Annotated in this window: 51 protein-coding genes (2 of these 51 running past the window's edge); 19 read left to right on the top strand and 32 right to left on the bottom strand. The window is 64.3% G+C overall.

What is annotated here, in order from left to right:
- On the top strand, positions 1 to 546 hold the 3' portion of the coding sequence (locus tag H6718_19555; GenBank protein ID MCB9587608.1) for a hypothetical protein. Its footprint begins 84 nt before the window's first position; only the last 546 of its 630 coding nucleotides appear in the window; the start codon falls outside the window, past its left edge; its stop codon occupies positions 544 to 546.
- On the opposite strand, the gene H6718_19550 is transcribed toward H6718_19555, so the two are convergent.
- A complete protein-coding gene (locus H6718_19550; GenBank protein ID MCB9587607.1) occupies positions 547 to 1,998 on the bottom strand; it encodes a hypothetical protein in 1,452 nt (483 codons plus the stop codon).
- A 364-nt stretch (positions 1,999 to 2,362) separates the two neighbouring features.
- On the opposite strand from H6718_19550, the gene H6718_19545 reads away from it, so the two are divergent.
- From H6718_19545 to H6718_19530, 4 genes are all read left to right on the top strand, one after another.
- Positions 2,363 to 3,103: a DUF4261 domain-containing protein gene (locus tag H6718_19545; protein ID MCB9587606.1), complete on the top strand. Its 741-nt coding sequence runs from the start codon at positions 2,363 to 2,365 to the stop codon at positions 3,101 to 3,103.
- Between the two features lie 216 nt (positions 3,104 to 3,319).
- The gene (locus H6718_19540) at positions 3,320 to 3,868 is read left to right on the top strand and encodes a hypothetical protein (protein MCB9587605.1); all 549 of its coding nucleotides are present in this window, start codon (positions 3,320 to 3,322) and stop codon (positions 3,866 to 3,868) included.
- A 234-nt stretch (positions 3,869 to 4,102) separates the two neighbouring features.
- Positions 4,103 to 4,885 carry an AAA family ATPase gene (locus H6718_19535; GenBank protein ID MCB9587604.1) on the top strand — a complete coding sequence of 261 codons (783 nt, stop codon included), beginning with the start codon at positions 4,103 to 4,105 and terminating at the stop codon, positions 4,883 to 4,885.
- A 199-nt stretch (positions 4,886 to 5,084) separates the two neighbouring features.
- Positions 5,085 to 5,708: a hypothetical protein gene (locus tag H6718_19530; GenBank protein MCB9587603.1), complete on the top strand. Its 624-nt coding sequence runs from the start codon at positions 5,085 to 5,087 to the stop codon at positions 5,706 to 5,708.
- On the opposite strand, the gene H6718_19525 is transcribed toward H6718_19530, so the two are convergent.
- Together H6718_19525 and H6718_19520 are read right to left on the bottom strand one after the other, a co-directional pair.
- Positions 5,705 to 6,253, bottom strand: a complete 549-nt coding sequence (locus H6718_19525; GenBank protein ID MCB9587602.1) for a hypothetical protein — start codon at positions 6,251 to 6,253, stop codon at positions 5,705 to 5,707. The two genes, H6718_19530 and H6718_19525, sit on opposite strands and share 4 nt — an antisense overlap.
- Positions 6,254 to 6,344: 91 nt before the next feature.
- Positions 6,345 to 7,946, bottom strand: coding sequence for a GNAT family N-acetyltransferase (locus tag H6718_19520; GenBank protein ID MCB9587601.1), 1,602 nt, complete (start codon positions 7,944 to 7,946; stop codon positions 6,345 to 6,347).
- Between the two features lie 91 nt (positions 7,947 to 8,037).
- Here H6718_19520 and H6718_19515 point away from each other — a divergent pair, with 91 nt between their 5' ends.
- The 4 genes from H6718_19515 to H6718_19500 all read left to right on the top strand — a co-directional run bounded on the left by H6718_19515 (position 8,038) and on the right by H6718_19500 (position 10,988).
- A complete protein-coding gene (locus H6718_19515) occupies positions 8,038 to 8,466 on the top strand; it encodes an Rrf2 family transcriptional regulator (GenBank protein MCB9587600.1) in 429 nt (142 codons plus the stop codon).
- A gap of 83 nt (positions 8,467 to 8,549) precedes the next feature.
- Positions 8,550 to 9,215 carry an outer membrane beta-barrel protein gene (locus H6718_19510; GenBank protein MCB9587599.1) on the top strand — a complete coding sequence of 222 codons (666 nt, stop codon included), beginning with the start codon at positions 8,550 to 8,552 and terminating at the stop codon, positions 9,213 to 9,215.
- 40 nt (positions 9,216 to 9,255) lie between these two features.
- Positions 9,256 to 9,978 (top strand): SDR family NAD(P)-dependent oxidoreductase, encoded by a 723-nt coding sequence (locus H6718_19505; protein ID MCB9587598.1) that lies wholly within the window; start codon positions 9,256 to 9,258, stop codon positions 9,976 to 9,978.
- Positions 9,979 to 10,007: 29 nt separating this feature from the next.
- Positions 10,008 to 10,988 carry a helix-turn-helix transcriptional regulator gene (locus tag H6718_19500; GenBank protein MCB9587597.1) on the top strand — a complete coding sequence of 327 codons (981 nt, stop codon included), beginning with the start codon at positions 10,008 to 10,010 and terminating at the stop codon, positions 10,986 to 10,988.
- Positions 10,989 to 11,039: 51 nt separating this feature from the next.
- Here H6718_19500 and H6718_19495 read toward each other — a convergent pair whose 3' ends face one another.
- The 9 genes from H6718_19495 to H6718_19455 all read right to left on the bottom strand — a co-directional run bounded on the left by H6718_19495 (position 11,040) and on the right by H6718_19455 (position 17,648).
- On the bottom strand, positions 11,040 to 11,687 hold the full coding sequence (locus tag H6718_19495; GenBank protein MCB9587596.1) for a peroxiredoxin: 648 nt from the start codon (positions 11,685 to 11,687) through the stop codon (positions 11,040 to 11,042).
- A gap of 109 nt (positions 11,688 to 11,796) precedes the next feature.
- Positions 11,797 to 12,264, bottom strand: coding sequence for a DNA starvation/stationary phase protection protein (locus H6718_19490; protein ID MCB9587595.1), 468 nt, complete (start codon positions 12,262 to 12,264; stop codon positions 11,797 to 11,799).
- Between the two features lie 82 nt (positions 12,265 to 12,346).
- Positions 12,347 to 12,994 (bottom strand): hypothetical protein, encoded by a 648-nt coding sequence (locus H6718_19485; GenBank protein MCB9587594.1) that lies wholly within the window; start codon positions 12,992 to 12,994, stop codon positions 12,347 to 12,349.
- 30 nt (positions 12,995 to 13,024) lie between these two features.
- The gene (locus tag H6718_19480) at positions 13,025 to 13,948 is read right to left on the bottom strand and encodes a hypothetical protein (GenBank protein MCB9587593.1); all 924 of its coding nucleotides are present in this window, start codon (positions 13,946 to 13,948) and stop codon (positions 13,025 to 13,027) included.
- 109 nt (positions 13,949 to 14,057) lie between these two features.
- Complete coding sequence (locus H6718_19475; GenBank protein MCB9587592.1) at positions 14,058 to 14,366, bottom strand: hypothetical protein; 309 nt, start codon at positions 14,364 to 14,366, stop codon at positions 14,058 to 14,060.
- Positions 14,363 to 14,740 (bottom strand): cupin domain-containing protein, encoded by a 378-nt coding sequence (locus tag H6718_19470; protein MCB9587591.1) that lies wholly within the window; start codon positions 14,738 to 14,740, stop codon positions 14,363 to 14,365. The genes H6718_19475 and H6718_19470 overlap by 4 nt, the downstream gene beginning before the upstream one ends.
- A gap of 120 nt (positions 14,741 to 14,860) precedes the next feature.
- A complete protein-coding gene (locus tag H6718_19465) occupies positions 14,861 to 15,370 on the bottom strand; it encodes a VOC family protein (GenBank protein MCB9587590.1) in 510 nt (169 codons plus the stop codon).
- Between the two features lie 14 nt (positions 15,371 to 15,384).
- Positions 15,385 to 16,869 carry a wax ester/triacylglycerol synthase family O-acyltransferase gene (locus tag H6718_19460; protein MCB9587589.1) on the bottom strand — a complete coding sequence of 495 codons (1,485 nt, stop codon included), beginning with the start codon at positions 16,867 to 16,869 and terminating at the stop codon, positions 15,385 to 15,387.
- Between the two features lie 98 nt (positions 16,870 to 16,967).
- Positions 16,968 to 17,648 (bottom strand): type 1 glutamine amidotransferase domain-containing protein, encoded by a 681-nt coding sequence (locus H6718_19455; GenBank protein MCB9587588.1) that lies wholly within the window; start codon positions 17,646 to 17,648, stop codon positions 16,968 to 16,970.
- A gap of 87 nt (positions 17,649 to 17,735) precedes the next feature.
- On the opposite strand from H6718_19455, the gene H6718_19450 reads away from it, so the two are divergent.
- Positions 17,736 to 18,629, top strand: coding sequence for a LysR family transcriptional regulator (locus tag H6718_19450; GenBank protein ID MCB9587587.1), 894 nt, complete (start codon positions 17,736 to 17,738; stop codon positions 18,627 to 18,629).
- On the opposite strand, the gene H6718_19445 is transcribed toward H6718_19450, so the two are convergent.
- Complete coding sequence (locus H6718_19445) at positions 18,626 to 20,053, bottom strand: ferritin-like domain-containing protein (GenBank protein MCB9587586.1); 1,428 nt, start codon at positions 20,051 to 20,053, stop codon at positions 18,626 to 18,628. The genes H6718_19450 and H6718_19445 overlap by 4 nt on opposite strands.
- Positions 20,054 to 20,130: 77 nt before the next feature.
- Between H6718_19445 and H6718_19440 the strand changes: the two genes are divergently transcribed.
- From H6718_19440 to H6718_19430, 3 genes are read left to right on the top strand one after another with little or no spacing between them, the layout of a single operon-like run.
- On the top strand, positions 20,131 to 21,801 hold the full coding sequence (locus tag H6718_19440; protein MCB9587585.1) for a hypothetical protein: 1,671 nt from the start codon (positions 20,131 to 20,133) through the stop codon (positions 21,799 to 21,801).
- Positions 21,798 to 23,894, top strand: a complete 2,097-nt coding sequence (locus tag H6718_19435) for an aminotransferase class I/II-fold pyridoxal phosphate-dependent enzyme (protein MCB9587584.1) — start codon at positions 21,798 to 21,800, stop codon at positions 23,892 to 23,894. The genes H6718_19440 and H6718_19435 overlap by 4 nt, the downstream gene beginning before the upstream one ends.
- A 43-nt stretch (positions 23,895 to 23,937) precedes the next feature.
- Complete coding sequence (locus tag H6718_19430) at positions 23,938 to 25,473, top strand: glycosyltransferase (GenBank protein MCB9587583.1); 1,536 nt, start codon at positions 23,938 to 23,940, stop codon at positions 25,471 to 25,473.
- 45 nt (positions 25,474 to 25,518) lie between these two features.
- Here H6718_19430 and H6718_19425 read toward each other — a convergent pair whose 3' ends face one another.
- Positions 25,519 to 26,331: an RMD1 family protein gene (locus tag H6718_19425; GenBank protein ID MCB9587582.1), complete on the bottom strand. Its 813-nt coding sequence runs from the start codon at positions 26,329 to 26,331 to the stop codon at positions 25,519 to 25,521.
- A gap of 177 nt (positions 26,332 to 26,508) precedes the next feature.
- Between H6718_19425 and H6718_19420 the strand changes: the two genes are divergently transcribed.
- Positions 26,509 to 27,150, top strand: coding sequence for a DUF2202 domain-containing protein (locus H6718_19420; GenBank protein MCB9587581.1), 642 nt, complete (start codon positions 26,509 to 26,511; stop codon positions 27,148 to 27,150).
- An 11-nt stretch (positions 27,151 to 27,161) separates the two neighbouring features.
- Here H6718_19420 and H6718_19415 read toward each other — a convergent pair whose 3' ends face one another.
- The 10 genes from H6718_19415 to H6718_19370 all read right to left on the bottom strand — a co-directional run bounded on the left by H6718_19415 (position 27,162) and on the right by H6718_19370 (position 35,477).
- Positions 27,162 to 28,238: an endonuclease/exonuclease/phosphatase family protein gene (locus tag H6718_19415; protein MCB9587580.1), complete on the bottom strand. Its 1,077-nt coding sequence runs from the start codon at positions 28,236 to 28,238 to the stop codon at positions 27,162 to 27,164.
- Positions 28,239 to 28,370: 132 nt separating this feature from the next.
- A complete protein-coding gene (locus tag H6718_19410) occupies positions 28,371 to 29,231 on the bottom strand; it encodes a sigma-70 family RNA polymerase sigma factor (GenBank protein MCB9587579.1) in 861 nt (286 codons plus the stop codon).
- A gap of 202 nt (positions 29,232 to 29,433) precedes the next feature.
- On the bottom strand, positions 29,434 to 30,543 hold the full coding sequence (locus H6718_19405; GenBank protein MCB9587578.1) for an MBL fold metallo-hydrolase: 1,110 nt from the start codon (positions 30,541 to 30,543) through the stop codon (positions 29,434 to 29,436).
- 196 nt (positions 30,544 to 30,739) lie between these two features.
- Entirely contained in the window at positions 30,740 to 31,033 is a 294-nt protein-coding gene (locus H6718_19400) for a hypothetical protein (GenBank protein ID MCB9587577.1), read from the bottom strand.
- The gene (locus H6718_19395) at positions 31,030 to 31,419 is read right to left on the bottom strand and encodes a hypothetical protein (GenBank protein MCB9587576.1); all 390 of its coding nucleotides are present in this window, start codon (positions 31,417 to 31,419) and stop codon (positions 31,030 to 31,032) included. Before H6718_19395 ends, H6718_19400 begins: the two co-directional genes overlap by 4 nt.
- A 41-nt stretch (positions 31,420 to 31,460) precedes the next feature.
- Positions 31,461 to 32,333, bottom strand: coding sequence for an anti-sigma factor (locus tag H6718_19390; GenBank protein MCB9587575.1), 873 nt, complete (start codon positions 32,331 to 32,333; stop codon positions 31,461 to 31,463).
- Entirely contained in the window at positions 32,330 to 32,893 is a 564-nt protein-coding gene (locus H6718_19385) for a sigma-70 family RNA polymerase sigma factor (GenBank protein ID MCB9587574.1), read from the bottom strand. The genes H6718_19390 and H6718_19385 overlap by 4 nt, the downstream gene beginning before the upstream one ends.
- Before the next feature lie 11 nt (positions 32,894 to 32,904).
- Entirely contained in the window at positions 32,905 to 33,510 is a 606-nt protein-coding gene (locus tag H6718_19380; GenBank protein MCB9587573.1) for a fasciclin domain-containing protein, read from the bottom strand.
- Positions 33,511 to 33,600: 90 nt separating this feature from the next.
- On the bottom strand, positions 33,601 to 34,017 hold the full coding sequence (locus tag H6718_19375; protein MCB9587572.1) for a response regulator: 417 nt from the start codon (positions 34,015 to 34,017) through the stop codon (positions 33,601 to 33,603).
- Positions 34,014 to 35,477, bottom strand: coding sequence for a PAS domain S-box protein (locus H6718_19370; protein ID MCB9587571.1), 1,464 nt, complete (start codon positions 35,475 to 35,477; stop codon positions 34,014 to 34,016). The genes H6718_19375 and H6718_19370 overlap by 4 nt, the downstream gene beginning before the upstream one ends.
- Before the next feature lie 169 nt (positions 35,478 to 35,646).
- On the opposite strand from H6718_19370, the gene H6718_19365 reads away from it, so the two are divergent.
- The 4 genes from H6718_19365 (at position 35,647) to H6718_19350 (ending at position 38,199) form a co-directional block, all read left to right on the top strand.
- Complete coding sequence (locus H6718_19365; protein MCB9587570.1) at positions 35,647 to 36,189, top strand: hypothetical protein; 543 nt, start codon at positions 35,647 to 35,649, stop codon at positions 36,187 to 36,189.
- Positions 36,190 to 36,253: 64 nt separating this feature from the next.
- A complete protein-coding gene (locus tag H6718_19360) occupies positions 36,254 to 37,213 on the top strand; it encodes a PQQ-like beta-propeller repeat protein (protein ID MCB9587569.1) in 960 nt (319 codons plus the stop codon).
- Between the two features lie 59 nt (positions 37,214 to 37,272).
- The gene (locus tag H6718_19355) at positions 37,273 to 37,803 is read left to right on the top strand and encodes a TetR/AcrR family transcriptional regulator (protein MCB9587568.1); all 531 of its coding nucleotides are present in this window, start codon (positions 37,273 to 37,275) and stop codon (positions 37,801 to 37,803) included.
- 57 nt (positions 37,804 to 37,860) lie between these two features.
- Positions 37,861 to 38,199, top strand: a complete 339-nt coding sequence (locus H6718_19350) for a DUF1304 domain-containing protein (protein MCB9587567.1) — start codon at positions 37,861 to 37,863, stop codon at positions 38,197 to 38,199.
- Positions 38,200 to 38,202: 3 nt separating this feature from the next.
- Here the strand turns inward: H6718_19350 and H6718_19345 are convergent, their stop codons facing one another.
- The 7 genes from H6718_19345 to H6718_19315 form a co-directional block, all read right to left on the bottom strand.
- On the bottom strand, positions 38,203 to 39,429 hold the full coding sequence (locus H6718_19345; protein ID MCB9587566.1) for a hypothetical protein: 1,227 nt from the start codon (positions 39,427 to 39,429) through the stop codon (positions 38,203 to 38,205).
- A gap of 142 nt (positions 39,430 to 39,571) precedes the next feature.
- A complete protein-coding gene (locus tag H6718_19340; protein ID MCB9587565.1) occupies positions 39,572 to 48,457 on the bottom strand; it encodes a tetratricopeptide repeat protein in 8,886 nt (2,961 codons plus the stop codon).
- Positions 48,458 to 48,683: 226 nt separating this feature from the next.
- Positions 48,684 to 50,903: a hypothetical protein gene (locus H6718_19335; GenBank protein ID MCB9587564.1), complete on the bottom strand. Its 2,220-nt coding sequence runs from the start codon at positions 50,901 to 50,903 to the stop codon at positions 48,684 to 48,686.
- Between the two features lie 370 nt (positions 50,904 to 51,273).
- On the bottom strand, positions 51,274 to 53,355 hold the full coding sequence (locus H6718_19330; protein ID MCB9587563.1) for an SUMF1/EgtB/PvdO family nonheme iron enzyme: 2,082 nt from the start codon (positions 53,353 to 53,355) through the stop codon (positions 51,274 to 51,276).
- 423 nt (positions 53,356 to 53,778) lie between these two features.
- The gene (locus tag H6718_19325; protein ID MCB9587562.1) at positions 53,779 to 54,936 is read right to left on the bottom strand and encodes an acyl-CoA dehydrogenase family protein; all 1,158 of its coding nucleotides are present in this window, start codon (positions 54,934 to 54,936) and stop codon (positions 53,779 to 53,781) included.
- The gene (locus tag H6718_19320) at positions 54,933 to 56,177 is read right to left on the bottom strand and encodes an aminotransferase class V-fold PLP-dependent enzyme (GenBank protein MCB9587561.1); all 1,245 of its coding nucleotides are present in this window, start codon (positions 56,175 to 56,177) and stop codon (positions 54,933 to 54,935) included. The genes H6718_19325 and H6718_19320 overlap by 4 nt, the downstream gene beginning before the upstream one ends.
- Positions 56,178 to 56,190: 13 nt before the next feature.
- Positions 56,191 to 56,748 (bottom strand): hypothetical protein, encoded by a 558-nt coding sequence (locus H6718_19315; protein ID MCB9587560.1) that lies wholly within the window; start codon positions 56,746 to 56,748, stop codon positions 56,191 to 56,193.
- On the opposite strand from H6718_19315, the gene H6718_19310 reads away from it, so the two are divergent.
- Positions 56,736 to 57,392 carry a GNAT family N-acetyltransferase gene (locus H6718_19310; GenBank protein MCB9587559.1) on the top strand — a complete coding sequence of 219 codons (657 nt, stop codon included), beginning with the start codon at positions 56,736 to 56,738 and terminating at the stop codon, positions 57,390 to 57,392. The genes H6718_19315 and H6718_19310 overlap by 13 nt on opposite strands.
- A gap of 54 nt (positions 57,393 to 57,446) precedes the next feature.
- On the opposite strand, the gene H6718_19305 is transcribed toward H6718_19310, so the two are convergent.
- Positions 57,447 to 57,671: the 3' portion of a hypothetical protein gene (locus H6718_19305; GenBank protein MCB9587558.1), read on the bottom strand. 321 nt of this gene lie beyond the right edge of the window; 225 of the gene's 546 nt are visible here — the last part of the coding sequence; its start codon lies beyond the right edge, outside the window — the gene reads right to left on this strand; its stop codon occupies positions 57,447 to 57,449.

Raw genomic sequence — 57,671 nt, 5'->3', positions numbered from 1 at the left:
TCGCCCTCTGGGGGTCAGCTCCCGATTTCGGGGGTGAGGGGCGACGCACAGCCCACCCCAGCTGCAGGGGTAATTTCCGCACAGAACCAAGCCAGCGCGGCGCCGGACGCAACGGACAAAGCACGCGAGGCCACGGCGCCCGCTGTGAGTCCGCGACCGTGTGAGCTCAGCGAGAAGCGTCCCGCGGACTTCGGCATTCGCATCGCTCAGCACATCTTGCCTAGAGGTCGCGAGGCGGAGCGACGCGGAGTCGAACTCAGAGGGAGCGACTGCAAGCCAGCAGGCGACGCGCCACCTTGCAAGGTCGTCCCGAGCAAGCTGCTGGACGAGCTATACGCGAAGGCACGCGCGGTGCGCTTCTGCTCCCTCGAGCGCGTCGACCCGCCGCAGCGTTCATCGCCCCACTACGGCATGCGCTACATCACGCTGTTCGTTGGGGACGCACACTTCGAAGTCGGCGACACCTCGCGCGCATTGCTGACTGCCGACTCTCGCAAACGCTTCGAGGAGCTGTGGGATGCGGTGACCGCGGCCCAGCCACGCTAGTCACGGAGTTCCGTACGCCCTTGCGCGTGAAGCAGGCGGGCAGCTCGAGAGCGAGAGCCGGCGCTCTCCGGTCGCAGCATCCCACACGCTCACCTGGTCGGAGTCCGACAGGAACACCCAGCGACCTTTGGGGTCGAAACTCAGCCCACTGCCCTTCGATTGGTTCAGCGTTGCGACCAGCTCACCCGTCCGCGTGGAGCGGATCACGGCGCCAGTCTGCTCCTCGCGGACGTACCGCTCTCCGTCGGGGCTAGCGGCAAACAGCGCAAATTCACCTTCGGGCAGGCCAAGATTGCGCGTTTGCCCAGCGACGATCTCGACCGCCGGGTAGCCCGACACCGAAAACAGCAGCAAGCTCTGGTCCATTTCCCTACGGATCACTGATGGTGAGGACAGAGAGTTGTCCGCCAGGGCGCTCATGGAGCCTGGGCCAGTCCCAAGCGGCTTGAGCGAGTACGATCCCAGCTCGAACAGCTGCAGTCCAGACATCATCGTCGCCATCAAGAGGCCGGAGCCGTCGCTGAGCCAGGCTCCGGGGACAATGATCCCCTCGTCCTCGAACGCGCTGGCCGTCGGCAACTGCGGCGGGACGAGTCCGCGCAACCTCCCCGTCTTGGTTTCCACGAGGCAAGCATTGAACTGAAGACTCGTGAGCGCTACGAGGCTTTCGTCGGGACTGAAGCTCGGCTTGAAGAGGTTCCCCTGAGGGGGACAGAGCGGGTCGTAGAACAGGGCTCCCTTGCCCGTTCGAGTATCGTAGAGCGCCCGCGCCCCGGATGCTTCGTCAAGCATCAGATAGCGACCTTTGGGTGAAAATGCGAAGTAGCTGCCAGGCAGAGTTTCTCTGAGGGCCGCCTTGCGGACGTCGATCACGGACGTGGCGTTTGCACTACCCATCCAGTTGATAGCGAGCCACGCGGAGTCCGGGCTCGCCGCAAGGTTGACCACGACCGGCTGGAGGCTGACCTTGTCGAGGGACCAGTCGGGGGGATTATTCGGTACGCTGAGCGGCACGCCGTGAACGCTTGGTGTCGGTGGCAGCGCACGAGGACGCCACCACGGGCGGCGAAGCACCGTGACCTTGCTCGGGATCCCGAAACGCCCCAAGCGCTTGAAGGTTGGCAGTTCGACCAGCTCGACGTGGTCGTCTTCCTCCGCTTCGGCCGTCAGCACCACCGCGAACCAGCTGCCATCGTCGGCGATCACCAGGGAGCCCTGGTAGAGGTCGCCCCGCAAAGTCGTCGAGCGCCAGACCTGTTTCCCCGTTTGCGTGTCCAGGACTTCCAGGTGTCCCGACGGGCTCGGCGCCATTCCACCTGGGTGGACGAATGCGAACAGGAAGCGGCCATCGGGGCTCAGGCGAAAGCCGGCCATCTCCTTCACGCTCAGGTCGGTCGATGACGGCAGCCAGCTCGAAGCGTCGTAGCGCCGAATGCCGGATGCCAGACGCACGACGAAATGGCTGCCGTCGCGGGAAAACTGCGATTCCGAGAGGGCCGATGGCTCGCAGACGCCGCGAACCCCAGCCTCTGAAACCCCAGCGTCGGGAGCCCCAGCCTCATTACCGCGCGGTTTTTCCGCTGGCCCAGCGCTGGCTGCGCCTGAGACCTGAGCCCGGTTGCTCCCGTCGACCAGCGGCTGGGCTGCGCCGCACCCCGTACTCAAGCTCAGCACCCACATCCCGAACGCTGCCCTCCAGGCGCGCCCCCACCTTTCCAGCTTCAAGAGCTTCTTCGCCAGTTCCTGCATTGCCCCGACTCATCGCAGGAAAGCTCCTGTTTGTGACCGACAGCGCCGAGATGCGAGAAAACATGAGATGCTCTCGAACATGGGCAACCCTTTGGTGTTGTGCATCCCGGGGCCTTGGGCAGACCGCGGTGAGTTCCTGGCGGCAGTAGCCCGTCACGAACCACCGGCGCGTTTCTTGTTCGCGGGTCAGGTGCTTTCTGACACCAACACCCAGGAGCGGGTAGAGGTCGACTTCCAGGACCCAGATCCTCACCTCGAGGAGGCGTTTGGCATCGCCGGCCAGGGTCACCTGGAACCATCGCTGCTCAGCGACGTCGCCAGGCACAAAAGCGTCGCCTATCTGATTTTCCCCTTGGATTTTCCAATGGAGCGCGACCGCATTCACCGCTTCACAGCGCTCCTACGCGACATCGGAGGCATCGCCGTCAAGGTGGAGTCGAGCGGGATCGCTCACAGCTGGCCTCAGTGGTTCGAGCTCATCGCTGGCACTCGCCTCGACCAATACTCCGCCTGCGTCACGTTGATCGGCGGGCAGAGCTACTACTACTCCTGCGGGATGCACCACTTCGGTATGCCGGACACCGCCGTGTCTCGTTCAGTTCGAGACACCGAGGCCGCGTACACCCTCAACGTCTTCAACATGTATCTCCTCGAGGAAGCACCCAAGCTCGAGGACGGACACACCTTCAGCATCGCCCAGGACGCACCCAAGTTCCGCCTACGCCACACCCCGGACGAGCGTCACCCCCAAGACGACCTCTTCCACAACCCGAACGGCTTGTGGTGCCTCGACCTGTTGGCGAACTAATTGTCCGGGCTCGCGTTTGCGCCACCCCACGTCTGACGTCACACTCGCCTCTCTGCAATCGAGGAGGCCAGGGTTGGGGGTGAGGCGCGGCGTTCGTCCACCGCACCAACCAGCGAAGCATTGATGACGCAAGAAGAACTCACAAGGACCGCGCGGTAGCCGGAACGCGACAAGCAACCGCTGACCCCTGGAAGAAGGCAGTGCTAGAGTTGGCTCGTGGCGGCGCAAGCGAATGGACCGGCGCAACCCCGGGGAAATAACACGCTTTCGTGGCTTGGGCGCGCGTTGTTGCTCGCCGCTGCTCTGATCGCCGTAGGCGCCGGGGCGGCTACCCACACTTGGGGGCTGATGCAACGCCCGCGCTTCCACTGCAGCGGCGAGGAACCCGTGTTGATCGGCGGCGAGCCTACCGGCTTTGCTGAGTGTAAGTCGGGTGCCTTGGTGCGCGAGGAAGCCGTCGAGTGCCCCAGCCTGCTGCCGCGAGCTCGTCCCTTCGACTCGGCTCACGATCGACTCAACCAGAAGCTCGTCGACAGCAGCAAGGAGTACCTGGACACCCTGCCCAAGGCTGATTGGCCGCACTGGGCCCAATTGAAAGACGTCTGCAAGTCGGACGACGACTGCGGAAGCACCCTGCATGGCCGTTGCGAGGAGACGCGCCCCAACGGAGGCCGTGTGCATCTCGGGCTGCGTGAGGGACGCCGAATGCGGCGCGGACGAGCTTTGCCTGTGCAGCGAGCCCGTTGGACGCTGCGTCAAGGCTAGCTGTAGAACCGACGCGGATTGTCCCCATTCGTCGTGCGCGAAGTACGGCAGACGCCACTGCGGAAAAGAAGGCTTCTCTTGCCTCAAAGACGAAGACGAGTGTAGCGGCAACGCAGACTGCAAAGGCTGCATCTGCGGCTATGACAGCGAGCGCGAAGTGCGAGCGTGTGAATGCTCCACCTGCGACGTCTAGTGACCTGAGATCTCGAGCCCTACCGGTGCTAAGCACGACCCGTGGCGCAGGCACCGTTTCTGACTCGGCTCGCGCTGCGCGACGACGCACCCCTCGACGCGACGCGTTTCCCCGGCAACCTGCCGTTCTTGCGGGATCTACGCATCGACTTCGAGTCGCCGGTCACGTTCCTCGTTGGAGAAAACGGCTCGGGCAAGTCCACGGTGCTCGAGGCGATAGCCGCGCTGAGCAACTTGCCGGTTCACGGCGGAGGGCGAAACGAGCTCGCATCGAGCCACGCCCCAGGCACACACAGCGACTTGGCACCGTACCTGCGAGCCGCGTTCAGGGAGCGCCCCAAAGACGGATACTTTTTCCGCGCGGAGTTCCAAGCCCACTTCGCGAGCTTGCTCGATCAACGCAGAGTCGACCCCGACTTCACCCTTCACGGGGTCCCCGCTGACCCTTACCCTCGCTACGGCGGGCGCTCGCTGCACACGCGCTCTCACGGCGAGGCATTCCTCGCCATGTTCGAGACCTGGCTCAGTCCCGGGCTCGTGCTGATGGACGAACCCGAGGCCGCGCTGTCGCCGCAACGTCAGCTCGCGCTGCTGGGACATATGGCGCGGCTTCTGCGGAAAGACGCCGCGCAGTTCATCATCGCCACCCACTCGCCGATCTTTCTCACGTTTCCCGGCGCGCGCCTGCTGTCCTTCGACTCAGTACCCTTGAGCTGGATCAGCGCTCAAGAGACCTCCCATGTGCAGATCACGCGCAGCGTCCTGGGCAACCCGGAGCGCTTCTGGTCCCAGCTGCTCGCACTGGAAGCTCGAAAAAAGCGCTAGGCCCGCGCGTGGGGTCACTGTCGCACCACGTCAGCACACGTCCCACCTCGGCTGCGAATGTCCACGTGAGCCGTTGCAGATTGGCGCGACGTCCTGAACAAAAGACACCTGGAGCGAAACCGCACGGCAACACATGCATCCGCCCCACCCCGCGAAGCGAGCTCGCATGCGGGCGGGGCTTTGCTATGCTCGGAGCACGATGTCCTGGGTGCGCGCCTGCTTCGCCGTCGCCGTGCTGACGGGGTGTGGTTCATCGGTAGACTCGCCGGCCACAGCCCCGATTCCTGAGGCGCGGGCGTCGTCTCCCAGTGTGTTCGGCACCGCGAACGACGTCCGAGTGATCGAAGCCACCGCCCCGATCCCGGTGGGACAACCGCAGGTCGTCTCGCCACTGCCAAACCAACCTCGCCTACCGGCGAACCTCGCCGGATTCGATTTCGGGCGCCCGATTTTCGACAGCGCTTCCGGCTGCCTCGTGCCTGCGAAGCCGTTGACCTACGAAGGCCAAGAAGGCGAGACGACGCTGTGTAGCAGCGCCCCGGCACGCATGGGTGCCTCGACTCCCGAGGTGATTCTGTACGCACTGTCTGGCACCGTGAACGGCATGCTCTTCACCTACCCCAACTGGCAGAGCGCGGTCGCGGTGATCCCCGACGCTTACGGGGACCCGACCATCACCGAAGGCGAGGACGAACGCGAACGTGAGGTGCCAGACTTCCGCGGGGAGACAACTCGGAAGGCGGCATGGGATGTGGAGAACGGCCGCGTGGTGCTCTTCTTCGAGGACGACGCTTGGCACCTACTGTTCGCCTACCGCGACTAGTCGTCGTCGACCCGCTGCTCGAGCTCCTGCTCGAAAGCCTTGCCTTCGCGCTCGGAGTCTCGCTTGTCGATCTCCCGCTGACGCCGCGCTTGCTCTGCGTTCGCTTTCCGCGCGGCTTCTTCGGCTCTCTCCTTCTCGGTGACCTCCCGAATCCGCTCGAGCCAGAAGCGCTCGCCGCGTTCGTGGGCTTCACGCTCCGCCGCGGGTAAAGCCGCGCGCTCCTGCGCGACGTAGCGGTGGGCCCGGGCGTGCACCCTGAGAAACCGCTGCAACCACTGCTTGGGATGGCCTTCGCAAGGTGGCGGAGCCCCTCCAAAGTAACAGCGAATCACCCCCGGCTCTGGTGGCAGGCACCGCAGGTACTGGCGGAACAGGTCGTCCGCGGCGGCAAGGCAAGCGTCGGCTCCAACGCACTGCTCCGGAGCCGCCTCCTCTGCATTGGACACCTGCGCGCGGTTGTTGCCGCCGCAAGCTACCAGCGCGCCTAGCGCGGCCACGAGCGCTGTGAAGCGAAAACCTGCGCGCCTCACCCCCGAACCCGCCATCCGATTAGGATAGCAAGCTAGTGCACGAATCCAAGGCAGGCTGCGCTCGATGAGTTGGCTGAGTGAGACTCTACTTCCGCGCGGTCCGCGATCAGTCGTCACCACCCGGGTCGATCGGTTCCGATTCCTCCGGGCCAAACTCGCTGTTTTTCACCCGTGAACGAAACTCGAACAAGTCGCGGCGCCGGTCAAGGCGCGGCGTCACGCTGCCGCTCATGCGTGAGCGGTATAGATCGTTGATGTCGAGATCGGTGACCAGCAGCATCTCGACGTTGCTGTCTGCTTGAGCCTGCACGCCGTCGCGCGCGAACTCGAAGTCACTCGGGGTGAACACCGCGGCGCGGCCGTAGTGAATATCCATCGCCGCAACGCTCGGCAGGTTCCCAATCACGCCCGCCGCAGCCACGTAGACTTGGTTCTCGATAGCGCGAGCCTGACAGCAATAACGCACCCGAAGGTGACCTTCACGCGTGTCCGTGCAGTAGGGCACGAAGATGATCTCGGCGCCTTCGTCCGCTAGGTGACGAGCAGCTTCCGGGAACTCGGAGTCGTAGCAGATCAAGATGCCGACCTTGGCCTTGGGCGTCTGAATCACGGGCAACTCGTTGCCACCGGTGATCCCCCAGTATTTCCGCTCGGAAGGAGTGATGTGGAGTTTCGGCTGAATCACGTGGCGGCCGTCAGGGAAAAACAGCGGAGAGACATTGTAGATCACGCCGTCCCGCGCGATGGGATGGGTGCCCGCGACGATGTGCACGCCGTAGTCCTTCGCCATGCGCGTCATCAAATCGAAGAACGGCGTCTCGAGCTCCGTCAAGCGCTTGATGCCGTCGAGACTCGGCAGCTTCTTCATGCTGTCTTGACTCAACAGCTGCACGCTGAACAGCTCGGGGAACACGACAAAATCCGCACGGTATTCTGACGCAGTCTCGACGAAGTACTCCGTCTGGTCGGCGAACTCTTCGAAGCTATTCACGCGGCGCACCTGGTACTGCACGCAGGCGACACGCACCTTGCGTACGTCGCCATCCTCGCTGGGCTTGAAGTCCGGGTTCTGCCACTCGATCAGCGTCGCGGAGTTGTTGCTGAGGGGATCCCGGATGTAGTTCTTGAGGATCCCCCGAACGACGAAGCCTTCGCGCAGCTGAAAGCTCAACACCAGATCGCGGCGCTTACCCTCTTCGACGGAAGCAACGTACTCCTCTGGGGTGAGTGCACTCGCCACTTCGTGGTAGCCATACATGCGGCCGCCGGCGAGGATGCGACGCAAGTTGAGCCGCTTGCACAGTTCCCGTCGCGCGTCGTAGAGCACCCGGCCAACGCCGGTGCCCTGGAGGTCCGGATGCACGTACACGTCAGCGCCGTAGAGCGTGTCTCCCTGGGGATCGTGGTTGTGGAAGAAACCGCCGTCTGTCACGCCGGAGTACGTGTGCTGGCGGTAGGGATCTGTGCCCATGTGGACGATCAGGCTGGCGGCGGCGCCAACGACGACACCGTCCTTCTCCACCACGAGCTGACCTTCGGGGAACACCCGCAGGTGATTCGAGAGCTGCCCGCGATTCCACACCACGTTCTGCTCCGCCATGCTTGGGAAGCAAAGCTTGTTCAGCGCGATCAAGGTGTCGATGTCGTCGGTGCGCATGGCCCTGAGCAGGACCTCGCCAGACTTCGTGGAGTAAGTTCGCGAGTGCATCTTCTATAGATGCCAGGCAATCCGCCAAGAGGCAATGGAGCCTCTTGACACATGGCAAACTAAGCATAAGGTATATCGAGTTCGGAGAGTCATGAGCTACCCGACCAGCTACTCCCAAGCCGTTTTGATCCTGGTATTCGTGGCGGACAAGATCCGCCAGGGTTTGTACGAGCACGTTCCGACGCGTGCCGTGGCTGAATCCCTGGGGATCCCGACTCCAACGGTTGCCAAGATCCTGCAGAGCCTGGTGCGAGCCGGGTACATCGAAACCCAAGAGGGCGCCAAGGGCGGTGTTCGCCTGGCCCTACCCGCCAGCAAGATCTCCCTGGCGGATGTGCTTCACGCGATGGAGCTCAAGCGTCCGCTCTTTCAAACCCACCAGCGAGTGCGCGCCAAGGGGGAGCGCCCGACGAAGGCTCAGGCGGCGATCCAGAGCGCGCTGACTTCAGCCGAGGGCGCCATGCGCCAATCCCTCGCGCAGACCAGCATCGAGCAGCTGCTCACCCAGTTCGGGAAGTAGCCGCAGGAATATTGGCGCGATCGTCCATCGGTCGCGGCGCGCCGGTACAAGTGCGAAGGAGCGCTGCCCACTAGCTTGAGGGCATGAAGAAACGACTGATTGCCCTGCTAATGGGCCTGTTTTCCAGCAACGCGGCCTACGCCGCACCCACCGACGACGCCCTCAACGGCGCGGTCTACGCCGGAGTGAACTTGGGGGAGCTACCGTGGGGCGGCTCCTTCAAGCCGGGCGTGTCCCTCGGCTACTACGTGAACGAGCTCGTCTACGTGGGTGTCGTGTACCAGGTGCCAGACACCATCCGCCGCGATGAAAGCTCGTTCAATGCAAGCGGACTGGGCAAGGATGGCCTGCTCAAATCCGAAGAGAGCGTGGGGCAGCGCTTCATGCTGCACACCCGTCTGCGCCCCCATCGCTACTCTCCGTTTCTGTCCTTTGGCATGGTGTTCAACGACGAGGACCGCGAAGAGACGCTGTTCGAAGACGGCACGCGCGTTGTACAGACTCGCGAATCCGGCTTTCGTCCGGCCATTGGCTTGGGCTACGACTATACGTTTCCGGGAGGTCTGACGCTGAACGTCGAGTGGACGGGCTGGTTGTTCGGCATCCCAAAGCCCAAGGTGGAGATCACCGACGGTCCCATGACGGACGAAGCACGCGCTGCGATGAAGGCGCGGGCGGAAGAGAACTTCCAGAGCAACATCACGAACGCCTATCACCTGTTCGCGCTGGGGGTGGGCTATGCTTTCTGAGCGGCATGGGCGTTCTGAGCGGCATGGGCGTGAATCGACCTTGTCTCTGCGCAAGGTCCTGATCACAGGCGGCACTCGTGGGATTGGGCGCGCGCTCGCGGAGGTGCTGGTGCACGAAGGGGCGGAAGTCTTGGTCTGCGGCCGCAGTCGCGACGCGGTCGAGGCAACTCAGCGGGAGCTAGGCGTACGAGGTGTGGCTTGCGACATCACCCTTGAGCGGGACCGCGAACGTCTCGCTAGTGTGGTGCGTGGCGAGCTCGCTGGCCTCGACGTCTTGATCCACAACGCGGGGGTTCAACACGATCACGATGTGTGCAACGGACTCGACCTGGAGCGCGCGACGCAAGAGCTCGCGCTCAACTTGAGCGCGCCGATCGCGCTCACGGACAGGCTTCTGCCCCTGTTGGTAGCTTCCGGAGACGGCTGCCTAGTCAACGTCACCTCGGCGTTGGGCGTCGTTCCTAGCCCGCGTGCTCCGGTCTACAGCGCTTCGAAGGCCGCGCTCAGCGCGTGGAGTCAGGCCATTCGCCCGCGCCTCGCCACCCAGGGAGTCCGCGTGGTGGAGGTGATCCCACCCGTTGTTGCTACAGAAATGACGCTAGGCAGACAAGACGGTGCGATCTCCGCAGAGCAAGCGGCCTCAGCAATCGTCCGAGGCCTGCGTGCCCAGCGCGATCGCATCGTGATCGGTAAGGCGAAGCTACTCCTAGCCATGAACCGAGTCGCACCGAGCCTCGCGCGGCGAGTGATTCAAGGCCGCTAGCAGACGCACTGATCCGCTAAGCTCGCCGCGTGGCGGGACGGATCAACCAGATCATCGTCGACGTGGTGATTGGCGGTATCCAGCGCTTCAATCCAAACGCGCTGCCTCCAAGTCTCGATCTCAGCCCGCTCTCGGGGGACGAGACCGGTGTCCCCCTCGAACCTTATCGCGAAGTTCTGGAGCTGGCTCGGGAACGTGGGGGCGCCAAGTGCCTACTCGAAGCGGGCCGACTGATTCACGAGCTCTCGGACCCGATCCTGTTCGTGCTGCTCAACAGCGATCGTGTCGACCTCGTCATCGAGAAAGAGGCGCGCCTCGGTCGCTTCATTCACTCGCGACACATCGTTCGCGTGCTGGAGCAGGGGGAACGCAGCATCCAGCTCGAGCACGCCTCCCTCGGTCCCGAACCACCTCGCGAAACGGAAGACCTCGCTGCCGCGGGGCAACATATCGCGCTACTCGAACAGGTCGGTTGTCGCGGCCTTGGCCTGCGCTTTCCTCAGAGCAGCACACCTGACGCCTGGGCTTTTTTGGGGGGAGAGTATGCGGAGCCAGGCGCCGGGCTGGCGATGTGTGCGGCGCCCTACGCCGTGTGGCACTTCGAGTGGGAACGCTTCGAACCCACGCGGCGCCCGATGGAGGGGCTGGACGAACTCCTTCTGGCCAAGGAGACGCGCGTAGAACTCAACGAAACCAGCAGCGCCGCGGCCGAGCTCGCTCGACTGATCCGTGAGGATCTGGGACGTACCTGGACGCTCCCCGAGGTTGCACAGCGACTCAGCGTCGCGCCGCGCTCGCTCCAGCGCGCGCTCTCCACGGAGGGCAGCAAGTTCTCGGAGCTGGTCGATGCTGTCCGCGTCGACGAGGCCAAGCGCTTGCTGGAGAACAGCGAACTCAGCGTGACGCAGATTGGCTATGTCTGCGGATTCGCAGATACCTCGCATTTCAGCCGCCGCTTCAAGAAGCGCACCGGCCATTCTCCTTCGGAGCACCGTTCGAGGTCGCGCTGAGCCGCGGAGCGCTCGGCCACGACGAATCGCAGCCGAGCACCCACGCCTCGCTCACTTCTCGAGAGCCTTGTGCACGAACCACCAGTCGTAGCCCTCGTAGTCCTTGAGGCGCTGCTTGGCGGTGACCACGTCCTTCGCAGGTGGCACAATCACGCGGTCGCCGATCAGCTCGTTGTTCGGCCAGTCTGCGGGCACCGCGCCTTGGGCATCAGCTACCTGCAGCGCGCGAAGTGCGCGCACGACTTCGTCCATATTGCGCCCGATCTCCTGCGGGTAGTACAGCACCAGCCGGACCTTTCCCTGGGGATCTCCAATGAAGACGGCGCGCACTGTGTTCGAGCCTTTGCCGGGATGAAGCATCCCAAGTCGGTGCGCGATGTCGTCGTTGGCGGCGACGATGGGGAACGTGATCTCGACTCCCAGCTTCTCTTCGATCCAGTTGACCCAATTGATGTGGGAGTACACCTGGTCGACACTCATTCCAATCAGCTTCGCGTTGAGGTCGTTGAACTGCTCGATGCGTTTCTGAAACGCGACGAACTCCGTGGTGCACACGGGGGTGAAGTCCCCTGGGTGACTGAAGAGCACGAACCAGCTGCCCTTCAGATCCCCAGGGATCGACATCGGACCGTGGGTGGTTTGCACGTCCAGCTGCGGAAAATCGTCTCCGAGCAGCGGCATGTTGAACGCCTTTTCCATGTTGCCTGTGTCCTTTCCGACTCCCAACACTGGCTACGGCCCAGCAGCGCGGCGCTTCGTGTCGGGGTCACTCGTAGGAGCCAGACAAACTGAAAACGATTCTCAAAAACTACTCGAGCAGGCTGCGCAACATCCAGGCGGTCTTCTCGTGCACCTGCATCCGCTGCGTCAGAAGATCGCAAGTGGGCTGATCGTTCGCCTCGTCGGCCGCCTTGAACACTTCTCGTGCGGTACGTGCGACCGTCTCGTGCCCCTCGACCAGGCGCTTGATCATGTCCTCCGCCTTGGGCACGCCCTCGTCCTCCTTGATGGCGGAGAGCTTCGCGAACTCCTTGTAAGTGCCTGGGGCGGGCAGGCCCAGCGCGCGGATGCGCTCAGCAATCAGGTCCACTGCTAGGGCGAGCTCGTTGTAGTGAGTCTCGAACATCAGGTGGAGCGTCTGAAACATCGGCCCCGTCACGTTCCAGTGGAAGTTGTGGGTCTTGAGGTACAGCGTGTACGTATCCGCGAGGACTCGAGACAATCCACCCGCAATCTGTTCCCGCTTAGCCGCCTTGATTCCAATATCGATCTTCATCGTGTTCTCCGAAGTGCTCTAGCCCAGCTCGGTAGTCATAAGTCCGCCAGGCGAAGGTTCCAAGCGCGCCGCAAAACCTGCGCTATTTGGCTCGAAGCGCGCGTTCCGCTCGGCGGCTGCCATCATCCGCATAGCGCATACACTTGGCGGGTCGCGCCTCCGACCAATCTTCTGGGAAGCGCTGCGAACCACAGCGACAGCGCGCATCTGGAGGAACAAGCTCCGGACACTCCCCTTGCTCGATCCGCTTCAAGCCCGAGGCGAGCTTCTCGCAACTGTAGACGCTCTCGTTGAAGAAGCGCACCTTGCTGAGGGCCGACTCCGCGTCACGCAGAGCTTGACGTTGCAGCGGAATCGCCAGTCCTTCTGCGGCGCTGCAGGTGAGAGACGCCTGCTGATGCTGGCTGCCATAGTACGCGAACACGCTGGCGGAGAGCCCACCGCTGACCAGCGAAGACGCAAGCAGAAGTATCAAGAGCTTGCGCTTCGCAGCCCGTGGATCCTCGGAGGCTCTTGCCTCGCGGATCAAGGTGAATACCCCGCGCCCCAAGAGCACCGCGCAGAGGATCGCCGCCGCAGCCGTGAGCTGCCCCAGCGCACGCGGACCAAAGAAACCCTTGAGCGCGTCCGGCACGGCGTCACCAAACAGCGCCCAAGGCACGCCAACACAGAGCGGAATGGCAAGCCCTGCGCCGATGAGCTTGATGCCTTTGAGCTCGCCTGCGGTCACCCTCGAGAACTTAGCAGAGCTCCGCCCACATCAATCCTCGCAGTCTGCTAGAGCCTGATTGCAGTTCGCAGATAGCCCACCTGGCGGGAACACGCAGTAGCTCCCACGCGCAGCAGAGGCCTCACCAAGTCCACCAAACAGCGACTCACACACCATTCCGCTCGGGCAAGCACAAGGGTTCGGTCCATCGCATCGGCAGCTGCAGGTCACCCCTTCCTGCGCACGGCGCCCGATGCGTTGCGCTGTGACCGCACCAGTCGCACTGGGCCCACCTTGGCCCGAGCAATCCCCCTCCAGCGTTCCGTAAGGACAATCGGTTCGGCCTTGAAACTCGTACGCCAGGCACAGACCAGACTCACACTGCGGACTGCCAACATCCAGAACCGATAGCTCATCGATGAAGGACACCTGGGGGTCGCTCTCGACGCTGGGCGTGCACGCTTCGCCCACGGCGCGTGGGACGGCGCTGGCGGAGTAGCTCACATCCTGTTGGGCACTGCAGCTCAGCCACATACTTTGCGTGCCCTCAGCTATAGCGAAGGCATACGGCAACACCGCTGGACACCGCTCGCTCAAGGCGAATGCGTCTCCGGCGAGCTTTCGCTCACACAGGCACAAGTCGGCGCAAGCGCTGCGCCCCGGCGCATCGCACAGCTCTCCGGTGGCTGCCGCGCGCGCTGCATCACTCGCTGGTCGTTGGGGCGCGGCGCAGTCACACGCGCCAACGCTGGACTTCGCTTCGACGACTGCGCAGTCGGCACCCACCACCTGTGGCGGAACGCACAGCAGGAGCACCCCGTCAGCTGGCTGGAGCGAATGGGCGACCCGCTGGTAGGAGAAATACGTGCCTTCAGGCGCCGTACTGGATCCAGGCGCTCCCCCATCTCCACCGGTCAATCCCCCGCACCCGATCACCAGCAACCCGCAAGTCACCAAGAGCCGAAGTGTTCGCATCGGGGAACTCTATCTCCCATCCGTCGCGCACCGCATCAGCGAAGCCAGTCACCGCAAGCTCGCTTCCACCCGGAGACGCCCTGCCAATTCGGTTGGCAGTCTGGAGGAGCTACTCCACGAAGACTTTCGGCTTCTTGGTGAAGTTCCCCCAGAATCGACTGTATTCGAGGTTGATCAGCGTGTGCCGACCCGCTTCCACGGGTACTTGGGCGCTCCGGGTGCGGGTGATCCCCAAGTCGATCCGCGTGTTGATGGCGTGAGTCCCCGGCGCAACTTCCAGGGTCACCTCGAAGCCGTCGGTGAAGTCCCCTTGGAACACCAACTGGGAATTGAGCGACACCGTGAGCCCCGAGCCGGGCAAGAAGAAGCTCGGCTTCTCGAAACGGACTGTGACCCGCGCGGCATTCATCCCGCTCACACCTCCATCCCCTGGGGCGCCGTGAACTCGCTCTCTTCAGCGTCTCCAGTGTTGATCACTTCCGCGCGCTCGAAGATCAGCACCTCGGCCTCCTCATCAGAAGCGGTGCGATGCTCCACGCCTCGGGGCACCACGATGAACTCGCCCGGGCCCAGCTCTTCAACATGGCCCCTAAATTCCACCCGGAATTTTCCTTTCCAGACCATGAACATCTCCTCGGAGTCTTCATGGCGATGCCAGGGGAACACACCTTGGGTCTTGACGGCTCGTAGCTCTTGCCCGTTGAGTCGCGCCAGCACTTTGGGCCGCCAGTGCTCGCTGAAGGACGCAAATTTCTCCGCTAGACGCTGCTTCTTGCCAGTCTCGGCGCTCATGCGGCGAGCCTAACCCAATCCCCAGCATCCAGCGTCAGCCGTGACTCGGACGTGAACAAAGTGCGCACCCACGGAGCGAGGTTCCCACGGGTTTGGGGGGAGGTCCGATTGGCCTACGAACTAGCCCGCCGCGCGCACCAGGGCCCGCCCAATGCTCCGCCGTGCGACGTGAACTGCGCGGTTGAAGCCGTTCAGAGCCCGCGCCGCGGGAACCAGGTGCCGTGGTAGGACGTACTGGGTCAGCTCCACGATCACGCCGTCCGGCGCGGTGAAATACAGGAAGCGCAGCGCCCCCTCCCCCCGCAGCTCTCCGCCCTCACGACCTTCGGTGTGGATCACGGCGCCGTGGTGCTCGAGCTTCGGTAGCAACGCGGCGATGTCATCCACGTTGATCCCGACGTGGGCCACTCCCAGCCCCTGCTTGAACGCGCCGTCCCCGACCTCGCCCGCGCGCGCCGGTTCATTACCTTCGGGAAACGCGCTAATAGCCAAGAACTGCCCGCCAAGTATCAAGAGCTTCACCCGTCCTAGATCACCCACCGGCTCCGCGCCCATGGCCCCGCGCCAGAACTTCAAGGCTAACTCAGGCTCCGCAGAGTAGATGTGAACGTGGTCGAAAGTGACAGCCATGGCGCAGCCTAACCCTACGCGCCGCGCTGCGCCAACCCGGCGCTCTCCTCCCCACCGAGGTACTCCGCGCACAGCTCTTCGAATGCCTCGTCCAAGTAGTCGGCAATGCGCGACAGATCTCGAACGCGGTCGGCGTCGCTACACAACCCAAAGTAAAGCCCACCGTCGTAGCTCACCAGCGCGATCGCCAATGACTGGTTTCCGTAGAGGGGCACCATGGGAAACAGATCGGTCAGCTTCGAGTCCAGCAGGTACAGCGGGAAGTTCGGCCCGGGAACGTTGGTCACGATCAGGTGATAAGGCGTGAGCGAGATAGCCGCCTGCACCGCGATCGGGATGAGCGGAGCAAACGTCCACTCCGCGAGCGCCTGCCCGATCGCGAATGCGCCGCTCGAACCGCTCGCCTTGGTCGCCCGCGTCGTCTCAACCAGTCGCTCCAGGCGCTCGCGAGGCCCGGTCGCTTCGAGGGGCAACGGCATGATCATCAACGATACCTGATTGCCCATGGTGTCGTCGGCGCCTGGAGCGTGCAAGCTGACGGGCACCATCACCCTCAGGTGTTCTGGCGGCTCGAAGCCTTGACCCGCTTTCGCGCGGAAATATTTGTCGAGGCCACCAGCAACCGTCGCCAGGACCACGTCATTGAGCTTGCAGCCGGCCGCGCGGCGCACCCGACGCACGCGCTCGAGGTCGAACGCCAAACCCTGGTAGCCCCGATGCGGCCCGACGGGCGCTTGCGTGAGCACGCACTTGGGCGAGGGCGCGAGCGAGCCACGGGCAGCTTCCAGAGTGCTCCTGACGGCCGAACCCACGCCGGCGAGGAGCTGACGCGGCGAACCCGACGCTTCGCGAATCAGGCGCCAGGCGCGCTTTGGCTGCGCGAGCCGAAACGCCACTTCCTGGCGCAGCAACTCAGCGCCGGTGGGCGCTCTCGCCGGAATGGTCGATATTTCCGCACAGCTATTTGTGCTGGGCTCAGCGCTCAGCATCATCGCGAGTGCGCCGACACCGGCCACTCCGTCGACCATGGCATGATGCACCTTGCTGACAATGGCGAAGTGCCCATCCTGCAGCCCGTCGATCACGAGTTGCTCCCACAGCGGACGGTCCCGCTGCAGCATTCGCGAGTAGAACTCCGCGGCGAGCGCGTTCACCGCCTCGAGCCCAGCGCCCTGGAGATGAACGAAGCGCACGTGGCGCTCCAGCCCGAACTCGGCGTCGGGCACCAACACGCGATGGCCAACCACAGGCACGCGAGCCGGCTTGAAGCGCCACGACGGAAGCTGGTCGAGCGCCCGATCCATCAACGCCAGGTAGCGCCCCTGATCCACGCGCCCGGCGCTACTCAGCAGGCTGCCCCCCTGGAACACCGCGGTCGCGCCGACATGAGTCAGGTTGCTGGGGTCCTCGATCGCAAGAAACGCGGAGTCCATCGCACTCAAGCGACGAAAACGCGGAATTTGCGTGGGATGGGCCTTATCCGTTCGATCCTGGCTCATATCCGTCACCGAGCAAAAAGCCTGCCGCTAAAAGGACCGCGGCTGTCTGATCTGCGAGTTGATGTCGGGATCTTGAGCAAGGCCGCTGATAGCCGTCCTCAACGCTCCTTCAAGACGCCGAGCACCGCCTTCGCAACCGCCTCGGACGAAGCTGGGTTTTGCCCCGTGACTAGTAGGCCGTCGCGCACCGCGAACGACTCCCACTTGCCCTTGCGCTCGTACTTGCCGCCTAGCTCGACGAGCTTCGACTCGAGGGCGAATGGGACCACGTCCGTGAGACCGACGGCGTCCTCTTCCTCGTTCGAGAAGCCGGTGACACGCTTTCCGTCGACGATCGATCGTCCGCTGCCCAAGGTCACCGGCACCAATGCTGCGGGACCGTGACACACGGCGGCGACCACGTTGCCGGCGTCCGCGGTGCTCGCGAGGAGCTTTGCCAACGACGCGTTCTGCGCCAGGTCCCACATCACGCCGTGACCACCTACGACGAACACCGCGTCGTAGCTCGGGTCGACCTCGGAGAGCTTTAGCGTCTTCTCGAGCTTGCCCATCGCGACCTGATCCCCGAGGAAGCGTGCGACGCTCTCTGCCTTCGAAGTCGCGCTGCCGGGGTCGACGGGCGGCTTACCCCCGGCGGGCGACGCGAGTGTGATCTCGACGCCGGCATCAGCGAATGCCATATACGGCGCGGCCAACTCCTCGAGCCAGAAACCCGTGGGCTTCCCGGTTTCAGCGAGCTGTGCGTGACTGGTGAGAACCATCAAGATACGTGTGGTCATGGGCTTGTCTCCGTTTCGGGTGTGAGTGATTTGTAAGCCACCCGAATCGACAAGGCCATCAACACCAACTAAGCTGATCGATAAGCCATGCTAATCAATCTGGAGTTGCTGCGGAGCTTCACCACCGTCGCCAGCGCGCCGACGTTCGCGAGCGCAGCAAAGCAGCGAAACGTGACGGCGTCGGCGATCTCACAGCAGATCCGTACGCTCGAGTCGCAGCTCGGGTTGGAGCTCTTCGAGCGCGTCGGACGCAACGCGCGGTTGACTCCCGCCGGCGAGCGCCTGGCAGCAGCGCTCGCGCCAGAACTCGCGAACATCGAGGATGCGCTGGAAGCAGCGGTTGCCGAACAGACGAACGTCAGCGGCAGCGTTCGCATCGGGTCACCGCGCCCCTTCGGGGAACTCTGGCTGCGCCCACGCTGCATCGGTCTGCTCAAGGCGCACCCCGCCCTGCGCCTCGAGATCAGTTTTGGTACTCCCAGCGAGCTCGAGGAGCGGCTGCTCTCCCGCGATCTCGATCTCGCGATTCTGGTCCGCCCCGCAGAGTCGCCATTGATCGAGACGTCACTGATCTTCACAGAGACGTTCCAGGCGTTCGCCAGCCCGCTCTACTTGAAGCAGCGCGGCGAGCCACGGACCGCGGGGGACTTCGCCTCACATGCCTGGATCGCGTTCGACGCCGACCTACCGATGCACGCGAGTTGGTGGCGCTGGCGCTTTGGCGCCCGCAGCAAGCCTCAGGGAGACATCGCTTGCCTCGTCGCCAGCCTGGGGGAGATGCGCGCGTTCGCTGAAGCGGGCGTTGGGGTCGCCGTGCTCCCGGAGTACTTCGTCGCCGAGGCGGTCGAGGGCGCGCGACTCGAATCAGTCGCGCACAAGCCTGGGGGCGCGAAAAACCCGATCTACCTGGCCTGGCGCAAGCGCGCAGTACCCACTGCTCGCTTCCTCACGGCAAAGAACGCGCTGCTCGCGCCGCGCTAGGCGAGGCCGATCTCGTTACCCAGGTGCTGTACCAGTGCCAGCGCCTGAACTGCGGTCGGAAGCCCAGCGTCGCGGACCAGCTCTATCTCAGGATCCACGGCGCACTCCGCGGCCAGCTCCGCAAGGGCCGCGCGGCGCGCGAGCACAATCCGCTCTCGCTCCGCTTCATTGAGCTGCGGCTCGAGCCAGGCTGCAACACGCCACGACAACGCCGCATGGCGTAGCTCGTCCTGAGCGACGTCGCGCAGCGCCTCACGCACTTCAGGCTGCTCGGCCCGCTCAGCCTGCCACAGCCCAACCAGCGCTCCGTAGGATTCACGAACGCAGCCTTCGACCGCGTTCTCCAGCGCCACCTCGAAGGCACCGCGAAGCTCCAGCTCGGGCAGTGTCACACCAGTTGATTCCCCGCGAAATTTCTCAGCAAGGACATCCATCACCTTCACGTGGCGCGCCTCTTCAGCGCGCGCCCGCTGGGCGTCGCCCACCAGCCTTGCCGGAGCACCTAGCGCGCGCAGCTCTGCCGCCATGCGCGCAAAGGCGAACACCGCGGCTCGCTCAAGGTCGGCGCATTCCGCGAAGTAGTGTCCTCGCGAATCCTCTGAGGTCGCACCAGCCAGGGTCACGCCAGCGCTCTGTCTCCCGACGCACGCGCCGTTCTTGCTCTTGACCTTCTTGCTGAGCTCCTTGAGCTCCCCGTTGGTCGAGATCTTGAGCTTCATCTCACTGATCTCGATGGGGCAGTCTGCGGTCATCTTCTCCACGACTAGCTCGAAGCCGTCTTTGGTCTTCTTCGTGCCCTTCTTCAGTTCGTCGCAGGTACCGGGGTTGTAGCCCTCCGCCCAGGCGATCAGCGTCGCCTCACCCTCGGTGTCGATCGGGCCGAGGAAGGCCTTCAGCTCGTCCAGGTCGTCAGCCAGCCCCACTTCGTTTCCGCGAGTAAACGCGACGCCATGAGTACAGAACCCAGGTCGGCAAGAGATATGAAAGCCCGGCTCGGGCCTCAGTGCTTTCAGCGCGTTGTTGCATGCAAGCTCGTCACTCGCCCCGACGCAGCGCGCCCCGACGTGCTCTCCCTCGCGAGCAGCGCCGTCCTTGCCCATGGCCTGGAAGATGGCGACGTAGTCCACCGGCTTGACGGGGTTCAAGCCCGCAAGGATGTTCACTCCGCTGTCCTCCCGACAGCGTTCGCCCTGGGGTGTCGCTTGCGGCAGCGCCTCGGGTTTGGTCGCTACCGCAGGAGGAGGCGGCTCGGTGGACGCGCTGGGTTCGCTGGTCGGCGGTGCCGCCTCGGGCACCGTCGTAGTCGGCGGAGGCACGTCACTCGACCTAGGTGGCTCACCTCCCCCGCACGCACTGACACCCACGCTTGCCAGCGTCAGCCACACGATTCGTCGCGCCATTCCCTCGAACTGCTCGTCGGTCATTGAGGTTGTATAGCGAGGCGGCGCTAGGCTGTCGAACGCCGTCAGTGGCCATAGATCCCGTGATAGGCTCGGCGACAGTGGGGACGGTTGATCACGCGATCGGGCACGACCCCGTTAGTCTGCTAGAGGCTGCACCGACCGAGTCCGCGCGCATGGCCCTCGTGACTCTATGCCTCGCAGGTGCGCTGCTCGGCCTCATGATCGGCGTGCGTTTGGTCAGCCATGACAAGCGACGCCTCCTCGGTGCAGTGGGCAGCGGGCTAGTCACCACGTTAGCGGTCGCCTATCTGCAGCTAAAGCTACCGCCGCGCGCGCTCCCCCTCGAGTGGTTGCGGATCCTCCACGAAGGGGGGGGCTCTATCCTACTCGAGGCAACCTACGGCACGCCCCGATCGGGTCCGGCTTTTCGCGCCCTGATCGAGACGTATACGCCGACGGGCACCTTGGCAATCCGCGGCGCCGCCCATCTCAACCTGTGCCTCACGCTGGTCTGCGCGGGTCTGTTGTTCTGCGTTGGGCACTACATCCTCAGAGCTAGCCTGCCAGCGCTGGTCTTTGTCACGGCCTACCTCGCAAACGTCCAAACCCGCAGCGTGGCAACGTCGGAGCTGCCAAGCGTTGTGCTCGAACTTTGCTTCCTGCTCGGCGTGATTAGCTTCGAGGCGATCCGCCGCGAGCATCAGCTTGGCGGGGTTTGGGGGCTTCTCAGCCAAGTGCAGCTGGCGCTGGCAGTCAGCGTAGCATTCTTATGCCGCATGGAAACGTTTCTGGTCGGTGGTCCCGCGCTACTGGTGAGTTGGCTCCAGCGCTCGGATCCGACTCGGCTCGACGTGATCCAGTCGCGCTTGACCGACTGGTTCCGCAGAGTGGTCTCTGCGCCCCGCTACCTACTGGTACTCGCCGGGGTCAGCTCGTTTGCGCTGAAGTACTTCTTGAGTGGCAAAGTAGTATGGGTCACCCAAGCGCTGAATCCGTTTGACCCAAGCTTGGCGATGTACCCAGTCTTGTTGGTCCAGTTCGTGCCCCTGGGCATCGTTGTGTTGTTCGTTTGCGGGTGGATCTATTGTCTCCGCGACGCCGCCCGCCTCGGGCTGTTACCGCTGACGTTGATCGCGCTATTCAAGCTGTACGAATCCGCGGGGCACCGGGTGACGTTTGAGCTGCTCCGCTACACCAGTGGGCTCTCTACGGCGATGTTCTTTTTTGGGCTGTTTGGCTGGAGGCAGCTCGAAGCGCTCGCCGAGCGCGCGAAGCTGGATCGCAAATGGCGCGCCCCAACCATCATCGCTCTAGTTGCGACCTCCTTGGTCCCCCCTCCGCGCGTCGACGGTATCCTGAGAGCGCCCGTGAATCGCGACCACCAACGCGCCGGGCAGGCGCTCATCAGGGCAATCGAGGCGCACCCGAGTTGTACGCTCGTCACCAAGCACGTCGACCGCGACGGCGGCCGCACCCGCTACACCTTCTTCGGGCGACAGCAGCCGGTCTCCGTTCCGGCGGAAAGCGGCCTGGAAAGCGCTCTACAACGTGTTGCGCCGGACACCGACTGCGCCGTCTTCTACTTTGGCCTCGACTGCAACCGGGTTGACCTACCCTGCGCCAAGGAAGCGTCCGCGCTTCCCGAGATCGAGCGCAGTGTTTGGCGCTCTGAGCCTTATAGTGATCGTCGAGGATACGGTGAGCACAGCGGCGAGTTGATGTTCGCCACTTTCGCGATCCACCCGAAGGGAGCCCCGCTGACTCAATGAAGGATCCGATCTTGATCACTGGAGGAACTGGGTTCGTCGCCCACCAGCTCCAGCGCACCTTCAGCGCGGCGAGCCGTGCTTGCCACCTCCTCGACCGCACTGCGGCTCCTGACCATCGTCCTTCCGAGGCCCCAGTAACCATAGGAGACGTTCGTGATCCGGATCTCGTGGATCGCCTGGTCCGGGAGTCATCCGCCGTGGTGCACCTCGCTGCCGTCGTGGGCGTCGATGACTACCTGAAGAACCCGGGTGAAGTGCTCGACGTGAACATCAGCGGCACTCGAAACGTCCTGACCAGCTGCCTAGCCCACGGCAAGCCTGTGATTTTCGCCAGCACCAGCGAGGTGTACGGGCGGAACACTGAGCGTCTCCGTGAGGATTCGGCAATGATCCTCGGCTCGAGCAGCTCGCCTCGCTGGAGCTATGCGGTGTCCAAGGCCGTTGGGGAGCACCACACTCGGGCGCTCACAGCCCACGGACTCCAGTGCGCGATCACACGCTACTTCAATGTGTACGGACCACTCTTGGACGCGCCAGGGCGGGGCCGCGTCCTCTCAAAGTGGCTGGGCCGGCTCCAGCAAGGCCAGCCATTACGTCTGGTCGACGGCGGCAACGCAGTGCGCAGCTTCTGCTACGTGGATGAGGCCGCGCAGGCTACGGCAGAGCTTCTGTTTGCGCTCGAGGCCGGGCGCATTCCGTCCGGCAGCGCCTTCAACGTCGGACGCGACGAACCGGTAAGCATGTTGGAGCTCGCTGAACGAATGCTGGCGTTGGTCGGTCGCCCGGGCCAGCTCGAGGTCGTCCCAGGTCACGAAGCGTTTGGGCGTGGTTTCGAAGAAATCCCGTTCCGCGTTCCGGACGTGTCAGCGATCCGCGCGGCAATTGGTTTCGAAGCCCGCATCGAACTCGACGAAGGCCTTTCAAGGGTTCTTGAGCACTGGGACTTCGCCGTACAGCCCGCGGCACGAAAGACCTGGATCCCGACCATCCAGCCTCAGTTTCACTCCACCCTCGACCTGGCGTTGGAGCTACAGGGCGTGCTGGCATCCGGGCGCGTCAGCAACGAAGGGCCGCGGGTCAACGCTCTCGAGGAACAGACCGCCGAGTTCCTCGGGGTGGACGGCGTCGCAGCCACGAGCACGGGCAGCGACGCGCTGATCCTCCTCGCGTGGGCACTCAGACCCCGGCTGAGCGGCAGAAAGGTCATCGTCCCCTCGTTCACGTACATCGCGACCCTCGCGGCGTGGGAGCACGCCGGTTTCGACGTGCTCTTCTGTGACATCGATGACGAGACCTTCACACTCGCGAGCGATGCCCTCTCGCGTCTCCTCGCGGATCACGACGACATCGCCGCAGTGATGGCTGTCACCGCCTACGGCGTGCCGCCGGATCTGGAATCGCTGTCGCGGTTGCTGGCTCCCCGCGGGATCCCTCTACTGCTAGACGACTCTCACGGCTTCGGCTCGAGCTGTGAGGGGCTGCGCTCTTCCCCGCATGTGCTCGCGGCGACGTATAGCCTACACGCAACGAAGGTGCTCCCCGCCGTGGAGGGCGGCCTCGTGTGGACCCGCGATGCCCAGTTGCAGCGTGAGATCGTTCGGCTCCGCGGGCACGGCCTGACCACTCCAAGGCAAGGGTCCACTGCAGGTTTCAACGCGCGGCTCGACGAACTGCGCGCAACGATTGCTCTGGCGCAGCTCGATCGCTTTCCGCTGGTCAACGCACGCCGCCAGGCTTCCGCGCAGCGGCTAAGGGCGGTCGCCCAGCGCTACCCCGCCTTCTTTCAAGTTCAGCGCGTACCAGAGCGCGTGAGTTCGAACTTCCAGAACCTCGCCGTGCGTTGCTTTCCTGGCGCTGGGTCGAGTCTGGATCGGGTGATCGAGGAGTTTGCGCAGCAAGGTGTCGAGGCGCGACGCTACTTTGCGCCACCGCTACATCACCTCGCGAAGTACCCCTCACCCCACGCCCTCCCAAATACCGACGCGGTGTATGACAGCCTACTGTGCCTCCCGATTCATGACGAAATGAGCGAGGCGGCGCTCCGGCAACTGGAGCAAGCAATGCAGGCTGTGGCAGCCGCACACGCCAGCTAGGTTCGGCGATGCGCTGAGCAAGCCAACGCAGACAGGACACCAGATGGACCTCAGCGTCGTTGTTCCGGTTTTTCGCGAGGCGGCAAGCATCCCCGAGCTCGCGCAGCGCTGCGCCGCCGCGGCCCGTGCGACTGGTCTGGAGTTCGAGCTGGTGTTCGTCGACGACGCCAGCGGAGACGAGAGCGCAGCAGTCATTCGCGATCTGCCCGCGTCACTGCAGGCTCGCGTCCTCGAGCTCGCGCAGAACCGCGGTCAGTTCGGTGCCACCCAAGCAGGGCTTCAGCAGGCGCAGGGGCAGATCATCGTGGTCCTGGATGGCGATCTTCAAGACCCGCCGGAAGTGATCACCGAGCTCGTCCACCGGCACCAACGAAGCACATTTCCCCACGGCAATCGCGTTACCTTCGCGGTGAAGACCAGCCGAGAAGATCCACTTTGGTTCACCTTGGGCTACGGCGTCTTCCGTGGGCTACAGAGCAGCCTGGGTAGCGCTCCGCCGGCGGGCTCTGGCAGCTACTGCGCCTTCGATCGCGAGGTCGCCCAAAGGGTCGCAAAGGTGCAACTAAGGGATTCGAACCTCGCCTGGGTGATCGCCGCGCTGGGTTACTCGGGTGAGACTGTTCCCTACGAGAAGCAAGCCAGGGTCGACGGCGAGTCGCGCGTCGGAGCGGTGCGCTTGGCGAAGGAGGCGCTAACCTCGCTGCTGCTAGCAACGAAACCTGGACGCAGTTGGCTGTCCAAGCAGCACGCATTCACCAGACCGAAGGCGCCCCTCTCGGCACGCCGCGCGTTCATTCGGCGGACGGATCGAGAGATCCAGACTCTGTTTGCCGACCTGTCGAGCGCCGCTACGCCAATCACCGAAGGAGAGCTCGAGCCACTTCCGGCTCCGGTACGCCGCTGGCTCGTGCGCAGCGGAGTCGTTGACAAGGCGCGGCCGAAAAGCGTGCGCTTGAGACAGCGGGGACAACTCCGCACGGCTCCAAACGCGCCATACATGACAGCGCAGGCCGACCAGTACTTTCGGCTCCAAGACCCCGCGTTCATTTGGCGCGTGGAGGCCAAGCTGCTCGGACTCGTGCCCTTCACCGGCCGCGATCGTTACGCCAACGGCCACGGAAGCATGCAGATCGAGCTCGCTTCACGCATCAGCGTCGTCGATGCCAACGACGACAAGATTGCCCAAGGCGCTCTCCAGCGATTCCTTGCGGAGATGGTCTGGTACCCGACCGTCGCGTTGGAACCCTATGTCGAGTGGACGCCACTATCTGACAGTGCTGCGCGAGCGACGCTCGCCCACGCAGGTCTACAGGTCTCAGCAGACTTCAGCTTCGACGCACTCGGGCGCGTCGTTTCCATAGCCGCAGAGCGTTTCCTGGGTGGGGGTGAGGATGCAACGCTTCAACCTTGGCGAGTCGACTGTACGAGCTGGCGCAGCCTCGATGCAGTCGAAGTGCCGACGTCGGGCAGTGTGGCGTGGGATCTACCGAGCGGACGCTTCATCTATTACCGCTGGGAAATAGTTGACCTCGAATACGATCGTCCCGCCGTATACGAAGCTGGTAGCCCCTGGAAGTAGCGTCGCGCTCCGGCTGGTCATACTCGGGGCTGCCGCGGAGCCGCATCAACCGCGAGCTAGCAAGTCGTACACGCTCAAGCCGATTTCGACCACGATCAATGCGACGATGTACCACTCGACACGCAGTGAGCGCTTCTCGTTGAGCAAGTTCAGGAACAACTCGGCGCTTCGGTTCAAGAGCGTGAGCTTGCGCTTCAGCACGACGTCGCGTTCACTCAGTTCGAATTCGTCGGCGAGGGCAAGATACAAGCGCTCGAGATCCGGTCGCTCCCAGAGCAGTTCAGGCTTGTCGGCGATCTCGAGCCGACCGACCATTCGATGTTCGATGAGTAACATGGCGGCGACCTGACGCACCAACTCGGAGGATCGTCGGTCGACCTTGCCAGTGCGTTCTAGGTGCACAGCGAGCGGCTCGATGCGCTCGAAAGTCGCTCCGATCCGAGACTCAGAGCGCGCGAGGCTCACGCTCTTTGCGAGCACGTCTGCGACCACTAGCAGTACCTCGAGACTACGGTTGGGCAAGGTCAGCGGATCCGAAACCTTGAGCTGAGTTTCCTCACAGATTTTAAGCGTCACGCCCTCGCGCTCTAGGTCTGAGAATGCATCCTTGACCTGGTGCTGTAGGCGCGCGATGAGCGCGTTCTGCTCAGTGCTCGACAGGTCGAAGCACACGACCGTGCCGTGGCGGAACACGATGGCACTCGGCGCTGCTTCGCTCCCAAGCAACACGGCGCCAGACGCCAAGCGTTCCCCATCGAGGCGCTGAACATCGATGCGTTCACCGAGTAGGATCGCTTGAACCGAAACGTCCGCTGGGTGACCGACGTTGGGAGGCGGGTCTGCCACTGACGCAACCATGCGGCTCCACCTTCAAGCCGCATACCAGTCTCCAGCCAGGCAATTCTTCGGATTGGCCACGCTAGCGGGCGCAGCGGATGCGCGAAAGCCCCTGGAGTGGGCGCACCCGCTGCGCGCTCGAAAAACTCCGAATCCTCTGGGGTCGCGTCGGCTCCCACCAGGAAAGGAGGTACTGCAATGCGTAGATTCCGCTTCGTGCCTGTTATCTTGAGCGCCGCCCTGGCCCTGACGAGTGTCGCTTGCACCCAAGGGCAATCCGACACTCAAACTCCCCACGGCAATTCGAGCCAAAGTCCAAGCGCGCTCTCGGCTGCCGAGCAAGAAGGCCTGATCTTCACTCGAGAAGAGGAGAAGCTCGCCCGCGACGTGTACAGCGCGCTGGCGGATGGGCGCCCGATCTTCGACAACATCAGCTCGAGTGAGCAACGCCACTTCGATGCGATCGGCGACTTGCTGGATAAGTACGGCCTCGAAGATCCAACCGTCGGACTCGGTGCGGGTCAGTTCTCGAACCCGGACCTGCAGAAGCTCTACGACGACTTGGTTGCTCAAGGGAGCCATGGTCCCGACGACGCCCTCGAGGTCGGCTGCTTGATCGAAGAGCTGGATATCCACGACCTGGATTCGGCCCTCGCAGCAACCACGCACTCGGATATCCAAAGCGTGTACGAGAACCTGCAGCGCGGTTCACGCAACCACTTGCGAGCCTTCTACGGGAACCTCACCTCCGGCGGCGGTGACTACACCCCGGTCCACCTCGATCAAACGAGGTTCGATCAAATCGTGAGTTCCGAAAAAGAGATGGGTGGGGGTATGTGACCACCCGTCGCCTACGGACTCCCGCCGCTGAGGCGCGCGAGAGCATGCTCGACGCCACGCGCCTGAGCGGGACCGTAGCCCAAAGCGAAGTACGCGGCGTACGCCGTGCCCAGGACGGTTGCGAGGACCAGGGCGCGGCGCACGGCGGGCCGCCTGCGCCCAAACCAGCCGACCCCTCCCCCCCTCTTGCTCTGAGAACTCACCCATCCGGCGAACAACCCACGCAGAAGCAGCAGGCCGCCTAGCATCGCGAGCACCCGAGCGACCCACAACTGCCGACGCAGCGTACGACCTTCTTGGGTGAGCTGACCGGCCAGCGTCCCTCGCCATTCGCCTGGGCCATTTTCCGCGCGGGTATCTTGGAGAACCAGGTCGGCTACCCACGCCGGGTGATCGGACAGGGCCATGCGCTGACCATCATCGAGGTTCACGCTCTCGCTGAGTGCCTGGCGCGCTTCGGCGATCTGCATCCCTGCGGTGAAGATGCGGTCCAGGCCTTCACCGCCCGTAACCTCATTCAGCTTGAGCTGATCGCTCAGCCAATCCGTGGCGTGCTCCCCGGGCTCGACGTTGAAGTCGCCTGCAACTAGCGCGTGCTGTGCGGGGCGCTCTCTCAGCCAGTCGGCGAGCTCGATGGACTGAGCAAGCCTTACGGGAGCGTAGTTACCCGTGCGGTACGCGGCTTGCCAGTGGGTGTTCACCAGCTGCACCCGCCGGTCGCCGACCTCAATCGTCACAGCCAGGGCCGCCTTCCGGCTGAGCCAGTCGAGGTGATAAGGCGTGTGTGGCCAGCGCCCCAGCTCGTAGTCGATCCGAGCGACCTCATGCAGCGGGCGGTCCGCAGCGATCAACAGACCGCTGCAGCCGTAAGCCGCAAACCGTGCGGAAGCATCGTGTACTTGATGCTTGAGACCGGCGGCGGCCAGGTCGGAGATCACCCGCTCGGCGTCGGCTTCACTCCAAAGCTCCTGGAGCAACACGACGTTGGGGCGCAGCGCCCCAAGTGCGGGGCCGACACTGCTCATGCGCGCCTCGCGGGCGTCGGACACGAAGGGCACACCCCACACGTTCCAACTGACGACGCGCAAGTCAGCGGGCCTGCTCTCAGCACCCGCGACGCTGGGCCACAGGCAAAGCAAGATGGTAAGAAGACAGACGAGCGCTCGCAACGTATCGAGCACAAGGCTATCACGCAGAAGCGCTGCCGCTAGTGCTTTTCCTCACGGCAACTGACGGAGGTCCGCGCTACCCAGCTCGCTGCCAATGCTCACTGTTCGCGGCCCCGAGCGTGCGAGCTCCACGCGCCAGCGTTTTTCCCCTGAAGCGACGAAGAGAGCGTCCCCTTCCTGAACCAATTCGAAGTGCTTGAACTCCACACCTTCAGGCGTCTTCAGGGCCACGCCGCCCGCGTTCACCTCCACGATGACACCAACCAACGCCGCGTCGCCGCCCCGGACGTGCTCCACACGCCAGCGCCCAGCGAAAGGTCGCGCTGCCGGAGCGATGAGCTGAGTGTTGGTGACTTGGGGAGCAAGCTCGCGCCAGCTGGTTGCCCCGAGCGCCAGCAACACCACGAACGGCACGACATATTGGGCGCGTAGGAGTCGGCGCAAGCGACAGATGCGCTGACGCAGGTTCTCTGGGGAAACAGCCTCCTGCCGCGCAATTTCCAGCAGGCTTTCACCTGCATGTTCGCGCAACAGCCAGCTCAATGCGTGCCGCTGACGCGGTTCCGTCAGCTCATCGTCGATGCGCCGCAAGACGTCCCGCGCCTCGAAGGCTTGGGCGCCCAAGCCGGAAGCAGGCGACTCGAGATCGACGACCTCCGCGGCTGGTGAGCGCCGTCGCTGACGAAACACGTCCGCCACCTTGCGGCGCAGGATCCCGTGAATCCAGCGGGGAAGAGCCTCTGCCTCGCTCGGCACGTTGGGAGCAGCCACGGCAGCGCACAAGACCGCTTGGACGACGTCTTCTGCTTCCTCCTGCAGTCCACGGCGCCGCGCGTAGGCCTTGAGCGCGACGCGCATCTGGGGATCGCTGACGAGCTGGTTCAGGGCGGTGTCTGCGGCGAGGGCGGTCATGGGTGCAGGTCTATCGGCGCGCGACCTTCAGCGTGACACCCATTCTGGTGCTTGTTGGCGCTTTTTCTGACTCAACGTCCAAGCTTCCGCCGCTTCCCCTTCGTGCCAACCTGGGCCGGGCCGAAGCGTCGCGAAAAACAGCTACCAATGGCCCAGTTTCAGAGCTGGCCTGGCTCTTGCTCGCCAGCGCGCCTCGAAAAGCCTAGCGCGCGGGGTCGATGCCCAGCTCCGGCGAGGGCGCTCGCACGGAGGTCGAAACCGACTCGACTCCGAGCTCTGCCAGCCACTCCTCGATGCCCGACGAGCGCACTGGAGCCGCGTCCGCACTCCGCCATGGCAACTCAGGCCACCAGCGCTCGAAGCGGGGAACCGACGCGGGCTCGAAGCGACCCCCTGGACGCGGGATCACGCTTTGAATCCCCGCGGAACGACTTGCCGCGACGATTCGCTCCGCGGGCTCGGTCCACGGATGCAAGGCGAGGTTGAACGTGCCCCAATGCACCGGCATCAGCACCTTTCCACGTAGCAGCTGATGCGCCAGCACGGCTTGCTCGGGGCCAATGTGCACGTCCGCCCACGCCGCATCGTAGGCGCCCGACTCGATCAACGTCACGTCGAACGGACCGAGCCGCTCACCGATTTCCGCGAAGCCCGGAAACATCCCCGTGTCGCCACTGAAGAAGGCCCGGTGTTCCCGACCGATCAGGCAGAAGCTACCCCACAGCGTGGTGTTACGATCCAGGAAGCCGCGCCCAGAGAAGTGCCGGGCGGGCGTGCACACAAGACGTAGATCATCGACAATCGTCTCTTGCCACCACTCGAGCTCGCGGATCCGCTCTGCCTCGATGCCCCAGTACTCGAGATGCGCCCCCACCCCGAGGGGTACGATGAACGGTGCGCGGCTCAGGCGCGCGAGCGCGACGACGGTCTCCGCGTCCAGGTGGTCGTAGTGATCGTGACTCAAGACAATCGCATCGAGCTCCGGCAGCTCTTCGAGCGCGATGGGTGGAGCAAAGAAGCGCTTCGGTCCAAACAGATTCGACGGCGACGCGCGCCCCCACACCGGGTCGGTCAACACCCGCTTACCGTCGATTTCGATCAACATCGACGAGTGACCAAACCACGACACGCGGAGCCCGCTGCCCGGGTGCGCCGCGTAGTCTGCGCGCGTCCGCTGCTCGATTGGTAGAGCAACGTTCGGTTCGCGATTCTCTGCGCCAGCCAGCCACTTCTTGGTGGCGAGCCACATGTCGTCACGCATGGGTAGTGCGTTGTGAAAGCGCCCCTCACGAACCATCGACGAGCGCTGAATACGGGCCAGGCATTCGCCGCTCGGCCGTTTCCCCATGGCATTCCAGAGATTCACGTCGGAAATTCCTAGTGCCGAAGCGTTTGGGAGCAACCCCCGGGGCAGGTTCGCTCCGGGCTCGCGGCATCGCGCAAAGAGCGGGACTCTGGCAGGTACGTCGAGAAAAGCGCGCGAGTTTCAACAGATTGGCCGAGCGCCGCTATTTGCACTTCACCGTCGCGGTGCCTTTGCCAAACAGCAGATCCGCACCGCAAGCACTGGCGCAGCCGTTCACCTCGTCCGAGTCTTCCTTCGCAGCGGGGTTCGCCCTGCGACACCAGTCGCGACAAGCGGCGTGACGAGCCGCCAGCCGATCCTTGCCCTTACCCTTCGCCGGCTTGCCCTCGTAGCTGAGAGTCGCTGAGCACGCGTCCGAGTCGCTGCCACCGCAAGCGAGCAGCGCCCAAACGAGGCACAGCAAGCAGCCAGCGCCCGCCGGTCCCGCGCGCCTCACAGGCACTCCACCTTGGTGGGTGCCGCTCCGGAAGCCATGTCCTTACCGCAGCGCGCCACGCACGCCGCCTTCTCCGACTTGAGGTTCAAGAAGATATCAAAGCTCTTGTTGGTCTTCGCGGCCCTGCCCTTCGGCGTTAGCTTGTACCGTTTCCACGCGGCATCAAGCGTCGGGTCACCGAAGTCGCAGTACGCCAGGCAACTACCGCTCTTGGCGCTCTTCTCGGCGGCAGCCAGGCTGTCTCCAGTGCCCAGCGAGGAGTAGCGCAGGCTGCCGACCTGAACAGCGGCAACGCACTGCTTTTGGTTTTGCTGGCAGCCGAGGAGCGCAGCCAGCACCACAGCGCCTGCTAGCGGGAGCGTATTTCGCCAAAGAGCGCTGCTCATTCGAGCACTCTAGTGCCCTGGAACACTTGATTGCAACGAGCTCAGCCCCCTGCAGCCGCGGTCAGCACGATTCGCTCACGCTTCGACACCACGACACCACCAGGTTTCTCCACGGTAACCGCGAAGAGGGTAGGTTCATCCACATGCAGCTTGGGGTCGATGGCGACCACCACTTCCCCACTGGAGTCCACGTCGAAGACGCCGCCGTCCACCGGGTAGCGTTCGTCTTGGCCCTTGGCGAAGATCCAGAGCTGATACTGCGCCTCTTTGGGGTCATTGGGCTTCAGGCCCTTGAAGCGCATGTAACCAACCTGACGCGCACCACTCCACACCACATCACCCGACGCGCCGCTCGCAGCTTCGTCCTTCGTCGCGCTCCAGCTCAGCTTCACCGCCTGACCCCCTTCGAGCAGCGCCTGGCGCTCTTCCACGGGAGTTGGAGGAGGCGCGGCGTCGACCACGGGTTCGACGCTCGGCACTTGAGGCGGCAATGCCGCGACGGGCTCTGTCGGTCGCTGACTCAGCACGGCCGCCGTCACGAGCAACGCAACCGCTGCGGCAGCCCAGCCAAGGTAACGCCCCCAGTCAAAGCCGGCTCCAGGCACCCCTGCTCGGGACTTCGTCTGACTTGCGTCTGGTGCACCTTGGCTCAGGTTGGCCGGCGCCGCGGTCAGGGCCCATCCATAGGCCGTTGCTGCTGCCTCGAGGCGCTTCTCCAGTTCCTCGGGGATTCGCTCCGCGTTCACTCCCCCCAAACCCAGCACGCCGAGTTCCAGCTCTGCTGCAGCGAGTTCGAAATCTGTCGGGGAGTGCGGGTCATCGAGCGAGGCCAGGAATGCTCGCTCGTCTGCTTCGTCGAGGAGCCCCAGCGCGTGGTCACACGCGCGTTCCGCTTGCGGTGTCAGGTCGCTCACAGCTCCTCCTCCGCGCTGGCAGTCGCTTGACGTGGCTCTGAACTCTTGGAGCGCAAGCGCTCTCGGATACGATTCAGACCCCGTCGCACATGGGTCTTCACCGTACCGAGCGGCAACGCGGTTTGCTCCGCGATTTCGCCGTGACTTAGCCCGTTCACCACCGCCAACATCAGCACTCTTTTCTGATCCTCAGGGAAAGTATCCAGCTCCTCCAGTACCCTGCGTGCGTCCACGCTCGCTTCCATCTGGCGCTGCTGCTCACTTGGCAGCTCCAGGTCGACCGTCGCATCCTCTGGGCGCGCGGCGCGACGTCGCAAACGATCGATCAATCGGCGGCGCGCGATCACCGCGACGAAGGTCGCTTCACTCGAGCGCTCCGGCTCATAGCGGGATGCGTTGCGCCAGACCTCGAGCAGGATCTCCTGCACCAGGTCCTCAGCGTCAGCACCTCGGCCAAGACGCCGTGCAACGAGTGCCCAAACGAGTGGGCCGAATTCGCGGACGCACTGGGAGACCGCTGCGCGATCCCCCAACGCTACACGTTCAAGCAGCGTACCCACGACGAGCTGCCCTACTCAAACTGGCGCGCCACACCCAAGTTCTCTGCAGCCGACGGGTAAACGAGCCGCATTCCGCTGGGTCGATCGCCGGCCTCAGCGGCCAAGCTCCCATCGGGTTCGAGTTGGATCCCTGAGGGAATGAGTAGCTTGTCGGTCAGGTGCAAGAGGCCGTTCTTGGCTAGCCAGGTCTCCTGAACCAACGCCTGTCGATTCACGAGCAGACGGTCGGATGCCCACTCAAGTGTCAGGGAACGTCCTTCCAGGCTCGGAACGCGGCCAGGGGGTGGAGGCTCCGACCAGATGCCACGAGTCACGTGGAACTCCGCCACATCGAATAGAAGGCTCGTGGTCTCGCGGGCGAACCAACCTTCAAAGGCTGTCGGAGAAAGCTCAAACGCGGAGTCCAAGGGAGCAAACACGGTGTAGCTGCCCCCCTCGTCCAGATCCTCGAACAGCCCAGTCGCCAGCAAGCATCGGCCAAAGTGGCTCAGCCGCGACTCCTCGCGGATGAGGCTGGCCAGTGAGCGGTCCGGGCGCCGAACCAAGCGCGCCCCGCCTGGAGTTCGGCAGTCAAACGTGGGTTCTTCGGGTTTGGGGGTGAGGAAAGCCGTGCGCACGTTGGAGGCTTCGTACGCCGGCGCCGCTTGGATTTCCGATTCTGCGATTTCGCGTCGAGTTGGTGACCGAGAGGCGCGAACAACCCCAATTCATGGGAGGCGCACGGCGGAAAACCAGAACTCCTCGATCGCCTGGACGGCGGCTTGGTAGCTGTGCAGGTCGCCGGGCTTGCGCACGTAGCAATTCGCGCCCAAACGGTAGCTATCTGCCACATCGCGTTCGGCATCCGATGAGGTGAGCACCACGGTGGGAATGCTTCTGAGGTCATCGTTCAGAGCCATCGCTGCGAGCACATCCACCCCGCCCAGCTTGGGCAAATTCAGGTCCAGCAAGATCAAGTCAGGCGTATGGACAGCGGCATACTCAGCCTCGCGCCGTAGATAGCGAATCGCGGCGTGCCCATCGTTGAGCACGGTGATGTCGTAGGCACCCGCCGTCAGGCTGTCCAAGACCAGGTCCACGTCGCCTGGGTTGTCTTCCACGATCAAGAGCTTGTGTTTGCTCACTTCTCCTCCGCGAGGGGCGCCGCTTGGAGCGTAAAGCAAAACGTGGTGCCCTGAGCGACGGAGCTGTCGAGCCAGATGTTGCCACCATGGCGCTCCACGATGCGCTTCGCGATGGAGAGCCCGATGCCACTACCGGAGTAGCGCTCTCGGCCGTGGAGGCGCTGGAACATTTGAAACACCCGTGAAGCGAACTGCGGATCGATACCAATCCCGTTGTCCGCCACCCTGAAAAGCCACTCGCCCGCCACGCGCTCCGCCGAGACCTCGATGCGCGGCTCTTCCGAACGAAACTTGAGGGCGTTGCCCAACAAGTTCTGAAAGAGCTGCTCGAGCTGCCCTTCGTCCGCCCAGACGACTGGGAGCTCACCCACCACGACGTCCGCTTGCGCCTCGACAACACTCACACCAAGCACCGCAAGCACCCGACGACACACCTTCCCTGAGTCCACTAGGACAAGCGGCTTACCTTGGGACCCGACGCGAGAGTAGGCGAGCACGTCGGAGACCAGCTGCTGCATGCGACGCGCGCCATCGACGGCGTAGTGAATGTAGCGATCCGCCTTGTCGTCGAGCTGACCCGAGTAGCGCTTCGCCAGCAGCTCGGTGTAGGTCGCGACCATTCGCAACGGTTCCTGCAGATCGTGGGACGCGACGTACGCGAACTGTTCGAGCTCAGCGTTGCTTCGCATGAGCTCATCGTCCTTATTTTTCCTTGTGGTAATATCAATGATCGCAGCAAGCGTGAACGTGCCCTCTTCGGACTCAAACGGATTCAGTCCGATTTCGATAGGGAACTCACTGCCATCTTTGCGCTGTCCAAATAGGTCGCGCCCGGCCCCCATCGCGCGCGCTTGAGGCTGCTTGAGAAACTCCGAGACGAGCTCGGGGTGACGCTCACGGTAGCGAGTCGGCACGAGGGTCTCTAACGGCTGCCCGATGAGCTCGCTCCGCGCATAGCCGAAGAGATCCTCGGTTCGACGGTTGACCAGTGTGATCTTCCCCTTGGAGTCGGCCAGCACCATGGCATTGGGTGCGGCCTCGACGACCAAGCGAAACTTCGCTTCAGCCCGACGTCGCTCGGTGATGTCCGTGATCGTGGCTAGGGTGAACTTGCCATCGGGGGTATCGAGCGGACTCAGACCGATCTCGACCGCAACCTCGCTGCCATCCTTGCGCTTGGCAAATAGCTCTCGCCCCGCACCCATCGCGCGTGAGCGAGGACAAGCAAAGAAGCTCTCAACCAGCTCTGGGTGCTGCCCCGCGAAGCGCTCGGGCAAGAGCACCTCGATCAGGCTGTCCAGGAGTTCATCCCGAGTGTAGCCGAAGAGATCTTCCGCGCCCTGGTTCACCAGGGTGATGCGCCTTTCCGCGTCCACCATCAGCATGGCCGTGGGCGCTCCCTCCACGATCAAGCGGAACCAGCTATCTGTGTGAGCACCTTGCGGCGTCGTCCCGGTCATCTCGGGAGAGTATACGGCCAGCCTCGAGCCCGCCGAAGCGGCGCACGGCTCAAGCTAGAGAATGCAAGAGATGTAGGAATCGCCAGCCGTTGAAGATGGGTGCTTTTCAACACGCAGGTTGAGCGAAAGCGCCCACATGGCGCGGACCCGGGCAGCACAAGCTCCAGGCATGTCTGCCCTGCTGCATCGCACGCTGCTCCGCAAGATCGCGACCGAGGGATTCGCAGTTCTCGCGCTGGTTGCCTTGGGCGGCTGCGACGTGAACCAGACGTCCGCAGAGACTGCGCTTGCCCCCAATCCCGATCTCGAAGGCGAGACCGAGCTCACGTGGCAGGAGGCGACGCTGACCAACTTCGAGTCCTATCCAGATCCGGGAAGCAGCGAGTGCATCGAATTCAGCGGATGCGACTACGCCGGCTACTTCGCGGCGTTTCCTGGAGTCCAGCAATCCCCGGAGTGGGTCGAGATGCATAACATCGCGGCGGTTCACTCAGACGACTTTGGGAGCCTGCGGGGCAAGACGCTGCGCGTCCGCGAAGGCGGAAGGCGCATCGACGTGACCGTCTACGACCTGTGCTCGGACAGCGACTGCGACGGCTGCTGCAGCAGAAACCGCGAGGAAACGGGTTTCCTGATCGATCTAGAAATCAACACGGCCGACCGCTTCGGCGTGTACGGCGGTGTCGTACAATGGGCGTGCCTGGATTGTTGAACTGACCCAGCGATCCGGCTTCTGAAACGTCCAATGGCCGATGCAACGGTCTAGAGTTGGGCCCATGGATTCCGCTTGGCTACCGCAGTGCGCTGCGCTTGGCCTATGGCTCGGCGGCTGTGCAGCGCCGCAGCCCGCCGTCACGACCGCACAGGTCGACGTCCCAGTCGGCAGCGCAACGGCAAGCAAGCGCACCTCCCCCCCAAACGCCCCGGCGTGTCCGAAGCCGAAGCACGACGAGTACGACCCACCGTGGCACCGCGGCTTCGTCAAGGAGCCTTGTGTTCGCGATGCCCGGGGGCGTTGGGCAAGTCGGGGCGATCCGACTGACGTTGACGGTTGGCGCCACTTCTTGGACTTCACGCCTGCAACGGGGGCTGAGGCCGAGCCGTTCAGCATCGAGGTCATATCCCCCATGGATATCGCGCTGCGTACGGATGGCGCGTGTGTCGTGATTGACCTGAAGGATCATATCAGCCTGGTTTCGCCGAGAGGCGAGCTACTGTGGCGCAAGCCATTTCCACGCTGTGGATATGTTCATGCAACCGCCATCAGCTACGATCACCACATCAGCCTGGGCTGCGGCTACTCGCTCCTGCACTTCCAACCCAACGGAGACTTGAGCTATCAGAAGTGGCCGTTCGGCGATCACAGTCTGGGCGGGCCGTGGGTCGACCGCGACGGCACGCTCTACGTCACTGGCGAAGGCAGTGTGGCGGCATTGGATCCCCACGGAGATGTACGTTGGAAGGTCTCGACCGGATTCAATCGCGCGACGAGTCAGCTCGGGTGGTCAGCCGCAGGAGATCTGGTCTTCGACACCAGCATGGCTGAAATTCACTCGGACCCAGCCAAAACGAACGGCATGCGGATCTACTGGGAGACCGAACCCGGCGAGCTCTTCGTGCTTTCCAGGTCAGGCAAGATCATCAGTCGGGAGAAGCACGACAACGTGCCAGCAAAAGGCTGGCCCGAGACGCTCCCCTACCCGCAAGACGGCGCGCACCGCGTCGACGGTCCGTAGATCGCTTCGCGCGAAGTGGGTTTGGGGGTGAGGGAGCGCCGGCGTGCTATGAACTCGCCATGGCGCGCAGCCGCGACTTCGATTTGGAACAGGCGCTAGACGGCGCCGTAGAGCTATTCTGGCGCCAGGGCTACGCCAGCACCTCCGTGCGGCAACTCTGCGAGGCGATGGGCATTCAGCCGGGGAGCTTCTACGCCGCGTTCGAGAGCAAAGAAGCCTGTTTTCAGCGTTCCCTCGAGCGTTACCTCACGCTTCAGGTGCTGCCGATACCGCCAGGCCCCGAGGCGATCCGCGCTTGGTTCGACGCGATCACCCACGCGAGTCGCGGCGGCAAAGGTTGCTTGCTGGTGAACTCTGCCGTGGAGCTGCCGAACTTGGACGCCGACAGCCAGCGGGTCGTGGCTGAGCGGATTCACGGCCTCGAGCGCTTCTTCGGTCGCTGTCTTGCGGGGCGAGATGACGCCAAGGAGCGCGCTGAAGATCTCGCCGCCAGCGTGATCGCCATTCATGTGATGGCCCGCAGCGGGGCCAAACCCAGCAAGCTCAAGGGTCTGGCCAAGCGCGCGCTGAGCGCCGCGCAGCTCGGTTGACGGACCTTTTGCTGGACCCCGCTTGACTATCTTGAACGATCGTTCAAGATAGCGCCCATGTTGGCGAGCGCGTTGGTGTACCTGGTGGCGGTCTTGCACGTTCTGTTCATGCTCCTCGAGACGTTCCTCTGGACGACTCCAAAGGTGCGCGCGCGCTTTGGCAACAGCGCCGCCGAGGCCGAGACGACCCGCGTCCTCGCAGCGAACCAAGGCGTCTATAACGGCGCGCTCGCGGTGGCGCTGATCTGGGGTCAAGTCGCGCACCAGCCGAGCGTGGTGAAGAGCGTGCTGGCTATCATCGTCGCCGTGGGCCTATACGGCGGCTACAGCGCCAAGCGCTCGATCATCGTGATTCAAGCGCTCCCCGCCGCCGCGGCGCTGCTCGCCGCTTGGTAAACCTCAGGGCTTGACCGTTGCCGCGCGGCGATAAAACAGGCCCTGCCAGTCTTCGGAATCGCCGATCGGCACGTACACCGCTTTGTTGTGTAGCAGCACTCCGCCGGCGAAGTAGGTGTGCGGCTCCGTCACGCTGAGCTCGTACACCACGCTTGGTCGCTTCAACTCGAGGGGCGTCACCTCCAGGGACTGACCGCTGACGCTCAAGAGGCGCGAGCCGGCCTGCACACGCCCGGCTTCGACCCACGCGCCGTCACTGAACACTGGGTGGTGAGCGGTGACGAAGAGCCGACCGAGCTGAACGAGCTCCGCCGCGTTGTGGGCTTCGATGTGGGTCACGCGTGCGCTGGTCACCCGCTTCTGCGAGACGTCAAAGCTAGTCACCGGGGCGCCGGGGACAAGGCGCTCGACCGCCACGTCACCAGCGGGCGTTGCGATCGGCGTGCCCTCAGCAACACAAGTGAAGTGGCTGAAGACATCGTAGAGAACCTCTTTTCCCGACGGATCCACCAGGACCTCAATCACGGTCACGTCATATTCCGAACTCTCGAGCGTGTAGCGGAAGGAGCGGTTCTTTGCTTCGTCTTCGAGTACCGCAGCCGTCGCCTTGACCTTCGGCGTGCCTTGGCGATCCTGCACCCACTTGGTGGTAATCCCGGTCAGCTCGGCGAGGGAGCGAAAACGCGGAGAAGGGGCCTCGACCTGATACTCGAGCGGTCCAGCAGATAGCCGCACCGTGCGCGTGTCTGTCGTGCTCCCACGCTGCTTGGCCTTGAAGGTGGCGCTCAGGCTAATACGATAGGTCCCGGGCTCCTTCAGCCAGTCCTTTGGGGCTTCCTTCCAGGCGGTGGACAGCCCGTAGCTGAAGTGGATGCCGCGTCGGTCGAGCTTCAGCGAAAGCTGTGTGGACAATAACGGCTGTACCCAAGGCGACGCGACGACACCAACCTGGAGCACCTGCTTCTGTCGCTTCGGGCTCTCCAGCGTGACTTCGAGGCTCTCGAGCACCTCCTTGAAGTCCAGCGTCTCTTGCCAGGCCGGGTCCCCTTTTGGTGGCATCTTTTCCGCACGGACACGCAAAACGAACCCTAGAGGGTCGTCACTCGTGACATCTGATACGAGTGGGCGAAGCTCGAGGGCGAGGCCTTCGTTGAACGCCCCCTGCACCGCCTTGGCAAGGATGGGAGGTGTGCGTTTGCTGGGAGCCGCGGTGGGCTGGACGCTCCCCACTGGCGCTGGGGTACTTGAAGGCGCGGGCGTCGTTTTGCCCTTGTCCTTGCACCCACCACAAAGCAAGAGCGCCAAAGCGGCCCAGCGAAGCGCTTGAGCTCTCAAGGAAGTCCAACTCTCGTGTAGTTCATTGACCTGCCCACTAGCTCTCGATCACGAACAGCAGCTCGTCCGCGAGGTTTGCGTCCAAGGCTTGAAGCGCTTCATGCTGCTTTCGCGCGGCATCGTTGTGACCCAAGTTTGCGTACCCGACGCCGAGGCCATACCGCAGCCGAGCGTTGTCCGGCTCGAGGAGCAACGCCTCCTGGTACGCATCCACCGCGCGCTGGTGCTCCCCGAGTTCCGTGAGCGCCAAGGCAAGCTGTACGTGGGCTTCGGCCCGATCGGGGTCGAGCTGGACGACGCGGTCGTAAGCGACGACCGCATTGTCCAGGCGCTTCAGTCGCTCGAAGAGGCGGGCCAGCTGCAGCAGCGTGCTGACGTCGTCGAGCCCCAGCTCAACCGCCTTGAGGCAGGCCGCCGCGCCTTCGTCCGTGCGCCCCACCTTCAGGTAGCCAAAGCCGAGGGCCGCGAACAACGACGCGTCATCGGGAGAGAACTCCGTAGACTTCTCCCAGGCGGCGATCGCCTCTTCCGTGCGCCCGGTATGCATCAGCGCAGCCCCGAGGGCGTACTGCGCGTGAGCGTGGTCTGGATCCATACGGAGACAACGCTTGAAGGCCGCTGCGCTCTCGTCGTGGCGCCCCATTCGCTGATAGGCGACGCCCAGGCGGTGGTAGCCCTCCGCGGAAGGCTCCTTCTTCAGGAGCTTGCTCAGCGCGAAGACGGAGCCTTCATGGTCGCCAGCCTCTTCACTCGCCTGAGCAAGCTGATCGATCAACTCGTCGGATTCTGGACTTAGCTCCAGCGCGGCCTTGAGCGCAGCGACTGCGCCCGCAGCGTTCCCTGCGCCAAACTCAGCTTGCGCAAGCGCCTGGTAAACGCCGGAGTCCGCCAGCCCCGACTCCACCGCTGCCCGGTAGGCCTCGGCCGCGACCGCGTGATCGCCCGCCTCCGCGGCCGTGTCTGCCAGCAGCAGCTGGGCGTCGCTACGTGAGGCGTCGATAGCCAGACAGTGCTGCGCCGCGGTGGTCGCGTCGCCGATGTAGCCGAGTGCTCGCAGACTCACCGCGAGGCAGTACCAGTCGTGGGCGTTCACGTCCGCGCTCTGGGTCACCACCTGCAAGGCGTCCACCGCCTGCTCATGCTGCTCTGCCGCGGAGGCACTGTAGCCAAACAAGCGTTGAGCTTCGATGCGCTCGGGTTCGAGGTTCACGGCCTGTCGGAACAAGTCGAGCGCGGTCCCCGCTTCACCGCGGTCGCTGTGCGCCTCGCCGAGCCGACACAGCACCGCTGCGCTCACGTGGGCAGCCTTCGCTCGCTCGAGCGCCTGGATCAGCTGATCCAAGCGTTGCGTGCGTCGACACAGGTCACTCAAGAGCTGCAGACCCTTTTCCGACGTGGGGTCCAGCGCGACAGATTTCGCGAGAGCGCTCACCGCGTCGTCGAGGCGCTTGAGCTTGATGTACAACGCGCCCAAGCGCATGAGCGCGTTCGCGTTTTTGGGGTCGAGCTGCACGGAGCGCTCGAAACTCCCAAGCGCCTCGTCGTTCTTGCCTTGCGCCAGCTCCGCAATCGCCAGCTGATAGTAGCCCGCTCCGTCTTCCGGTTGCAGCTCCACGAAGGCGCGCCCCGCTGCTTCGGCGCCGGCGAAGTTCTTCAGCGCCAAATCGCACTTTGCCACATGGAAATATGCGGCAGCGTGACGGGGATCCGCGGCCGTGGCCTGTGCGTAGGCCGTCCTGGCGCCTTGGACGTCGCGCTCGCCCTCCAGCGCGCGACCGAGCTGGAAATGTGCCTCAGCGTTGTCGTGAGCAACACCCAGGGCGCGCTCTGCGCTCTCCTTCGCATCAGCGTAGGCTTCTAGCTCGTTCTGAGAGGTTGCCGCCAGCACGAGCGCAAGCGCGTCCGTTGGCTGCGTGGCCACCAAACGTTCGAAGCGTGAGACGGCGTCCGCATGACGACCAGCGCGTGCGAGGCTGATCCCGAGCAAGCGGATCACCTCCAGGTCGTCGGACAGCTGTTCAGCGCGCTCCAAGGCAGCAATCGCTTGATCGGCCTGCCCCATCCCGGTGCACAGGATCCCGAGGCGCTTCTGCAGCTCGGGATTCTGATCATCGAGCTCCGCCGCGCGCTGCAAGCAGGCCATCGCGTCGTCCGGATTGATGCGCTCATAGGCCGTCGCGAGCTGCGCCCACGTCTCGGCGTGCTCGGGTCGCAGCTCACTAGCGCGCCGCAGGACGTCAACGGCCTCACCTTGGCGCCCAACCGCGATCAGCACGTAGCCGTATGCGAGGAAGGCGTCTGCTTCGTCTGGCAAGAGCTCCGTCGCTCGCTTGAGCTTCGGCAACGCGTCCCCGTGGCGACCGACGGCCGCCAGGCACTCCCCGAGCCTCAAGTTGGTCTCGGGATCGTCCGGGTTGGCGTTCAAGGCCGTTTCCAACGCATCCAGCGCCGCTGCGGCGTGGCCCAAGCGCGCTCGGCAAAGTCCCATCGCACGGTGCGCCGCCGGAAAGTCAGGTTGGACCTCGGTCGCAGCGTAGTAAGCCTCGATCGCTTCAGGGTACTCACCCAGCTCCGCGGCGCTATTTCCCAGCTCGAAAAATGCCGCCGCGTTCTTCGGCTCGACAATCGTTACCTTACGGAAAGCTTCAAAAGCCTGGCGATGCTCCCCTAGCGCCCCGAGGCGCAAGCCCACTTGAAAGCGGATCTGCATGTCCGCCGGGGCGCCATTCATCGCCTTCATGAAGGACTGCATCGCCTCACGCGCGAGGCCTTGCTCCTGGTACACGGCGCCGAGCTCGAGGGCAGCTTGAGGCGAGCTGCCGCCCAGCTCATCCACGCGTTTCATCGCCTGCGCTGCGTCTGCGGTGCGCCCCAGCTGGCGGTAGTGGGCCCCGAGCTTGCGCCAGCTGTCCACATCCGCGTCCACCAACGCCACGCGCTTCTCGAGTGCGAGCGCCGCCGCCGCTGCGTCCCCAAGCGCTTCACAGCTATCTGCCAGCAGGCCCCACAGCTCTGCGTCGTTGCCGAGCGCGGGCGCAGCGACGTCGAGCGCTGCACGCGCAGGCTGCCACTCCCCCGCCTGAGCGCGCAGGCGACCAACCACCGCTTGAGCGGCGGCATTCGTCGGCTCCAACCGAACCACCTGCGCGTTGGCTTCAAGCAAGCCCGCGTCGCCCGTTACGGAAGCCAGCTCCGCCGACGCCCGTAGCACAGCGAGTTGCTTCCACGCGGTAACATCATCCGGCTCGAGACTGACGAGCTGGGTCAGCGCTTGAGCGGCCGGCGCTACCTGGTTCAGCTCACCGCGCGCTCCAGCGAGGCGACGCCACAGCGCCGCCTCCTGCGGGTGAGCCTGCACCAGCTCGCTCAGCACGTGCTCGAGCTCCGATTGGCGCCCAAGGCGCTCCAGAGCGTCGGCGTATCCGCGCCGAAGTTCGTCGCTCGGTGCCTCACGTAGCGCCTTGTTGAAGGCGACCGCGGCCTTGCCGTCTTCGCCGAGGGCCACAGCGAGGCGAGCCATGGCGGGGTGCGCGGGGGCGAAGGCAGCGTCGAGCTCCAGCGCGCGCGCGTAGGCTTCGAATGCAGGACGCGTCTCCCCGAGGTTATCTAGCGCTTGCGCCAGCTGCTTCGCGGCTCGCGCGTCTGCCACCGCGCTCGCTTCACCCAGATTGGACTTCACCTCGCCCCAACGCTGGAGGCTGAAGAGCGCGTCTGCCAACTTGAGCTTCAACCCAGGGTCATCGGCGCCAAGGCGAATCGCGCGCTCCAAGGCGTCGGACGCGCCGCTCGAGTCTCCAAGGCGGTGCCGAGCGAGCCCCAGCGAGGAAAGCAGATTCGGGTCCTCCGGACGCAACGCGACCGCGCGCTCATACGCGCTCGCCGCTTCCGTGTCGTTGCCCAAGCGCTCGAGAGCACCCGCCAGCGTGACATGCAGGGCCAACTGGTCCGGGCGCGCCTCTACGGTTTGACGCAGGTACGGAAGCGCCTCTTCGTCTCTACCCAGGCGCACCAGCAACCTACCGAGCACGGACGCGCCGGAGTGAAAGGTCGGGTCCAGAGTAATCGCTTGTTTCAATGCGGCAATACTGCCGTCTGGGTCCTTCAGCTTGACGCAAGCCTCACCGAGTAGCTTGTAGGCTTCGGCGTTGTCCTGCTTCTGCTCGACGTAGCGATCCAGGTACGCCCGAGCTTCTTCGAAGCGCTCGAGGGCGGACAAGCAACGCCCGGCGCCAAGCAGAGCATCGAGAGCGCTTGGTTGCTTCGTCGACCAATCACCGAAGCTCCTCGCGGCCAGCTCAAGCTGTCCCTGGCGCTCCGCCACCTCGGCGAGGCTCTTCAATGCCGCCAGGTCTTCAGGCGACTCGGCCACCACGGCCTGCAGCGCCGCGAGCGCATCCCCTTCCTGTCCCAGTTCCTGCTGGGCCTGAGCGAGCGCACGCTGGACGTCCACATCGCCCTCCCCTGCCCCCACGAGGCGTTGCAGCAGGGGAGCCGCCTTGTCCCAAGCTGCGCGCTCAACGTAGCAGAATGCCAACGGTCGAACGACAGCGGCATGAGCGGGATCCAGCTCCAAACAACGCTCGAAATGCTGCGTCGCCCGCGCCTTGTCACTCGAAAGGAGCAACGCGCGCCCCCAATCCGCATGGAAACTGGCGTCATCGACACCGCTCGCCGCGCGCTCGAAGGCACTAGCCGCATCGCCGGCGTTATCCAGCTGGAGCTGCGCCCGGCCAAGCTTCAGCCAGGCTTGAGCAGCGTTCGGTTGGAGTCGGGTGAGCTGCAGCATGCAGCGCACGACGTTCTTCGCGTCGCGCTTGGCTCCGTACACATCACCAAGCCGCTGCCACCCTTCGGCTAACCCGGGGTCCAGCTCTACAGCTCGCTCAGTGACGCTGATGAGCGCCGTGTCGTCGTCCCCTGTGCCTCTGAGCTGCCACAGCGCGCTCCCGAGCAGACGATGGGCGAGGGCGCTGTCTGGCGCCAGGCGGATGAGTCGCTCCAAGGAGTCACGCGCCTCTGCGAAGGCGCCGCGCTCCATCTGGAGCAACGCCAGCTTCTCCAGCGCCCCAGGGTCATTGGGCGCGAGCGCGGCGGCCTTGGCCAACACGGCGCTCAGCTCTTCATCGCGACCGAGTTTTTTCAGGAGTTCAGCCCAGGTCTCCAGAATGCCCGCGTCGTCGGGCGACACACGCGAAGCCTGTTCGAAGCACGTGACGGCCTCCTCATGGCGCCCCAAGTCGACGAAGACCTTGCCCAGGCCGAGATGCACCGCGCCGCGATTGGGATCGAGCTCCACGCAGCGGCGGTAGGCGGCGATCGCGTCATCAGTGTTGCCGAGTTCACGCTCCACGTCGCCCAGCAGAGCTTGCGAGTCTGCCTGGTCGGGTGCGATACGCACGGACTGCCGCAGCGCCTGCCTGGCTTCCGCCCAAGATTTCCGCGCGGCTTCAGCTCTTCCCAAACCAAAGAACGCCGGGGCGTCGTCGGGCGCGTACTGCAACGCGCGCTTGAAGCTTTGTTGCGCCTCCTCCGGTCGGCCGAGGTTCAACAAGACGTTGCCCAAACTCACGTGCAGGTCTGGCCGCTCGGGTAGCGCTCGCACCCCCGCCTCGAGAGCACGCACCGCCTCCGCGTCCTGCTCCGTCGCGACATACAACCGGCCGAGGGCAAGCTGAGCCTCGAGCAAGCTTGGGTCTCGCTCCGCGGCGGCGCGGTAGGCCTGGATCGCTGCGCCCAGCAAGCCACACGCTTCTGAGGTACGTCCCAAACCAGCGCGAGCGGGCACCGATTCAGGAGCGTACTTGACCGCCGTATCGAAGGCGTCCCGCGCCTCCTGAGGTTGGCCTGCCGCAAGCCGCGCCTCCCCCAGAGAAACGTACAGCTCGCCAGCTTCATCACCGCCAGCGTTCGGTAGCATGACGGCCGCTTCGTAGGCCTTCACCGCGTCGGAGAACTGCCCAAGTCGTATGCGACACCCACCGAGCAGGGCCCAGCGCTTGGCTGTGGGGGGCTCAAGGTCGAGGAGTGGCGTCAGCGCAGCCGCCGCAGCCTCGTCCTGCCCTTGGGCGATGCGGAGTTCCGCGAGGCGCTCATAGCCCCGCCCAAACTTCGGGTCCAGTACGACCGCTTGCTGGAACAAGTCGGCCGCGGCGGGCCCCTCCCCCAACTCCGCAAGCGTATCCGCGAGGTACTGAGTACACTCGAGGGAGTCTCCCCGTAGCCGCAAACTCTCTTGTAGGGCTTGCTTGGCTTCGGCCCAGCGCCGTGTCTTGAAGTAGCCGATGCCCAGGCTGAGCAAGATGTCCGGATCTCCGGCCCCGAACTTCACAGCCTCCGCGAAGCGCTCCGCGCTCTCTTCGAAGCGACCGAGCTTTTGCAAGCTCCCACCGAGCGCCGCGTAGAGCTTGGCCTCTTGAGGCGCTAGCCCGACGGCTGCTTCAAAAGCCTGCACCGCCTCAGCGTCGGCGCCGCGCGCGTCCAAGAGCTCACCCAGGGCGACCTGCGCCTCGAGACAATCCGGCTCGAGCTCCGTCGCCCGCCTGAACGCCGCCTCCGCGGCGGTCGCGTCGCCCGCAGCGCGGCACACCGGACCGAGCAGCTTGTAGATTTCCCCGCGATTATTCTCGCTGCTCGCATCGAGACGCGCGGCCTCCTCGAGCGCAAGGCGCGCAGCGTGCTGGTCCTCCAAGCCGAGGAGTGCCTGGCCCAGACACAGCGCCAGGTCGGCGTCCTTGGGTGCCGTCTTCGTCGCAACCCGCAAGCTACGGGAAGCCGGCTCGAACTGTTTGAGCACCAGCCGCACGCGGCCGAGGTGCGGCTGCAACCCAACCAGGTCGTGATGACCCGCGGTGGCGATGGCCTCATCCTCGGAGTTCGACCGTTCGTTGAACACCTTTTCGGCCAGCTCGAATGCTTCCAGCGCCTTGGCGTACTGCTCTCGTTCCGCGAGGATACGCCCGACCAGTACCTGACCTGGAGCGTAGTCGGGGTCAATTTCCAGCGCGCGCTGCAGCGCGTCCAGTGCCTCGTCCGTTTCACCCAGCTCGGTGGCGGCGCGCCCCAGCTCTTTGAGCGCCTCGCCCATATCGGGGCGCAGTCGCACCGCTTCCTTCAACACGGCGCGCGCGTCGGTCCAGCGCTCTAGCTGGTTCAGGGAGCGGCCGAGGGCGCCGAGGGTGCGGTAGTCGTCTTCCTCCACGTCCGCGACCCGGCGGAGCACTTCCACTGCGTCGGCGTGACGACCGACTCCCTGGAGCACCTTGCCGGAGACGCGCTGAACATCTAGATCCGCAGGGAAAGCTTCTGCTGCGCGATAGTACGCCTCGGCGGCGCCTGCAGGGTCTGAGAGCTCTGCACGCAGCTCCCCCAGCCCCTGCCACAAGTCGGTGTACGTGGGATCGAGCTGCAGGGCGATCTCGAACGCTTCCACAGCCTCCTTCGTGTCGCCTTGTGCGCGACACGCCTTACCGAGCTCGCGCCGAGCGAGCGCCGCCGAGAACGGCGCGCGATACTCTTCGACTCCCTCCGAGCCTGCCGCTTCGGCGAGCTCGAGTGCCTTGGTGAGCGCCTGCTTTGCCAGCTCCCACTTTTCCGCCTGATTATACGCCATGCCTAGGTTCAGACGCACGCTCGCGTCCTTGGGCAGCAGGCGGGAGGCTTTCAGGAGCAACGGGTTGGCCTCTTCCCCGCGCCCGAGGCGAACCAGCACGGCTCCCACCTGCGCGAGAACGCCCTCGTCGTCGGGCATGAGCCGCAAGGCTTCCTGCAGAGAGCCGGCGGCCTCCGCATCGCGGCCCGCGTTCAAGTAGAGGTCAGCCAAGGAGAGGTGCGCGTGAGCGTCGTCCTTCTCGAGCTGCACCACGTGCTTGAACGCTTCGATGGCCTCGTCTTTGAGGCCAAGCTCGAGACAAACGCCGGCCAGAGAGCGGCTCGCGCGCACCAGCGTCGCGTCGAGGCGAACACACTCGCGGTAGGACTTACGCGCCTCTGCGTTCTGATCGAGCGCCCGTTGCGCGTCGCCCAAGAAGGCGAACGCCAGGGCTCGCTCGGGCTCCAGGCCAATGCTGCGCTCCAGGCTCTCGATCGCCTCCTCATGCTTCTCGAGCTTGACCAAGACAACACCGAGCTCGTAGTGAATCGCCGCGTCCTTCGGTAGGAAGCGCAGTGCCACACGGAAAGCGTTTGCGGCGGCTGGGTACTGCTCGGCGGCCGCGTAGGTCCGCGCAATGGCGCAGTGTCCCTCCACGTACTCCGGATCCAGCTCGAGCGCTTCGCGGTAGGCATCGATGGAGTTCTGCAGCTCGCCGAGCTCTGCAGAGGCCTTTCCGAGCAGCTTGAAACCCGCGGCTTCTTTGGGCACCAACTTGGTTTGTTCGCGCAACGTGCGCTGGGCCGCCTCCCAGGCTTCCGTTGCGACGTAGGCTCGACCGAGGCGTAGCATCACCGAAGGGTCGTCCTGGGCGACCTTCAGCGCGCGCTCGTAGCAATCCACGGCGCCAGCCCACTCGGCGATTTCCACGTAGGCGTCGCCCCCGCGCAGCGCTGCGTCGGGGTGCTCCGGGTTGAGCTTCGCCAACGCCTGCAGCGCGGGCGCGGCAACCTCGAAGCGTTTCATGCCCAGAGCCGTGTCACCCAAAGCTTGCTGGGCGTCTGCGCTCTCCGGCTTGAGCTCTGCCGCGCGGATCAGCGCTTCGAGGGCAACCTCGAGTTCGCCTTGCTCCCGCTTGACCAGCCCGAGGTTGTAGTGTGCGAGGAAGTGATCCGGTTGGAGCCCGACGGTCTTCTGATACTGCTGAGCAGCTTTCTCGAGTTCCCCGTTCTTGTGATAGGCGTGTCCCAGTCGGTAGCGCTTGACCGGGTCCTTGGGGTTCATCATCAAGCTCGACTCGAGCAAGGTGATGAGCTGCTTCGCTTCCTCGTTCATTGCTGTATCCCCGCCCAGCGGGGGCCGTTCGGGGACTCCTGAACAAGTCCGCTCAAGGCTCACGCTGGGGGCGATACGATATCCGAGAAAGCCGGGGGACTAGGGGTAAATGCTGAGCACATCCACGGATTTGCGAGAGCAATGCGGACGGCCGCTGCCCGAGGTCACCAGTCACCGAGGGATTGATTCCGCCGCTCGGTGCTGGCTCCGGGTTCGGGGGTGAGGGTCAAGGCTTAGGCACAGGCTGGGCAGCCGGTGCGGGCGACGCGGGCGGCGTGTCTTCCCCTAGCGTCTCTAGCTTTTTCTTCACGTCGTCACGCTTCTGCTCGAGGGTTTCCTCCAGGCTCTCCACGGTGCGTCGCTGCTTCGAGAGGCGGTCCTCCAGCTCCAGGATGCGGGTGACGATTGGGTTCGCCCCAGCGGGAGAACCGCTCTTGTCGCCCAGCGCCTTCAGGTGCTCGCGCATCCGCTCCAGGTCGCCTTGGATACGTTCGACCTCCTTGTTGGCGTCGCCTAGCGCAGTGTTGGCCTTCTCGACCAAATCCAAGAGCACTACCGCCTCGCCGAGGATCTTCCGTTCAGGTTCGGAGAGTTCGGGCTTCTTCGCGAGCTCCTTCATGCCGTCCACGTCCAGGTTGTAGAGCGGCGTGTTTCGCTGGAGCGCCTGTTCGATCACTACCTTGCGCTCACTCTTGGACTTCGCCTTGGCCGCGAACACGGCGAGCGGTTTGTCGCTCTCCAGGTCGAAGTCGAGCTCGTCAGCGCCTTGGACCTTGGAGTTCTTGACGATGTTCAACACCAAGTAGACGTCCCGAGGTGCGCCGCTGCGGTTGGTGACGACGTACGCGGCCTCGCTCCGGCGGACGTAGTGCTCAATCATCACGCCGTTCTCAAAGCGCACCTTCTTCAGGTCCTCGACCGGTTTTGAACGGAACTCTGGGTCGAACTCGAGTTCGACATCGAGATCGACACCGAAATTCATGAACGCGCGTTCCTTGGGCTTCAACCGCGGGATCCCCGTTTCCCCGCTGAAACCTGACCTCTCGTAGATGGACACGGGGCCGGCCGGCAGCGTCTGACCGCTGGTATTGGTGAGGCGAACACCGCTGCGCCCATAGCTGTTACCGCTGCCCGCACTTCCCGCGTCGTCGAACCAGGTGAGCCGACGTGCCTCCACCGCTTGAGACGTGAAGGGTACCAAGGCGGAACCGTGCGGTCTCAGCTGCAGCTTGTTTGCCAGGCGGTAGGAGAAAAGCGCGCCTGCTTCGACGCCCGTGGACTGCGCCACGTCCGCGAGATTGCCAATGCTGATCTCGTCGCTCTCACCGCCGGTCACCGAGGCCATGCCCATGCGAACCTTTGGCGCGCGCGTGCGATGACTCCCGCCCAAGCGACCATGGCCTGAGCCGTAGCCATACCCGGTCCCGGTGCCCCCAGAGGTCTCGATGTTGTCGCCCCAGATTTGATCGGGAGTTTGATCCGCCAGCTGCGGCACGGTCGACAGCTTCTCCGGGGGCTCCGCCAGCGGACGCCTGGAGTAACGCGGCGCCGACAGCGGGAACAAGAACGAGTCTGGACGCCCATTGACGAGCTCGACCTGCACGTTCTTCCAGCGCTCGTCGGTGTCATTGTGAATCAGCGCCCAGCCCTGGATCTTGGCGTTCCGTGACTCGGGCTCCAACACCAGGCGGTACGTAGAGCGCCACACAGGCGTTTCTGCGATGTAGCCCAAGCGGACGGGCACTGCCTCCGTCGCAAGCACCCGGAGCCCACGTTGGATCTGGGCGGCGCGTCCGGAGAGCGCCCCCGCCGCGGAGCCCAAACGGGCAGCCAAGATCGGGTCCGTTGGGCGCACCGAGGCAACTTGAGAAGCGCGGAACCGCCTCAAGGTGCCGTCTTCGCTGAGCAAGGTCAGGTAGTGGTCGTTTTCTGTATCCGGGAGGTAACGCGGCTCCGCCGGCTTGGAGTCCGCCGTCTTGCTGGTCTCCTCCAACACGTCGATGGGCACCGGCGGAGCTTTGGTTACTTCAACGAGCTTGCCCCGCACTGATTTGTTGGCGCTCACGACCTCGAGTTCGACGCCCTTGAGGCTGTTCAACACATCCTCGTAGGTAACGGGCGAGTCCGACTCGAGGGGCAAAGCGGCCAGGGAGCGGGCCAGACCCCGGCTCATGACACTGTCGAACTCGACCGCAGAGACCTGCGCCTTCCCGCCGTTGGTCATGACAATGAGCGTCTTGAGGGCGTCGTCGACGTGGGAAGCTGGCACTGGCAAAGTGTCCGTGCCTCCTTCGAGCGTACCCGCGCGCTCGAAGTATCCGACTCCAGTTTCGTAGAGCCTCACCGTGGTGAGCGGCAGCACCGGCTGAGCTGCGCTCTTTTGCTTCGCCGCGCAGCCCATGGAACTCAGCGCTACCCCAACAACCACCAACGACATCCAACGCATCAACGACTCCTCAGCTCGTGCCGCCACACTCGCGGCCCGGACGAAGTTCGCTGCTGGGCGAACCACCAACGAACACTGCACCCCGAGGCCCCGCGTTCCGCAGCGCCCGGTTTCTGGAGCGCATGGGACACGACGCCCAGCTCAGAGTTCCACGGTTCCGGTGCAAAAGGAATCTGATCGAATCTTGCGATTCAAGCGGAAGATTCCAGGCCATAACCAGCTGAATGGTTGGCCCCGGCGGTGCCGGGTGCCCCGCGCCACGGCGTCTCTGAATCGACGAACAGCGGATGGGAAGGTCCTCCCACCAACGAACGTACGAGGCGCGGCTGTTTCAAATTCGCAGCGCAGCTATTTCAAATCCGCAGCGCAGCTATTTCAAATCCGCGGCGCAGCGAAAGCCGATCTTCGGGCTCCGTTCGCTTGGGGGCTTCGCGTCACGCGCCGAAGCGCGTAGCTCTCCCGCCGCGCCAAGGAAGTGCCCGCCGCGGACTTCCCGCTTCCTCCCGGCAACATCGTCAGCAGCGTCTGGGCCGCGGGAGGCATACCAGTCATCGACCCACTCCGCGACGTTGCCTGCCATGTTGAGAGCACCGCTTGGAGCCGCGGAACTTCCGAACGAGGCAACAGGCGCCGTGGCAGCAAATCCGTCGTCCGCCGCAAAGGCCATCGGCAACCGCAGCCCCTGCGTCCGCGACCACGCATAGCACTCGGCTCCGCAGGCGTTGGCGCGCGCCTCTCCGAGTTCATCACCCCAGGGATACGCCCGACCGTCAGAGCCCCGAGCCGCAAGCTCCCACTCCGCCGACGAGGGCAAACGCTTGTCCTGCGCCTTGCAGTAGGCTGACGCCTGAGACCAATCCACGCACGAGATGGGATGATCGGAGTGGTCCGAGCGCTCGGTGTTGCACAGCTTGCCGAGCAGGATGCGTTCCCGCTTCGACGCGCCCTCGAGATCGGGCTCCGGGAAAACCCGCGAACACTCGCCCTTATCGGAGCAAGCCTTGTAGGCCGCGACGCTGACCTCGGTGCGATCGATACAGAACTGCTCGACTTGCACTTGAACTTGGGGTCTTTCGGATGGCGCAGCGTCCTCTCCCCCCCAACCCAAGAAGAGCTTGCTGCTGCTAACCTGGAGCATACCACTTGGGCAGCTAGGCTCCTTTGCCGGCGCCGCTAGAGCTGCCGCGGGTTGCGTCGCGGTGACCTCGGGCTCGGCGGCGCCATCGCCGCGCTTCAGTCGGCTAACCAACCCGACGCCAACCAGCAACACCGCCGCGGCCGCAAGGTAGCGCGGCAGTCGACGAGGGCGCGCCAGCGGCGCTCGCAGTGTTCCGGGCGCCGAGGTGCCTCGCATGGTCTGACTTGGTTCAGCCTCCGACTTCTGCATCTCGGCCGCGGCAAGCACGTCGCTGTCGTCTGGCAGGGAGTCACGCTCGAAGGCGATCTTCGTGGAAGACGGAGCGTTGCGGACTTGGGGAGCCACAGCGCCCTCGACCTCCCGCACGAGTCGTTCGCGCTCGCTGAAAGCCTCTCCACCCCAGCGCACGGCCCACGCCCCGACCTGATCAGGAGTCACTGCCAGTGCGGGCCGCTTCGTAACGAACGACTGAAGCGCGTCAGCGAAGCGCTTTGCCGTGCGGTATCGCTTCTCGGGTTCTCGATCCAGGCCTTTGAGCACGATCGCATCGAGCGCCGGGGGGAGAATCGGGCGGAGCGAACTCGGAGCGGGTACGTCGGCTTGAAGCTTCTGATAGCTGATGTCTGTCGGCGAGTCCGCGTCGAACAGCCGCTTGCCGACGAGTAGCTCCCACAGCATCACGGCGGCGGAGTACACATCCGCCTGCTGAGTCACCGGTTTGCAGAGCAGCTGCTCCGGCGCCATGTAGCGCAGCTTGCCTTTGATTTCTCCTTGCTGCGTCGTCTGCAAGCGCCGGCTGGCCTTCGCAACGCCGAAGTCCACCACTTGAGGCACACCAGCAGGCCCGACCAACACGTTCTGCGGCGAAACATCTCGATGCACGATGTTCAGTGGCTCACCCAGCGAGCCCGTCGCCGTGTGCGCAGCGTGCAGGCCGCGCAACACGCCGATCAAGATGTGGATGGCGACCGGAGGCGGCACGCCTTCGCCAGAGCGAATCGCCGCTGCGGCGAGGGTAGAGACGGGCAGCGCGTGCGCGTACTCCTGAACCATGAAGAGCTCGGCGTCACCCTCAACCACGTCGAGCACGCGCACGACGTTCGGGTGCTCGACTCGCGACGCAAGGTGCGCCTCGTCGAGCATCATGCGCACGAACTGCTCTTGAACGGCGATGTGCGGGTGGAGTCGCTTGATGGCGACCGTGCGACTGAAGCCGGCACCTCCCAGTTGGCGAGCCAAGTGGATGGTGGCCATGCCCCCGCGACCGATACTCTCGTAGATCGCGTAGCGTTCGATGATTGCCAGCGGCTCCAAGCTCGTTCCGAACCTCCCGGCACCGCCGGCGTTGAGAGTTCTCAGCCGCCCAACAATCTCGCGGCTCAATCACCACAAACGCCAACGGCGCACCTCGCACCTGTTTTAAGCATAGCGGTGGCTAGTCCCTTGACTAGTCAGTGGCGGAAGTTTGCTAGGTGCATGTGGGACGCGGACTCAGATCCGCGTCGTTGTTTCCGCCAACGCGTTGGTCCGCGGCCAGGCGTCCATTCCGGCCACCGTTTCTATGCGGTAACCGGCTGAGCGCTTGACGGGACGCTTTGCACACAGGTCAGCGTAGCTGACTTTAGCGACACAACGCACTGCAATTCCGCCACGATCGACGCCTTCCTCTGACCTACAGAGGGGAAAAATCCCCAGTTTTTCCCGGGCTTGCGGCTCAGACCGTTACGGCCACTACGCCTATAGCTGTGCTGTATCCACGGGCTCGTCGAGCATTACCGCACCCACCTGGCGCAGAGTGCCCGCTTGCACCATCACGTGCTGCGTCAGCGTGTGGATGTCGCGCAGGTGCTTCTCGAACGGCGAACGCGTGTAGACGCCCGCGCCTCCTGCGGCTTCGTGAATCGTGTCGACGGCGCGCTTGCTTCCGCGTACGGCCTGGTTGGCGGCGAGGCGAAGCTGTGCGCGCTGGGACGACGAGATCAAGTCGCCTTGCCGTGCGGCATCGCCTTGCACTGCAGAGTAGAGTTGGTCGCACGTTTGGTAGAGCAGCGCGCGTCCGGCTTCGAGCTCCCCCTCCGCGCGCGCCAGCTCAAGCTGTAGGTGACCTTGGCTACTCGCCTTGCGGCCACCTGGCAGGCGCTTCGCGATGATGTGTTGCTTGAAGTCTTCGAGCGCGGCGCGCGCGATCCCGAGTCCCACCGCCGCGACTCCGGCCGCCAGCAGGCCAAACAAAGGAAAGCGAAAGAGCGGCCCCGTATACCTCGGCTGTCCTCCGAGCACCCGAGCGACGCGACGCGCGGGCACGAACAGCTCTTCCACCTCAATGTCGTGACTCCCAGTGCCGCGCAAGCCGAGTGTCGACCACGTGTCATGTCGTCTGCCGTCCGAGGACGGGAAGAATAGGCTAAGCATCTCGAACGTGGAGCCGCTCTCGCAACGCGCGCCGCCCATCCACCAGTTGGCGTTCTCGCAGCCGCTCGCGAACGGCCAGCGACCGCTCACAACGTAGCCCCCATCAACTGCCTTGGCCTTTCCCATGGGCGCGAACACACCAGCGGTCACGCTGCCAGGCTGCCAAATCTCACGCGCCCCGTCCTCGGGCATGTACGCACTCAGGAGCCCGGTGGTCGCTCCTGTCATGACACACCAAGCCGTGGCGGCATCACCCTGCGCCAGCTCGTCAAGCAGCCGAACGAAGTCCAGCGGCCTGACCTCCCCACCGCCAAGCTCCTTCGGCACGAGCAGCCGGAACGCACCGCGAGCCTCTAGCTCGGCGACACGCGTCGACTCGACCCGGCGCTCTGCCTCGTGGCGCACCGCAATCTCCCGAAGCTCTTGCCGCGAGGCAATGGCGTAGTCAACGAGCTTGCTCGCATCTGCATGAAGTTCGCTCATACCAAGAGTTCCCTCAAAGCCTCCGCGAGGCGCTCTGCTTCGCTCAGCGTGTTGTAGTGGACGAAGCTCGCGCGAATCACCCCGCCGATCTCCGTCAGCCCCAGCGCAGACACCAGACGCTGGGCGTAGAAGTGTCCCCAGCGAATCGCGATCCGACGCGCGTCGAGCAATGGCGGCACGCCGCTGGATTGGCGACCTTCTCGCCAGAAGCCAATGGTCGGTGCCCGCACCGTCAGCTCCCCATGCCTTGGTCCGAGGATGCGCACTCCGGGCAAGTCTCTCAGCGCTTCCAGCAGCACCTCGGAGAGCTTGGCTTCATGCGCTTGAAACAACGCGAACACGTGAGCGAGGCGTGCGGCGGTCGGCTCGAGCGGTGCCTCAGGGAAGTGGTGCCGATACACACACTCCAGGTACTCGAGGATCCCAGGTAAACCTGCGGCGAGCTCGTGGCTCACGCCCCCGGGCATGAAGCGGTAGGCAGGGTCCTCATCTCCGATGAAGAAGTGATTCTGGGGTTCGAGTTCTTCCTGAAGCTCTCGGTCGATGTACAACGCACCGAGATGCGGCCCGTAGGTCTTGTAGAGGCTGAAGGCGTACGCATCGACGCCCCAGGCCTTGACGTCCACCTGACGGTGCGGGGCGTAGGCCACCCCATCAACACAGACCTTGGCACCTGCAGCGTGGATCTGCGCCGTCAGCTCAGCGACGTCGTGAACCGCCCCAACCAGGTTCGAGCACTGGGAGAAGCACACCCAGCGCGTGCGCCCGTTGAGCAATGGCGCGAGCTCTGCGAAGCGCAGCTTGACGGCTTCGGGTTCGGTCGCGGTGCCCGCCGCTTTCCATTCCCGCACCACCACTCCCCTCGCCTCCAGCCTCCGCCAACACCCGATATTCGACTCGTGATCGAGGTTCGTGACCACGACCTCGTCACCCGGCTCGAAACGGATGGCCCGGGACAAGAGCCCTAAGTTCTGCGTAGTCGAAGCGCCGAGCACCATTTCCTCGGGGGAACACCCAGCGAGAGTCGCCGCGGCCACGCGCCCGTGCATGACCTGCTGTGTGGACTCCTCACTGAGCGGGTAAGTGGCGCCAAGTTGCACCATGCGGCGCTCCAGGTGCTCGCGGACACGCGCGCTCACCTGACGCGGTGTCACACTGCCACCGGCGCTATCGAGCAAAGCCCAATCCGTCGCGAGCGCGGGAAACTGGCTCCGACAAAAGGCGACGTCCAAGGTGTCCATCGTGCGACTCTGCTTAGAAAGTGAGCTTTAGCGCAAGGTTCGATGACGCCTGAGGGACGGAATCGGAGCCGGCATACACGAGCAGCGGAACCAGCGCTCCCACCACCCCGCCGCCAAGCATCACGCTCCAAGGGTAGCCGTCCGCATCGTTCACGATCGCGCAACCAAGGGCGTTGTCCAAGGCGAGGTAGCTCACGCTGTAGATAGCTACCCCAAGCTCGCCGTAGGCGAATCCTTTGAAGAAGCTGAAGTCCTTGTCTTCATTCCCCGCGGCAAGTACCCCGGCAGAGGTGGCGGAGCCGACACTCCCAACCAGAAACGCACCAGCGCTCGCCAGCACGACCCCGAGAGAACCGAAGTCGCCGCAGCCACTTTCGGCCCGTACATCGCGGTGCGAGAGGGACAGGGCAAGCGTCACGGCGAGTGCCGGTAGTAGCCGCACGGTGCGCCGCGTCACACGCCGCCCCGAGACACTCGCGACCGTGCCGAGACACACCGCGCCGAGAGCCTGCACCGCCGCGCCGAGATACTGCGCCTCTCCCCCCACATACCCATCGCATGACGCAGCCATTGCGCGAGATCAAGGGCCGCGAAAGCGCGAACGCTCGCCCCCTTGGGTTTGGGGGTGAGGCGCGCTGGTTCACGGTTTCAACCGGCCTCGCGCTCTGGTTTACTCGCGCCATGCACGAAGCGCCTGCACCTTCCAAGATCCGTGTCGTTGGACTCCAAGACATTCACCTCGACCCAGTGCTGGAGATAGAGCAGCTCTGCAAAGCCCAACACCACCATCACGGCGTGACGGAAGCGGCGCTGCCGGTGCGCAGTCTACGAGACATCGCTCAGCTCCCTCGTAAGCACAACGTGCGCGTCGCGGAAGCAGATGAACACATCGCGGGCTACGGAGCGTGGCGTGACGAGGAGCCGGGCGTGGGCTACATCGAAGAGCTCGCCGTACACCCCGACTACCAGGAGCACCCCGTCGGCAGCGCGATCCTGGATAAGATCCGCGAGGAAGCGCGTGCCGCAGGCATCAAGTACCTGGCAGTACGCGCCTGGTCAAGCTCTCCGACCTCGAAGGACTACTTCCTGACCCAGCACTTCCTCCCGGTCCCCGCAGACGCTCCGGACGAAGTGAAGACCTGGAAGGAGCTCCAGAGCGCCGCCGGACCGTTGCTCGCCGACGGCCAAGTCTTGCTCTACGCCCTCGTCAGCTGAGCCACCTGGATCGGCTGAGCTCTCAACCAACACGCGCTCGCCCGCTGCCTGCTCTCAGCCGGCGGGCGCGGGTGGGTGCTCATCGAGAAAGCGATCGACGGCCTGGAAGAACGACGGCGCATGGCCCATCAAGCGCGGACATGGCGGCCCGAGGCACATCGTGATCAGCACTTTCGAAGCTGAAACTGCAGTCGATACCGCAAGCCCTCCCGGGTGGCCTGCGTCAGGCGGGGGAAAGCTCGTAGCGGGAACGCCGCCCAGATCGACTGGGAACCTTTC

It is taken from the genome of Polyangiaceae bacterium, assembly GCA_020633205.1.
In the GTDB taxonomy this organism is placed as follows: domain Bacteria; phylum Myxococcota_A; class Polyangia; order Polyangiales; family Polyangiaceae; genus JAHBVY01.
Note: the sequence above shows the minus strand (reverse complement) of the source record. Positions and strands in the feature narration are given on the sequence as shown.

Bases quoted from the DNA above. Each gene is read 5' to 3' on its own strand.
- H6718_19545 (MCB9587606.1), top strand. From the start codon at position 2,363: ATGCTCTCGAACATGGGCAACCCTTTGGTGTTGTGCATCCCGGGGCCT.
- H6718_19530 (MCB9587603.1), top strand. From the start codon at position 5,085: ATGTCCTGGGTGCGCGCCTGCTTCGCCGTCGCCGTGCTGACGGGGTGT.
- H6718_19525 (MCB9587602.1), bottom strand. From the start codon at position 6,253: ATGGCGGGTTCGGGGGTGAGGCGCGCAGGTTTTCGCTTCACAGCGCTC.
- H6718_19520 (MCB9587601.1), bottom strand. From the start codon at position 7,946: ATGCACTCGCGAACTTACTCCACGAAGTCTGGCGAGGTCCTGCTCAGG.
- H6718_19515 (MCB9587600.1), top strand. From the start codon at position 8,038: ATGAGCTACCCGACCAGCTACTCCCAAGCCGTTTTGATCCTGGTATTC.
- H6718_19510 (MCB9587599.1), top strand. From the start codon at position 8,550: ATGAAGAAACGACTGATTGCCCTGCTAATGGGCCTGTTTTCCAGCAAC.
- H6718_19495 (MCB9587596.1), bottom strand. From the start codon at position 11,687: ATGGAAAAGGCGTTCAACATGCCGCTGCTCGGAGACGATTTTCCGCAG.
- H6718_19490 (MCB9587595.1), bottom strand. From the start codon at position 12,264: ATGAAGATCGATATTGGAATCAAGGCGGCTAAGCGGGAACAGATTGCG.
- H6718_19480 (MCB9587593.1), bottom strand. From the start codon at position 13,948: ATGCGAACACTTCGGCTCTTGGTGACTTGCGGGTTGCTGGTGATCGGG.
- H6718_19470 (MCB9587591.1), bottom strand. From the start codon at position 14,740: ATGAGCGCCGAGACTGGCAAGAAGCAGCGTCTAGCGGAGAAATTTGCG.
- H6718_19465 (MCB9587590.1), bottom strand. From the start codon at position 15,370: ATGGCTGTCACTTTCGACCACGTTCACATCTACTCTGCGGAGCCTGAG.
- H6718_19460 (MCB9587589.1), bottom strand. From the start codon at position 16,869: ATGAGCCAGGATCGAACGGATAAGGCCCATCCCACGCAAATTCCGCGT.
- H6718_19455 (MCB9587588.1), bottom strand. From the start codon at position 17,648: ATGACCACACGTATCTTGATGGTTCTCACCAGTCACGCACAGCTCGCT.
- H6718_19450 (MCB9587587.1), top strand. From the start codon at position 17,736: ATGCTAATCAATCTGGAGTTGCTGCGGAGCTTCACCACCGTCGCCAGC.
- H6718_19445 (MCB9587586.1), bottom strand. From the start codon at position 20,053: ATGACCGACGAGCAGTTCGAGGGAATGGCGCGACGAATCGTGTGGCTG.
- H6718_19435 (MCB9587584.1), top strand. From the start codon at position 21,798: ATGAAGGATCCGATCTTGATCACTGGAGGAACTGGGTTCGTCGCCCAC.
- H6718_19430 (MCB9587583.1), top strand. From the start codon at position 23,938: ATGGACCTCAGCGTCGTTGTTCCGGTTTTTCGCGAGGCGGCAAGCATC.
- H6718_19425 (MCB9587582.1), bottom strand. From the start codon at position 26,331: ATGGTTGCGTCAGTGGCAGACCCGCCTCCCAACGTCGGTCACCCAGCG.
- H6718_19420 (MCB9587581.1), top strand. From the start codon at position 26,509: ATGCGTAGATTCCGCTTCGTGCCTGTTATCTTGAGCGCCGCCCTGGCC.
- H6718_19410 (MCB9587579.1), bottom strand. From the start codon at position 29,231: ATGACCGCCCTCGCCGCAGACACCGCCCTGAACCAGCTCGTCAGCGAT.
- H6718_19395 (MCB9587576.1), bottom strand. From the start codon at position 31,419: ATGAGCAGCGCTCTTTGGCGAAATACGCTCCCGCTAGCAGGCGCTGTG.
- H6718_19370 (MCB9587571.1), bottom strand. From the start codon at position 35,477: ATGACCGGGACGACGCCGCAAGGTGCTCACACAGATAGCTGGTTCCGC.
- H6718_19365 (MCB9587570.1), top strand. From the start codon at position 35,647: ATGTCTGCCCTGCTGCATCGCACGCTGCTCCGCAAGATCGCGACCGAG.
- H6718_19360 (MCB9587569.1), top strand. From the start codon at position 36,254: ATGGATTCCGCTTGGCTACCGCAGTGCGCTGCGCTTGGCCTATGGCTC.
- H6718_19355 (MCB9587568.1), top strand. From the start codon at position 37,273: ATGGCGCGCAGCCGCGACTTCGATTTGGAACAGGCGCTAGACGGCGCC.
- H6718_19350 (MCB9587567.1), top strand. From the start codon at position 37,861: ATGTTGGCGAGCGCGTTGGTGTACCTGGTGGCGGTCTTGCACGTTCTG.
- H6718_19340 (MCB9587565.1), bottom strand. From the start codon at position 48,457: ATGAACGAGGAAGCGAAGCAGCTCATCACCTTGCTCGAGTCGAGCTTG.
- H6718_19335 (MCB9587564.1), bottom strand. From the start codon at position 50,903: ATGCGTTGGATGTCGTTGGTGGTTGTTGGGGTAGCGCTGAGTTCCATG.
- H6718_19325 (MCB9587562.1), bottom strand. From the start codon at position 54,936: ATGAGCGAACTTCATGCAGATGCGAGCAAGCTCGTTGACTACGCCATT.
- H6718_19320 (MCB9587561.1), bottom strand. From the start codon at position 56,177: ATGGACACCTTGGACGTCGCCTTTTGTCGGAGCCAGTTTCCCGCGCTC.
- H6718_19310 (MCB9587559.1), top strand. From the start codon at position 56,736: ATGACGCAGCCATTGCGCGAGATCAAGGGCCGCGAAAGCGCGAACGCT.
- H6718_19315 (MCB9587560.1), bottom strand. From the start codon at position 56,748: ATGGCTGCGTCATGCGATGGGTATGTGGGGGGAGAGGCGCAGTATCTC.